This is a genomic window from Sphingopyxis sp. JAI128, assembly GCF_014207235.1.
Classification (GTDB): domain Bacteria; phylum Pseudomonadota; class Alphaproteobacteria; order Sphingomonadales; family Sphingomonadaceae; genus Sphingopyxis.
In genome coordinates, this window is sequence record NZ_JACHDA010000001.1 from 453,972 (window position 1) to 509,670 (window position 55,699).

Genomic DNA, 55,699 nt, shown 5'->3' on the forward strand with positions numbered 1-55,699 from the left:
AGCTGAACCGACGGGGTCATGCACATATGTTTGCGCAATACCGGCTGCGGCACGATCCTGGCCGGGCGGCACCATTGCGGATAGCCGGGACTGTCGGTTTCGGGCCACAGCCCGTGCAGCACCCAGCCGAACCGCCCGCTCTCGCCCGAACATTGGAACCGGTCGCGCGCATCGCGCGGGTTCCGCACGCCGGCGCAATGCTGCGGCGACCAGCTCATCGCCAGCAGATAGCCCGTCGCCTTCGGATTGCGCACCGGTTCGCCGCGCTTCGGCTGTTCGATCCGCGGCACCGATATGCGATCAGGAACCGAACAGGCCAGCGCCTGCGCCCCGGCCGCGACCGGCATCAGCGCCAGCGGCAGCGCCGCTGCGCTAAGCCAGCGCAAAGTCGAGCCCGATGTCCGCCGCCGGCGCCGACTGGGTCAGCCGCCCGACCGACACATAGGTCACGCCCGTCGCGCCGATCTCGCGGATCGTGTCGAGCCGTACCCCGCCCGACGCCTCGGTCGGCACCTTGCCGTCCACCAGCGCGACGCACTGGCGCAGCTCGCCCAGGTCCATATTGTCGAGCAGCAGGTGCGTCGCCCCGGCGGCAAGCGCGGGTTCGACCTGCGCGACGCGGTCGACCTCGACGATGATGTCGGCGATTCCCGCTGCGACCGCCCGCTGCACCGCTTCCTCGACCGATCCCGCGACCGCGACATGATTGTCCTTGATCATCGCCGCGTCCCACAGGCCCATGCGGTGATTCTTCGCGCCGCCCATGCGCGTTGCATATTTCTCCAGCACGCGCAGGCCCGGGATCGTCTTGCGCGTGTCGAGCAAAGTCGCGCCGGTTCCCGCGAGCGCATCGACATATTGGCGCGTCATCGTCGCGATGCCCGACAAATGCTGCACCGTGTTGAGCGCCGAGCGTTCGGCGGTCAGCATCGCGCGCGCGTTGCCCGACAGGCGCATCAGGTCGCTGCCCGCGGCAACTTCGGCGCCTTCCTCGACCAATATCTCGATCGCCATGGCAGGATCGAGCGCGCGAAAGAAACGTTCGGCGATCGGCAGCCCCGCGACGATGATCGCATCGCGGCTGTCCATCACCCCGCCGAAGCGCGCATCGGCGGGGATCGTCGCCATCGACGTGATGTCGCCCCCCGCCCCCAGATCCTCTGCCAAAGTGGCGCGGACAAAGGCATCGAGATCGAATTCGGGCAGGGAAAACTGGGTCATGTGCCCTCCGATAATCGGCTGGACCGGCAAATCAACTTGACGTTTACGTAAACTAGCGCTGACATGGACGCCACCCGGCACCTTAGCCAACATCGGAGAGGCCAAATGCAATCCCCCATATGCGCAATGCTCGGTATCGAATTTCCCCTTCTCGCCTTCTCGCACTGCCGCGACGTCGTGGTCGCCGTGTCAAAGGCGGGCGGCATGGGCGTCTTCGGCGCCGCCGCGCTGCCGCCCGAACGGCTCGAAGAGGAACTGGCGTGGATTGACGAACATATCGGCGGCCGCCCCTATGGCGTCGACCTGATCGTTCCCAACAGCTTCGCCGGCAAGGGCGACGCGCCCTCGCCCGCCGCCGCGAAAGTGCCGGACACGCACCTGCAATTCGCCGCTGACCTGCTCGGCAAGTTCGACGTCGACGCGGCGGGACTCGAAGCCGCGATGGAGACGCGCCAGAGCTTTGGCGACAATATGCACGCGGATGGGGCCGCAAAGCTCCTCGAGGTCGCTTTTCGCCACCCGATCAAGCTGATCGCCAACGCGCTCGGCGTTCCGCCGCCGCTGATGCTCGAACTCGGCAAGCGCCACAATGTCCCCGTCGCCGCGCTCGTCGGCACGCGCGACCATGCGCTGGCGCAGGTTCGCGCAGGCGTCGACATCCTCGTCGTCGCGGGCGGCGAAGCAGGCGGCCATTGCGGCGAAGTCGCGACGATGGTCCTCGTCCCCGAAGTCGCGGCGGCGGTCGAAGCCGTCGGCGCCAACACCCCCATCCTCGCCGCCGGCGGCATCGTCACCGGACGCCAGATGGCAGCGGCGATGGCGATGGGCGCGCATGGCGCCTGGTGCGGATCGGTCTGGCTCACCACTGCCGAGGCCGAAACCAACCCGGTCGTGAAGGAAAAGATGCTCGCCGCATCGGCGCGCGACACGGTACGCTCGAAAAGCCGCACCGGCAAACCCTCGCGCCAGCTCCGTTCGCCCTGGACCGATGCGTGGGAAGCCGACGGCGCGCCCAAACCGCTGCCGATGCCGCTGCAGTCGCTCGTCAGCGAACCCGCGTTGCGCAAGGTCGATAAATTGTCCGAAGGCGGGCACGAAGGCGCAAAGGCGCTCGCAACCTATTGGGTGGGCCAAGGCGTCGGCCTGATGAACGAGGCGATGGGGGCTGGACAGGTGGTGCAGGCGTTCAAGGAAGACTGGATCGCCGCCTGCGAACGCCTCAACGGATTTCTGGGCGACTAGCTCGCGTTGTTGATCCTCCCTGCCGCGCAGCGATGGGGGGTGGCAGCCGCATCGCGGCTGACGGAGGGGCAGAGCGCGAAGCGCTCGCGATGCTCGCAGCCCCTCCGCCATGCTCCGGCTGGTCCCCCTCCCCATGCCTGCGGCACGGGGAGGATTGCGGTCGTCGATTACGAAACGGTCGCCTTGACGATCTTGCCGGGTTCGCGCGGCGGCTCGCCCTTGGGCAGCGCGTCGACATTTTCCATGCCTTCGGTCACTTCGCCCCAGACCGTATATTGGTTGTCGAGGAAACGCGCGTCCTCGAAGCAAATGAAGAACTGGCTGTTCGCGCTGTTCGGATTCTGCGCCCGCGCCATCGAACAAACGCCGCGGACGTGCGGCTCGCCGCTGAATTCCTGCGGCAGGTCGGGCAGCTCGCTCCCGCCCATGCCGGTGCCCGTCGGGTCGCCGCCCTGCGCCATGAAGCCCGGAATCACGCGATGGAAAACGACGCCATCGTAGAACCCTTCTTTCGCCAGCGTAGTGATGCGCTCGACATGCTGCGGCGCAAGATCGGGGCGAAGGCGGATGACGACATCGCCGGTCGACAGCGAAAGCGTGAGGGTGTCGGACATGTTGAAACTCCTGCGGTCTGTGTTGGCGGTCCCATAGCGGGGGTCGCCGCCAATGCCACGTATTAATTCGCAAAACGCCGTTCGCGGCGTTGCCTTCGGCGGGCCGCAGCACTAGGGGAAAGCTCGGACGCCGCAAAAGCCAGGGAGGACCGCGCGATGGACAAACGCGAAGATTCCCTGCCACCTGAAGACGCGGAGATCGTCGAGGATCGCCAACCCGCGCCGCGCGAAGCCGAGACCGAACTGGACGAGGACGATCGGTTGAAACCCGAATTCGTCCGCGACGTGATCGATCTTGCCGAGGCGGGCGAAGGCGAGGCGGCGCGCGAGCGCGTCGGCCGTCTCCACCCCGCCGACATCGCCGACCTGTTCGAACTCGCACGCACCGACGAACGCCCGATGCTCGCGGCGGTCCTCGGCGACATGCTTTCCGCCGACGTGCTCGCGGAAATGAACGATTATGTCCGCGAGGAACTGATCGACCTTCTCGCGCCAGAGCAAGTGGCCGAGCTGGCCTCCGAACTCGATACCGACGACGCGGTTGCGATCATCGAGGATATGGAGGAGGACGAGCAACAAGCCGTCCTTCAGGCGATGGAGCCCGAGGATCGCGCCGCGATCGAGGACGCGCTCTCCTTCCCCGAGGAATCGGCGGGCCGCCTGATGCAGCGCGACCTGGTCGCGGTGCCCGAGCATGTGACGGTCGGCGATGTGATCGATCGCCTCCGCGAAGATACCGAACTCGCCAGCGATTTCTGGGAAATCTTTGTTGTCGACCCGATGCACAAGCCGGTGGGCACCTGCCAGCTCAGCTGGATCCTGCGGACGCCGCGCGACATCGCGATCAGCGATGTCATGAAACGCGAACAGACGTTGATCCCCGTCGATATGGATCAGGAAGAGGTTGCGCTGCGCTTTCAGAAATATGCGCTGATCTCTGCCGCCGTCGTCGACAAGGACGGCCGGCTGGTCGGTATGATCACGGTCGATGATATCGTCCACATCATCCAGGAAGAGGCGGGCGAGGATATATTGCGTCTGTCGGGCGCCGGCGATGGCGACATCAACGAACCGATCCGCGAAACCTATAGCGCGCGCGTCCGCTGGCTCGTCGCCAATCTGGGCACCGCGCTGCTGGCTTCATCGATCGTCGGCTTCTTCGGCGGAGCGATCGAACATATGGTTGCGCTCGCGGCGCTGATGCCGATCGTCGCGGGGGTCGGCGGAAACGCCGGGACCCAGACGCTCGCGGTGACCGTCCGCGCGCTGGCGATGAACCAGCTTACCGATTCGAACAGCTGGCGTGCGATCTGGCGCGAAATGAAGATCGCCTTGCTGAACGGCGGGACGATTGCGCTCATCGCCGGCACCGCGACCGCGCTGTGGTTCGGCAATCCGCAGCTTGGCGGCGTCATCGCCGCGGCGATGATTGTGAACATTTTCGTCGCGGGCGTTTCCGGGGTGGCGATCCCGCTCCTGCTCGACCGGCTCGATCAGGACCCGGCGGTGGCGAGTTCGATTTTCGTCACGATGACGACCGATTCCATGGGCTTTCTCGCCTTCCTGGGGCTGGCGGTCCTCAGCGGACTGACCTCGCTCTGAGAGCAAGTCGCTGGAATCCAATCGATTCAAAGCATCGGAAAAAAATTTTATCGCGGCAATTTATTTCGGGAACTTATCCGCCGCATCGGTCGTTTTCCATTCGAGCAGCGGTCATCGCCCCCCCGCAGCGCTGCTCAGCAACATTGGCCCGGCCCGCATTCCCTCCCCCCCCTCGAAGCGTGCCGGGCCATTTTGCAACATATCCTGAGAGGTTGGTAATATGACGAGCTTCCGTGCAATTTTCCTCGCCCTGCTGGCAAGCGTTCTGGTCACTGGTTGCAACACGGTGAAGGGTGCTGGCCGCGATATCGAATCCGTCGGTCAGGCTGGTAGCGACGCCATCAACTGATCTTGAATAACTTACCCTAAGCCTCTTCGAGAGGCTCGACAGGCGCCTCTTCGGCGCCTGTTTTGCGTCGGCGCTGGGTAAACCAGATCGCAAAGATCGAAATCTCGTAGAGCAGGATCAACGGCACCGCGAGCAGGAACTGGCTCAGGATATCCGGCGGGGTGGCAACCGCCGCGATCGCAAAGGCCGCGACGATCATATAGCGCCGCGCCGAAATCAGCTGGTCGCGGCTGACGAGGCCGGCGCGCTCGATGAGCATCAGCAGGATCGGCAACAGGAACGCGATCCCGAACGCCATGATGAATTGCATGGTGAAGTCCAGGTAATTGCCGACCGAGGGCAGTGCTTCCTGCGTCACTCCGCCGACATCGCCCTGAAAACCGAGCAGGAAGCGCAGCGCGAGCGGGATGGTGATGAAATAGGCGAAGCTGGCGCCGATAGCGAACAACAGCGGGGTCGCGAACAGAAAGGGCAGCAACGCCCGCTTTTCCTGACGATAAAGCCCTGGCGCGACGAATTTCCAGAGCTGGTTTGCAATCACCGGAAAGGCGATCATCATCGACGCGAAGAAGGCGACTTTCACCTCGACGAAAAAAGCTTCGAACAGCTGGGTATAAATCAGCTTGCCCTGCCCCGCCGCGATCAGCGGCTGGACGAGGATCGCGAAAATCGGCCGCGCGAAATAAAAGCAGACGCCGAAGGCGAGCGCGACTGCAAGCAGCGACTTGAGCAGGCGCGACCGCAGCTCGATCAGGTGGTCGAGCAGCGGCATCTTGCCGCCAGCACCGTCCTCGTCGGCCGGTTTTTCGGGCATCTCCTCGCTCATGGCAGCGGCCCGTCGCGCGGCGGGATTTCATGCGTCTCGGACTTTTCAGGTACTGCAGCCGCCTGCGGCTCCGGCGTCTCGTCCGCCTTTTCGGCTTTCACGGGGGTCGAGGCCGCGACGGCATCGGGCCCGTCGATGCGGGGAAATTCGCGCATGATCGCTTCGTTTTGCTCGCGCCACTGCTTCTCGAGCTCTTCGAGTTCGGCCTCGCGCATCATCGTGTCGAGTCCTGCGCGAAAGTGACGCGCCATGCCGCGCGCCTTGCCCATCCATTTTCCGACGAAACGCATCGCCTTGGGGAGGTCCTTGGGGCCGATGACGACCAGGGCCACCGCCACGACGAGCAACAACTCGGTGGGCGCGACATCAAACATTTAAAAGCCCAATCCCCGCAGGCGGTCGGAAATCAGCGGTTTTCGGTTTCCGCGGTCGGGGTCGGCGCCGGCGCGTCGGGGACGCGCTGGCCTTCGATCTGCTTGGGCGCCGGGGTCGGCGCATCATCGTCGGCCATGCCCTTCTTGAAGCTTTTGATGCCTTTGGCGACATCGCCCATCATGTCCGAAAAGCGGCCCTTGCCGAACAGCAGCAGGACCAGAATCCCGACGATCAGCCAGTGCCAGATGCTCAAACCACCCATCTCAAATCTCCTTGAGCCGCCCATATAGGGCGAAGCCCCGCCGAATGCACGATACGATTGAAAAAAACGTCAGGCTTCTTCGCCGTCCTTGACCAGGTCCAGTTCGCCCATCGCTTCTTCGAAAGCCAGATCGACCGGATCGAGCAGGCCTGCGGCGCGCAGATCTTCGATACCCGGCAAATCCTTGCGGCTGCTAAGCCCGAAATGCTGCAAAAATGCGTCGGTGGTCTTGTAGATCAGCGGACGTCCGGGCACCTCGCGCCGCCCCGCGGGCACGATCCATTCGGCCTCCATCAAGACGTCCAGCGTGCCTTTCGACGTCTGGACCCCGCGGATCGCCTCGATCTCCGCGCGGCTCACCGGTTCATGATAGGCGACGATGGCCAAGACCTCGGCCGCCGCACGCGACAATTTGCGCGGATCGTCGCGTTCGCGGCGCAGCAGGTGCGCAAGGTCGGCCGGCGTCTGGAAATGCCAATGCCCGCCGCGTTCGACCAGTTCGATCCCGCTCCCCGCATGGCGCGCGGCGATCGCCACAATGATCCCGCGGACCTCGCCCGGCGTCATCTCGTCGCCGAGCCGGTTCGCCACCTGCCGCGCGTCGAGCGGCTCGTCACTCGCGAACAACATGGCCTCTATCGCGCGTTCGAGGTCGTCGATCATGCTTGTGCGGCTTTCAGGTAAAGGGGTTCGAATGCGCCGTCCTGCTTCAGGTCGACGCGGCCCTGCCGCGCCAGCTCGAGCGCGGCGACAAAACTCGACGCGATGGCCGAACGGCGTAGCGGGCCATCATAATCCGCCGGAAGGAAATCGGACAGTTCGGCCCAATCGAGCTTTACCCCCAGCATTCGCTGGAGGTGATGGAGCGCGGCGTCGAGCGTAACGACCGGCCGCCGCGAGACCATATGGACGACCGGTTCGTTGCGCAGCTTGACCTGGCCATAGGCCGACAGAAGATCGTACAGGCTGGCATCCCACCGCCGCACCCGGACGTCGCGCAGGCCCTCGGGCTTCGCGCGCAGGAACACGTCGCGCCCGACGCGATCGCGTGCCAGCAGGCGGGCCGCCGCCTCGCGCATCGCCGCCAGCCTCTGCAAGCGCAATTGCAGGCGCAGCGCCAGTTCGTCGGGGGATGGGTCCTCGAGCGGGTCCTTGGGAAGCAGGAGCGCCGATTTGAGGTAGGCGAGCCACGCCGCCATCACCAGATAATCGGCCGCCACCTCCAGCTTCAGCTCGCGCGCTTCGGCAATAAAGGTCAGATATTGCTCGACGAGGGCAAGGATCGATATCTGCTTGAGGTCGACCTTTTGGCTTCGCGCCAGCGCGAGCAGCAGGTCGAGCGGGCCTTCCCAGCTTTCGAGCGACAGCTGCAGGGCATCGTCGCGTTCGGGGGCCGCCACCGTCGTTTCAAAGGCGAGCGGCAGTTCGTCCATCGCGCGTCAGGCGATCGCCAGCAGCGCGTCGCGCTGATCGACCAGCGTGGCAAAGGCCCGGTGGTCGGCCGCACCCGCGATCCGGTCCATAGCCCCCTCCAGCCGCGCCTGCGACACGGCGCTGATCGGGTCGAGCGCATGGGCGATACCCACCATATCGTCCATCTTGCCCCAGCAATTGAGCGCGATATCGCATCCGGCTGCAACCGCGGCGGCGGCGCGCGAGGGCACATCGCCCGACAGCGCCTCCATATCGAGGTCGTCGCTCAGCAGCAGGCCGTGGAACCCGATGCGCTGGCGGATGACGCTGTCGATGACGATCGGAGAGAGCGTCGCCGGCCGATCGGCATCCCAGGCGGTAAAGACGACGTGACAGGTCATCGCCATCGCCGCGTCGCGCAGCGCGGCAAAGGGCGCCAGATCGGTCTGGAGATCGCGGTCTGGCGCCGTGACGACCGGCAGTTCCTTGTGCGAATCGAGCACGGCGCGCCCGTGTCCCGGGATATGCTTGACGATACCGACGACGCCGCCATCCTGCAGCCCGCCCAAGATCGCGCGGCCGAGCGCCGCAACGCGCATCGGCTCGCTGCCCAGCGCGCGATCGCCGATGACGTCGCTCGCACCCGGCTGGCGGACGTCGAGCAGCGGCAGGCAATCGACCGTAATCCCGACCTCGGACAGCATCGCCGCGAGCGCCATGGCATTGAGCCGCGCCGCCTCGATCGCGCTCGCCGGCGCACGCTCGTACAGCGCATCGAACGCCGCGCCGCTCGGGAAAGCGGGCCATTCAGGCGACTTCATGCGCGCCACACGCCCGCCCTCCTGGTCGATCAGGATCGGCAGGTTCGCGCGTCCGTCGAGGCTGCGCAATTCGTCGGTCAAGCGGCGCAGCTGTTCGCGATTTTCGATGTTGCGCCCGAACAGGATATAGCCCGCGGGGTCGCTGTCGCGAAAGAAAGCGCGCTCGTCGTCGGTGAGGGTCAGGCCCGACAGGCCGAAAATAGCCGGTATCATCGTGCGTCAATCTCCATCGATCGCCGCCCCCTCATGCGGCAATCCGGGCAAGCAACATGCCATAATGGCAGCATTGCACCAACGGAGTCTGCGGCCAAGCGGGCCGAATCAGCGGACGACGACGCAATTTTCACCGGCAACGCGCAATTTTCCGCACAAATTCGATGCGTTGGCGGCGGTTCCTGCGGATACGCGCAAACGATAGACGGTCGCGTTGCCCACCTTGGCGGGCGATACCGATTTATTGAGTTCGGCCAGATAGGCGAAACGTTTCGACAAGTTGGTCCATGCCTTGGCGGCCGCGGCATCGCTGCTGAAGGCGCCGAGTTGGATCATCGCGCCGCCCGATGCAGGTTCGGCCTTTGCCGCGCCGCCGGGCGTCTTGACCGAGGTTGCCGCCGGGGCGGCCTCGCCCTTACCCTTGCCCTTGTCGGCGGGCGCAGATTTTGCCGTCTTCGCGGCAGCAACCTTATCGGCCGCGGCTGTCTTCGCCGCCGCTTCGCGCTCCTGCGGGGTCACTGCGGGCTCTTCGGGCATGCGCGTCGGATCGACCTTGCCTGCGGGTTCGGCGCCTTCGCTGGCGGAGAAGCTGGCATCGCCCTCCCCTTCGAAGGTTTTTGCCCCGTCGGTCTTCGGCACCACCTTGTAATCGCCTTCCTGCGCGGCGATCAACTCGCCCTTCCCCCGCGCACCGCCATTCTGGATCCACCACAGGCCGCCGAGCACCGCGCCGATCAGCAGCAAGCCGCCGAGCACCATGATCAACAGTCGCGCGGGCGACACCTCACCATCGTCTTCATAGCCATCGGCGGCTTCGAGCCAGGGCAGGCGATCTTCCTCACCGAGCCCCAGCCCCGCTTCGCCCTGCCCCGCGTCCTTTCCCTCGGCCATCAATTCATCTCCTCGAGCGCCTCAACCCCCATCAGGGACAGCCCGTTGCGGATAACCTGCCCGATTCCGTCGGCCAAATAAAGCCGCGTCGCAGTCAATTCGGGATCATCGTCGAGCACGATGCGCGAGGCAGGATCGTCATTGCCCAGATTGTACCAGGCGTGGAACGCCGCCGCGACGTCCGCGAGGTAGAACGCAATGCGGTGCGGTTCGCGCGCCGATGCCGCCGCCTCGACGATCCGGGGGAATTGCGCGAGCAACTTCACCAGCCCCAATTCATGCGCGTTCAGCCGTGCGGGCGCAGGTGCCGGCAACGCAATCCCCGCATCGGCGGCCTTTTTGCGCAGCCGCGAAATGCGGGCGTTGGCATATTGCAGGTACCAGACCGGATTGTCGCGCGATGCCTCGACCACCTTCGCGAAATCGAAATCCATCTGCGCATCGGCCTTGCGCGTCAGCATGGTGAAGCGCACCGCGTCCTTGCCGACTTCGTCGACCACATCGGCGAGAGTGACGAAATTGCCCGCGCGCTTCGACATCTTGAACGGCTCGCCATTTTTGAGCAGGCGGACCATCTGCACCAGCTTGACGTCGAAACGCGTCTTGCCGCCGGTCAGCGCCGCCACCGCGGCCTTGATCCGCTTGACCGTGCCGGCATGGTCGGCGCCCCAGATGTCGATCAGTTCGTCGGCATTCTGGCTCTTCTGGAAATGATAGGCGAGGTCGGCGCCGAAATAGGTCCAGCTGCCGTCCGATTTCTTGATCGGGCGATCCTGATCGTCGCCGAATTTTGTCGATCGGAACAGCGGCAGCTCGACCGGTTCCCAATCCTCGGGTGTCTCGCCCTTGGGCGCTTCAAGCTGGCCGTCATAGACCAGGTCATGATCGCGCAGCCATTGTTCGGCGGCGGCGGGTTTGCCCGCGGCCTGCAATTCGGCCTCCGAGGAGAAGAGGTCGTGATGGATGCCGAGCTTGGCCAGGTCGGCACGGATCATGTCCATCATCGCGCTGACCGCTTCGGCGCGAAACAGGCCCAGCCATGCGCTTTCGGGCGCGCCGACGAAACGGTCGCCATATTCGGTCGCCAGCCTGCTCGCGACCGGGATCAGATAGTCGCCGGGGTAGAGGCCTTCGGGGATCGCGCCGACATCCTCGCCGAGCGCCTCGCGGTAGCGCATGTGGACCGAGCGGGCGAGCACATCGACCTGCGCGCCGGCGTCATTGACATAATATTCGCGGATCACCTCGTGCCCCGCATATTCGAGCAGCGCGGCGAGCGCATCGCCGACGACGGCGCCACGGCAATGGCCGACATGCATCGGCCCGGTCGGGTTCGCCGAAACATATTCGACATTGACGCGCCGGCCCTGTCCCATCGCCGAGCGGCCATAATCGGCGCCTTCGCTGAAAATCAGCGCCAGTTCGTCGCGCCAGCTGTCGTCGCCGAGACGCAGGTTGATGAATCCCGGGCCCGCGACGCTCGCCTCGGTCACCTCCTCCAGCATCCCCAGTTCTGCAACGAGCAGATCCGCGAGCGCGCGCGGGTTCATGCCGGCCGGCTTGGCTAGAACCATCGCGGCGTTGGTCGCGACGTCGCCATGCGCGGGATCGCGCGGCGGCTCGACACTGATCGCCGAGCGGTCGAGCCCGGCTGGCAAGGCGTTGCGGGCGGCGAGCGCATCGAGCGCGACGCCGATATGGTCGGAAAAACGGCTGAACAGGGTCACGGGACGGGCCTATCTTCGATCGGAGAAAGTCTTGCGCGCGCCCTATAACAGCTTGGCGCACGCGAAAAGCCCTGCGTCACCGGGCGGCGCGCAGGGCGTAACCGGGCGAACGGCGCCGCGGCGGCGCCGCACATCCTATCGTCGGACGTTATATTCGAGCTGCTCCTGCGTCAGCTGGAAGCCGATGAGCAGTTCGAAACTGGCGCGCTGCACTGCCGCGCGGACTTCGGGAAGGCTCAGCGGGTCGATCGCGGCGTCCTGGTCGCCCGCCTTGCGCCGGCGGGTGATGCGTTCGCGAATGTCGGCGGGCAGCGTCGCCGCGGCACGATCGACATAAGCCGACGCCTGCGCGTGGCCGGTGCCGCGGACCTGCCCCTCGGGGAAAGTCACCGTTACATTGCCAAGCCGCTTCGCGACGACCGCGGTACCGCCCTGCAGAACGGTCGCATAATAAGGAAGCGTAATCGAGCGCGCCGGACCGGCCTCGCGGCGCGTCGCAACGACGTCGAAATCGACGAGTTGATAAACCTTCTCGCCCCCGCTGTCGTTGCACTGGGGCACCACATTGGTCATCGCCGCGACGACATCGATCGCATGCGCATCGCGGCTGGCCGCCGGGTCGAACAAGGTGACGTCGCCCGTATGCAGCGGCACTGCGACGGCCGGGCAGGCGCTGCGCGTCGCTGTAATACCGACTCCGCCGTTTACGTCGATTTCATTGTCCTTCGCGCAGCCCGCCACCGTCGCCACGGCCGCCGTGCCGCACAGCACGGTCAGGAATTTACGGGACGGAAGCGAAATGGGCATCATGATAATCGGGCTTTCCAAACAGGCGCATCGACAGACGTCGGGACGGTGATCCCGCTTCATGCGCGCCGCTTCTTATCGGTGCGATGAACAAGGCGCAACACAGACGAAGCCGCTTTACCCCAATGGCGGTGCTGCGCTAGAGCGCCCGCATTATGAACCTTCCCCATTCAACGACGCACCGGCAAGACGGCGAAGCGGCAGAACTCATGGTTTTGATCGCGGCGCCGCGCGGCTTTTGCGCCGGCGTCGACCGCGCGATCCGCATCGTCGAACTGGCGCTGCAGAAATATGGCGCGCCGGTCTATGTCCGTCACGAAATCGTCCACAACCGTTATGTCGTGGACGCGCTGAAGGCAAAGGGCGCGATTTTCGTCGAATCGCTCGATCGGGTTCCCGACGGCGTGCCCGTCGTGTTCAGCGCGCACGGCGTGCCCAAGGCCGTGCCGGCCAAGGCGGAAATGCGCGGGCTCGACTATATCGACGCGACCTGCCCGCTCGTGTCGAAAGTCCATCGCCAGGCCGAGCGCGCGCACGAGGCGGGGCGTCATATCGTCTTCGTCGGCCATGCCGGCCATCCCGAAGTCATCGGCACGCTCGGCCAGCTACCCGACGGCGCGATGACGCTCGTCGAATCGGTCGACGATGTGGCGAACCTGTCGCCGCCCGATCCGGACATGCTTTCCTTCCTGACCCAGACGACGCTGTCGGTGGACGATACGCGCGACATCGTCGCCGCGCTTCAGCATCGTTTCCCGGCGATCAGCGGACCGCGCGGCGAGGATATCTGCTACGCGACCTCGAACCGGCAGGAAGCGGTCAAGGCGATCGCGGGCGAATGCGATCGCCTGATCGTGATCGGCGCGCCCAACAGCTCGAACAGCCTGCGCCTCGTCGAAGTCGCCGAACGAATGGGAACGCCGGCCCATCTCGTCCAGCGCGGCATCGACATCGATCCCGAATGGCTTGCCGATATCGGCACATTGGGCATCACGGCGGGAGCGAGCGCGCCCGAAACATTGGTACGCGAAGTGATCGATACGGTTGCGAAGCATCGGCCGATCGTCGAGCAGGTCGTCGTGACCGCCGAGGAGAATATGATCTTCAAGCTGCCGCGCGGGCTCGAACCGGCGGCGGCCTGATGGCGGTCTATACCCACGTCGAACCCGACGACCTTGCCGCGCTCGTATCGCGCTACGACATCGGCACCGTCCTGTCGTGCAAGGGCATCGCCGAAGGTGTCGAGAACAGCAACTTCCTGCTTGAGACGACCGGTGGCCGCTTCATCCTGACGCTTTACGAGAAGCGGGTCAGCGAAGGCGACTTGCCCTTCTTCGTGGATCTACTCAATCATCTTGCGGACAGCGGCTGTCCCGTCCCGGCGATGCTGCGCGACCGCGAAGGCGTCGCAATCCAGCGAATTTCGGGCCGCGCCGCCTGCGTCATCCAGTTTCTGCCCGGCATTTCGCTGACGCAGCCTACTCCCGCGCAATGCGAAGCGGCCGGCGCCGCGCTTGGCGCGATGCACCGCGCGCTCGAGGGATATGGCGGCACCCGTGAAAACAGCATGGGCCATCGCCACTGGCGCAGCGTCGCGCAGGCGACCGGCGATCTCGACCAGGTGCTTCCCGGCCTTCAGGCGATCGTCGACGCCGAACTGGCTTATCTCGACGCGCATTGGCCCTCCGGCCTGCCGGCGCATGTCATTCACGCCGACCTGTTTCCCGACAATGTGCTGATGCTCGGCGACCGTGTCACGGGACTGATCGACTTCTATTTCGCTGCGAGCGACTTTCGGGCCTACGACCTTGTGATCGCCCACGCGTCCTGGGCTTTTGCACCCGATGGCCGGGATTGCGACCCGGCGCGCGCGCGGGCTTTGATGCGCGGATACGCCAGCGAAATCACGCTGACGACGGCCGAAGCCGCTGCCCTGCCGCTCCTCGCGCGCGGCGCCTCGCTCCGCTTCCTGCTCACGCGCGCGCACGACTGGGTTCACACGCCCGCCGATGCGCTCGTCACGCGCAAGGATCCCTCGCCCTTCCTAGCCCGCCTGCTACGCTATAGCGCGGCGGACGCCGCCAGCCTGTTCGCCGCCGCATGACCGAAAATGCCGGCAGGACGGTGATCGTCGCGACCGATGGCGCGTGCAAGGGCAATCCCGGCCCCGGCGGCTGGGGCGCGGTGCTGCGCTGGGGCGACGTGGTCAAGACCCTGTCGGGCGGCGAAGCCGACACGACGAACAACCGCATGGAATTGATGGCCGCGATCGAGGCGCTCGCCGCGCTCAAGCGCAGTTGCAACGTCGAACTGTCGACCGACAGCGTCTATGTCCGCGACGGCATCACTAAATGGGTTTTCGGCTGGCAAAAGAACGGTTGGAAGACCGCGGCCAAAAAGCCGGTCGCCAACGCCGACCTGTGGCAACGCCTCGTCAAGGAAAGCGCGCGCCACAAGGTCGAATGGATATGGGTCAAGGGCCATGCGGGACACGGCGACAATGAAATGGCGGACCAGCTCGCCAGCGATGCGGCATTGAAGGTCGCGCGGACGCGCTGAACGCCCGCGCGCGCTTGTCAGGCTTCGTCGCGAACTTCGGCGCCCGGGCCGTTTTTCAGGATCGATTCAATGGCGTTTTTCGCCGAAGCCTTGCTCGAATAGCCTTCGGTCCAGAAGATCGTTTCGCTGTCATATTTGAAATAGGCGACGAACTCGCCGGCCTTGTTCTTCTTGATCTCGAAATAGTGGGCCATGAAATCCTCCACACGACATGCCCGCGCCGGGGGTGGCGCGACATCATCATGTTACCCCCTCGACCTGAGCGCGCAACCCATTAGAAGCCCTTGGCAAAACGCGCCGGGCTATAAGGTCGCGGATCGACCTTGCCGATCGCGCCGGCCGGTTGGGACCCACCGATCTGGCTGGCGAGCAGCGCCGCGATCGCCGGCGAGGTCTGGATACCGAAGCCGCCCTGCCCCGCGCACCAGATAAAGGCGGGTTCGGTCATATCGGCACCGAAAACGGGGTTGCGGTCGGGGGCGAAGCTGCGCAGCCCCGCCCATTTGCGCTCAACCGCGGCGACGCGCCAGTCGACGACCGATTGCAGCCGGTCGATTGCAACCGCGACGTCATATTCCTCGGGCGCGGCGTCGTGCGGGCCCGTCGGCGTCTCGTCGTGCGGGCTGAGCCAGATGCGTCCCTCGCTCTCGCCCTTGAAATAGAATTCGCCGCCGACATGGACGACCAGCGGCAGGTCGGCGGGGACCGGCACGCCGAGCCGTAGCTGGACCACGGTGCGGCGATAGGGTTGGATGCCGAGCGGCGCGACCCCGCAAGCGGCGGCGACGTCGTCGGCCCACGCCCCCGCCGCATTGACGATCAGCGACGCCCGGACATGTTCTTCGCCGACCGTCACATCCCAGCCGTCGCTCGTCCGCCGTGCGGAACGGAGTGGCGCGCGCGTCGCCAATGTGGCCCCGGCCCGCCGCGCGGCGCGCAGATAGGCCGTATGAAGGCGGCCAACGTCGATATCGCTGCACGCGGCCTCGAAGGCCGCTTCGGTCCATTCGGCGCGAACGCCGGGAATCTTCGCGGCGATTTCGGCGCGCCCCACGCGCGACACCGCCACCCCCTTGGCGAGGAACTCGGCCGTGAAGGCATCGACCGCCGCGGCGTCGGATCGCTGCCCCAGCGTCAGCGCGGTGCGCGGCGACAGGAAGCCGCGATCGGCAAAATCGGCTGCGGGATTGTTCAACGCCTCGAAAGACGCGGCCGACAGCGGCTGTACCCCCGTGCCGCCATAGCTTTCGTGCCAGAAAGCGGCCGAGCGTCCGGTCGCATGATAGCCCGGCGCCTCCTCCGCTTCGACCAGCAACACCCGGCGCCAGGGCGCAAGTGCTGCCGCCAGGCTCGCGCCCGCAATGCCCGCGCCGACAATCAGCACGTCGGTGGCAGAGGGCGGCTTGTCGATCATGCTCGCCGCATATCGGGTGCCCCGGCGAATGCAAGCCATGCCGGCCGGGTGGCAGACATGGTTACCCTTTGGTAAGCCATAATCCGTAGAAGCGGGCCGATGGATAGCGGCACGATCTCGCTTGGCCTGATGGCCATTCTCGGACTGATGATGATCGCCGCGGCGATCAGCGATCTGCGGTCGCGATCGATATCGAACGAACTCAACGCGGCCATCGCGTTGCTCGCCATTCCGTTCTGGATCGCCAGCGGGCTCGCCCCGTGGCCCGGGGTGGCGCTCCAGTTCGGCGCCGCCTTTGCCGTCTTTCTGGTCTTCGCCGGATTGTTCGCGATCGGCGAGATGGGCGGCGGCGACGTGAAAATGATCGGTGCGGTGATGCTGTGGATCCCGCTTTCCCTGTTTCTGCCGATGCTGATGGTGATGGCCATCGGCGGCGGCATCCTGTCGGCGGTGATGCTTATCCAGATGAAATTGCGCCCTTCGGACAAACCGGCCGAGGTCCCCTACGGGGTTGCGATCGCCGCAGCGGGGCTGTGGGCGCTTCACCAACAATATCTTAACCAGTTTCAGGCTATCGGTTCTGCCTGAGGGCAAGCACCGCCGTTTCCGGTCGGTGCAGGAGGCGAAAAATCGTCATGGATACGCGAAAGATTATGCTGATCGTCGGCGCGCTGGTCATTGCGATCGGCGCGGCCTTCGGGGTCAACCAGATGATGCGCGGGGCATCGGCTCCGCCTGCTCGTGCAGCTGCGGCACCGGAAATCACCGGTCCGATGATCCTTGTTGCGACACGGCAGCTGCCGGTCGGCACGATCATCGGTCCCGACAGCTTCCGGTTTCAGCCCTGGCCGAAGGAACTGGTCGAAAAGGCCTATTTCATGAAGGACAAGACCGACGTGAACACGTTGGTCGGCACCGTCGTCCGCTATCCGATCACCGCGGGCCAGCCGCTCACGCAGGGCGCACTCGTCCATCCCGACGATCGCGGCTTCCTCGCGGCGGCGCTTGGCCCGGGCATGCGTGCCGTGACGGTCAAGGTCAGCCAGGAACAGGGTGTCGCCGGCTTCGTCTTCCCGGGCGACCGCGTCGACGTGCTGCTTGCGCAGACCATCGAGGTCAAGGAAGGCAGCTCCTATCCGGACGAACAGCTTTTCACCGCCGAAACCATCGTGCGCAACGTTCGCGTGCTCGCCACCGACCAGCGCTACGATGCCGAGGACGAAACCGGTAAGACGCCGGTTCGCACCTTCGGATCGGTGACGCTCGAAGCGACGCCCGAACTCGCCGAACGCATCGCGGTTGCGCAGAGCATGGGCAAATTGTCGCTCGCGCTCCGCCCGCTCGCGGAAAGCACCGGCGAACTCGAAGCGGCCATCGCATCGGGCGACGTCAATGTTCCCGAAAAGGGCGGTGCTGCCGCCGAACGCCGCATGCTGGCGCAGGCCCAGGCTCGTCCGACGACCGCCAAATCGGCGACCACCGGCGGCGATGTCTCGCGCTTCTGGGTTCCGGTTGGCGGCCGCGTCGGCGGCGGTGGGCGGCAGCAGCCGCTGGTTAGCAGCGCGCCGATTTCGTCGGCGTCGGGCAATGGGTCGGCACTCGGTAGCGGACCGGTCGTTCGCGTGACCCGCGGCGACAAGGTTACCGAAGTGCCGGTTGGGGGTAAGTAAGATGAACAGCAAAGCCAATTTCAAGGCGGCCGCCCTGGCGCGCACCCTGGCCATCGGCCTCGTTGCGGCCGCGCTCGTGTCGGCGCCGTCGCAGCAGGCTGCGGCGCAGGCCTCGCAGAACGCCAGCAGCAGCATCGACCTGTCGGTCGGCCGCGGCCGCCTCATCAGCCTTCCGGCGTCGATGTCGGACGTGTTCGTCGCCGACGACAAGGTGGCCGATGTGCAGGTCCGTTCGGGTCGCCAGCTCTATATCTTTGGCAAGACGCCGGGCGAAACCAGCATCTATGCCACCGACGCCAGCGGCCGGGTCGTCTATTCGACGGTCGCCCGCGTTGGCAACAATATCGAGACGATCGACCAGATGCTCTCGCTGGCGATGCCCGAGGCGAGCATCTCGGCCAACACGATGAACGGCTTCGTGCTGCTCACCGGTACGGTCCAGTCGCCCGACGACGTCGCCGAAGCCGAACTGCTGGTCCAAGCCTTTGTCGGCGAAGGGACGAAAGTCCTTTCGCGCCTTCGCACCGCGACGCCGCTGCAGGTCAATCTGCAAGTCCGCATCGCCGAGGTGAACCGCACGCTCGTCAAGGAAATCAGCGGCAACCTGCTGACGCGCGACCGCGACGGTCCGCTCGGCAACGGCTTTCTGGGCGGGGTTTTCGGCGGCCGGTCGGCCGGCGAAATCACCTATCCCAACGCGCCGACCGCCATTTTCCCACCCAACACGGTGCCGACGCCCTATAATCCGATCACCGGGCAGCCGATCAACAGCACCACCTTCGGGACGAATTACGGGATATCCACACCCGCCGGCATCCGCAGCATCGCGGGCGCCGGGCGCCTTTTCGGCCTCGACCTGATCGCCTCGCTCGATATGGGCGAACGTTCGGGCATGGTCGTGACACTCGCCCAGCCGAACCTGACGGCGATTTCGGGCGAGACCGCCGACTTCCTCGCGGGCGGCGAATTCCCGATCCCGATCCCCGGCAATCTTGCCGGCACGACGATCGAATATCGCAAATATGGCGTCAGCCTCGCCTATACGCCGACGGTCTTGTCGAACGGCCGCATCAGCCTGCGCGTTCGTCCCGAAGTGTCGGAGCTGTCGACCGAAGGCGCGATCGAGATGGAAGGGTTCCAGATCCCCGCGCTGACGATCCGCCGCGCCGAAACGACCGTCGAACTCGGCTCGGGCGAAAGCTTCATGATTGCCGGCCTGATGAACAATCGCTCGATCGGCGCCATCGACAAGATGCCCGGCCTCGGCGACGTTCCGCTGCTTGGCACCCTGTTCAAATCGGACAATTTCCGCCGCGGCGAGACCGAACTGGTGATCGTGGTGACGCCCTATCTCGTCAACCCGGTCTCGGCGAACGACATCAAGCTGCCGACCGACGCCTATCAGAATTCGAACGATATCGCGCGCCTCCTGCTCAACCAGGAAAGCAACGGCGTAACGGGCGGCGACCGGCCGAAACCGCGCCTCGATACCGATGTTGGCGACGCCGATCGCCCGCGGGGCACCGGCGACGCATCGCCAGGCTTCAGCATCAAGTGACGCGCTGGATTTCAGGAGCAAAGTGATGAAGAAAATCGCAACTTGGACGATCCTGGCTCTGGCCACGTCGCTCGCCGGATGCACGGGCGCGGCCTACAGCAATACCAGCCTCGAATCGGTGCACCAGCCGGTCGTGCGCAACAATATCTATCAATTCGATGTCGCCGTCTCGAACGGCGAACTTGCCCCCAGCGAACAGGGGCGCCTTCAGGGCTGGCTCGACGCCATGGGCGTCCGCTACGGCGACCGCATCGCGATCGAGGATCCCTCGGTCTACGGCGCCGGTTCGGCGCAGGCCACGGTCCGGTCGATGGTCGGACGCCGCGGGCTGCTGCTGAGCGACGATGTTCCGGTCACCACCGGCGCCGTGCCGCAAGGCTATATGCGCGTCGTCGTCACGCGCGCGACGGCCTCGGTCCCCGGCTGCCCCAATTGGGACAGCAAATCGGCGATCAACATCACCAACTCGACCTCGTCCAACTATGGCTGCGCGACGAACAGCAACCTCGCCGCCATGGTTGCCGACCCGAACGACCTGATCAAGGGCGCGAGCAGCAACCGGACCGACCCGTCCGCCGCGACGCGCGCGATCAAGACCTATCGCGAAAAGCCGCAGACCGGTGCCGGCGACCTCAAATCGTCCGCGACCAGCAAGGAGGACAGCCAGTGAACGCCCCTTTCAAAATGGCCGGACTGCGTGATCCCTTCAACGCCTTTGTCTGCGACGACGATACGCTGGAGCTGATCCGGGCGGCCGCCAACGAGATGGGTTGGCCGATCGAAAAGTGCAACAAGGGCGGCCTGCGCAACGCGGTGCAGTCGCTCTCGGTGTCTGCCAGCCCGAACATCCTCTTCGTCGACATGTCTGAATCGGGCGACCCGATCAACGACATCAACGCGCTCGCCGAAGTCTGCGAACCCGGCACGGTCGTGATCGCCGCCGGGCAGGTGAACGACGTTCGCCTGTACCGCGATCTTCTGTCGAGCGGGATCCAGGATTATCTGCTCAAGCCGTTGTCGCTCGAACAGGTGCGCGAATCGCTGACCATGGCGCAAGCCATGCTGTCGGCGCCGAAACATGCCGACATGCACGACGACAAGCCGCATCACATGATGGCGGTGGTCGGCGTGCGCGGCGGCGTCGGCGCATCACTCGTGTCGACCTCGCTCGCATGGGCGATCAGCGAACAGGCGGGGCGCCAGACTGCGCTGCTCGACCTCGACGTCCACTTCGGCACGGGCGCGCTGACGCTCGACCTCGAGCCCGGACGCGGCCTGATCGACGCGATCGACAATCCCAGCCGCATCGACGGCCTGTTCATCGAGCGCGCGATGGTGCGCGCGTCGGACAAGCTCAGCCTGCTGTCGGCCGAAGCGCCGATCCACCAGCCGGTGATGACCGACGGTTCGGCCTTTTTCCAGTTGGAAGAAGAACTGCGCGGCGCGTTCGAAATGACGATCGTCGACCTTCCCCGCCAGGTGCTGATCCCCTTCCCGCACCTCGTGTCGGAGGTGGGAACGATCCTGCTCGTCAGCGACGTGACGCTCGCCGCGGCGCGCGACACCATCCGTCTCCTGTCCTGGTTCAAACAGAATGTCCCGGGCGCCCGCGTGGTGCTGGTGGCGAACAAGTTCCAGAACGCGATCGGCGAACTGTCGCGCAAGGAATTCGAATCCTCGATCGAGCGTCAGATCGACATCGTCGTTCCGTTCGATCCGAAGCTGGTGAGCCAGTCGGCCAAGCTCGGCAAATCCTATGCCGAAATCTGCAAGGGCACGAAATCGGCGCAGGTGTGGAGCAATCTGACCCGGCTGATCCTCGACGGCGCCGACATCGAGGCCGAAGAGGCCCAGGCGGCGACGGCAAAGGGCAAGTCGGGCGGGTCGCTGCTCGGCAAGCTCGGCCTGATGACAAAGAAGGGCGCGAAACAGGCGGCGTGACGACCCCTGGCGGGTCCCAACCTCCTCCAGCGATAGAAGCGGACATCAGCCGATCATGAATCTGCCAGTCATCCTTATCATCGCGGGGGCCTTCCTGGCCTTTGCCCTCCTCTTCGTCCTGCTTGGCGGCCCTTCGGCCGGCAAGGCGAAGACACGGCGGCTGGCGACAGTCCGCGATCGTCACGCGGCATCGACCGAGGCCGTCGTCGCGGCGCAGATGCGCAAGACGATCCAGTCGGCCGGCGGCAAGGGCGATATCGCGCTGACCAGCCTGCTGCCGCGCCGCGAGGAGTTGGAAAAGCGGATCCGGCGAACCGGCAAGAGCTGGACGCTGACCCAATATATGTTCGCATCGATGGCGCTTTTCGTGGTTGTCACCGGCGGCATGCTGGCGGTCCGCGCGCCGATGCTCATGGCGGGCCTCGTCGGGCTGATGCTCAGCCTCGGCCTGCCCTATCTGATCGTCGGCCGGGCGATCAAAAAACGTGTCGCCCAGTTCAATACCCGCTTTCCCGACGCGATCGACCTGCTCGTCCGCGGCCTGAAATCCGGCCTCCCGGTTACCGAGACCTTCCAGGTCGTGAGCCAGGAACTGCCGGGTCCCGTCGGCGAAGAATTCAAGGGCGTCATCGAACGCATCCGCATCGGCAACACGATGGAAGCCGCGCTTCAGGAATCGGCGGAAATGCTGGGCACTCCCGAATTCCAGTTTTTCTGCATCACCATCGCGATCCAGCGTGAGACCGGCGGCAATCTTGCCGAAACCTTGGCGAACCTGTCCGACGTGCTGCGCAAGCGCGCGCAGATGAAGCTGAAGATCCGCGCCATGTCGTCGGAAGCGAAGGCTTCGGCCTATATCGTCGGCGCGCTGCCCTTTTTCGTCTTTGGCGTCGTGTGGTCGATGAACCCCGAATATCTCTCGGGCTTTTTCCACGAACAACGTCTCATCATCGCCGGTGTCGGCGGCCTGATCTGGATGAGCATCGGCGCCGGGATCATGGCGAAGATGATCAGTTTCGAAATCTGAAGGGGCAGAATCAGTGAACAGCAGCCTCCTTCTTTCCTCGGCATTCACCGGAGTCCAGCGCGGCCCGACGCTGCTCGGCATCGATGTCGTATGGGCCGGGACCGCGCTCGCCGCGGTCGGCGTCTTCGCGGTCTTGTTTGCGATCTACAACGCGCTGACCGTCCGCAACCCGATGACCAAGCGCGTCAAGGCGCTCAACGAACGCCGCGAACAGCTCAAGGCCGGTATCACCGCCTCGACTGCCAAGCGCCGTGCCAAGCTGGTCCGCAAGAACCAGCATGCGGACAAGATGCGCAGCGTTCTCGGCAAGCTCCAGGTGCTGCAGGAAGAACAGATCAAGGACGTGCAGCAAAAGCTGGCGCAGGCGGGTATCCGGTCGAAAGACCTTGCCGTCGCGGTCATCTTTGGCCGTATGGTCCTGCCCGTCGTCTTTGGCGGCGTCGCGGCCTTCCTCATCTATTGGGTCGACATGTGGCCGACCCTGACGCCGATCAAGCGGTCAGGCTTCACCATGGCGATGCTCATCCTCGGCTACAAGGCGCCCGACCTGTTCGTCGAAAACAAGCGGTCCAAACGGACCGACGCGATACGCAAGGGCCTTCCCGATGCGCTCGATCTGCTCGTGATTTGCGCCGAAGCCGGCCTGACGGTCGACTCCGCCTTTTCCCGCGTCTCGAAGGAACTCGGCCGCGCCTATCCCGAACTGGGCGAGGAATTCGCGCTGACCTCGATCGAACTCGGCTTCCTGACCGAACGCCGTCAGGCGTTCGAAAATCTGGCCTATCGCGTGAACCTGGAATCGGTGAAAGGCGTCGTTACGACAATGATCCAGACCGAAAAATACGGGACGCCGCTCGCCTCGGCGCTGCGCGTGCTGTCGGCCGAATTCCGCAACGAACGCATGATGCGCGCCGAGGAAAAGGCGGCGCGCCTGCCCGCGATCATGACGGTGCCGCTGATCCTGTTCATCCTGCCGGTGCTGTTCATCGTCATCCTCGGTCCCGCGGCCTGTTCGCTCAAGGACGCGCTCGTCGATACGATGTAATCGGTCAAAGCGGCACCGGCCCGCGCCGGTGCCGCGTCCGACGTCGGCGGGAAATCAGCCGACCGTCTGTTCGATCGCCCCGAAAATGCTGTGGTGCCGGTCGTCGTCCATCCAGATGCGGACGGTGTCGCCCTTTTTCATGAAGGGCGTTTTCGCCTCGCCCTGCTCGATCGTCTCGATCGTGCGCACTTCGGCCAGGCAGGAATAGCCAACGCCGCCCGCGGCAACCGGCTTGCCCGGACCGCCGTCGGCGCCGCGGTTCGACACCGTCCCCGACCCGATGATCGTCCCCGCGCCCAGGTCGCGCGTCTTCGCCGCATGGGCGATCAACGCGCCGAAATCGAACGTCATATCGACGCCGGCATCGGCGCGGCCGAGCGGCTCGCCATTCAGGTCGACCGACAGGATGCCGTGGAGCTTGCCGTCCTTCCAGCGTTCGCCGAGCGATTCGGGCGTCACGAAAACGGGCGACATCGCGCTCGATGGCTTCGACTGGAAAAAGCCGAACCCCTTGGCGAGTTCGCCCGGGATCAGCCCGCGCAGCGATACGTCGTTGGTGAGCCCGACAAGGAGGATTTTGTCGCGCGCCGCGACGGGATCGATCCCCGCCGGCACGTCGCCTGTCACCACGACCACCTCCGCCTCCATGTCGCAGCCCCATGCAGGGTCGCCGAGCGGAATCGGATCGCGCGGCCCCAAAAAGGCATCGCTGCCGCCCTGGTACATCAGCGGATCGTGCCAGAAACTTTCGGGCATCTCGGCCCCGCGCGCCTGCCGCACCAGCGCGACATGGTTCACATAGGCGCTGCCGTCGGCCCATTGATAGGCGCGCGGCAACGGCGAGGCCGCGTCGCGTTCGTGAAAACGCTCTTTCGGGATCGCATCATGGTTCAGGTCTTCGGCCAGCGCGGTGAGGCGTGGCGCGGCATAAGCCCAATTGTCGAGCGCGGCCTGCAACGTCGGTACGATCTGGCCCGCATCGGCGTACCACGCCAGATCGTCCGAAACGACGACGAGACGGCCGTCGCGACCCTGTTTGAGCGAAGCTAGTTTCACGAATTTTCCTTTGCATGCCGACGCGGCCGAACCGCCATCCGCATCAAAGGAGCGAGTTCAGCGCGACGTCGTGATCGATGCGAAACAGGTAAAGCCGCTCTGCCCCGCCTGCAAGCGCCGGATATATTGAAGATAGGCCTGCGACTGGTTGTAGGTCGCGCCGGGCAGCGTCTGCCCGCGAAACGCCCGCTTCACTTCTTCGCCGGTAAAGGGGCGCGGTGCCCCCGGAAAAGCGCCCTTCGTCCCCGCGGGAACCAGCTTGCCCTGGGGATCGATGAACTTGCCCGCCGCGGTCGGCGCCGGAACCGGAATCTGGCAGTTCATCACCGACACGGCCGTCTGCGCGAAAGCGGGGCGGATCGTCAGCGCCGCCGACACCCCGACCGCGCCGAGCGCCAGCATCTTGCGCCGCGAGGGGATGGCTTCTTCCGTTTCCGCCGCCTCACCGGCGGGAATGTCGCTCTTTTCCATGGGATGCGCATAACCCAATGGACCGCCAAGGAAAAGCAAAAGACCGCGCCCCCTTTGCCGCTTCCCGCTTTGGGACATTCGCCACGCAGAGGTTAATCACCGTAAACAGCCTTGCGAATCCGGTCCGCTTCGTGCGACGCATCCCCGCGATGTTCGACCGCCTTTCCAGCCTCGTTATCGCGGTGACGCTGGTCGCCATCGCGGCGATCTTCGCGACATTGACGGGCGGCGATCCGCTGTCGATCGCGATCATGGCGCTGGCAGGTTTCATTGCCGCCGCGACGGTTTACAGCGCGCTTCCGGTTCCGCTTCCCGACGCGCCCCGGACCAGTGCGGCGGAGCCCGTGCTTCCCCCGGCCATCTCGCTGCTGCGCCATCCCGATTTCGCACATTGGGTCGACCAGGAAAAGGAGCCGCTGCTCGGCATCGCCGACAATATCGTCACCATCGCCAACGACGCGGCGATCCGTCTGCTCGGCCGGCACATCGTCGGCGCCGACGTCCGCACCGCGATCCGGCATCCCGCCGCGACCGACTGGCTATCGCGCATCGACGATGGCGCGCCGCTCGAAATGGTGAACCTGATCGACTTCCCGCGTCCCGGTGCGCGCTGGACGATGCGGATCGCGGCCTTGTCCGGCCGCGAATATATCATCTTCCTCTCCGATCGCTCGGCGATCGATGCGGCCGACCGGATGCGGTCGGATTTCGTCGCCAACGCCAGCCACGAACTGCGCACGCCGCTCGCCGCGATCCTCGGCTATGTCGAAACGCTGCAGGACATGAATGGCGAAACCGATATGGCGACGCGCAGCCGGTTCCTCTCGATCATCCACGGCGAGGCGGGACGGATGCAGCAACTGGTAATCGACCTCCTCTCGATCTCGCGTGTCGAGGCGGACCGCTTTCGCCGCCCCACCACCCCGGTCGATCTCGCGGGGATCGTCGGAACCAGCATCGCGCAGCTTTGCGACAGCGAACAGGCGCGCGCGAAAGACATCGTCGCAAAGCTGGGCGAAGAACCGCTACCGATGCTGGGCGATCAAGCGCAACTGGGCCAGCTCGCACACAACATCATCTCGAACGCGTTGAAATACGGGCATACAGGCACGCCGGTCACGGTCGAACTGACGCGCGAGGGGCGCCGGGTCCGGCTGGCGGTCAGCGACGAAGGCGACGGCATCGCCCCCGATCACCTGCCCCGGCTCACCGAACGCTTCTATCGCGTCGACGAGGCGCGCAGCCGCTCGGTCGGGGGCACCGGCCTCGGCCTTGCGATCGTCAAGCACATCAGCGAACGCCACCAGGGGCAGCTCGATATCGAGAGCGAACTTGGCAAGGGCACGCGCGTGTCGGTGACCTTCCCGCTCGCTACCTAGTCGATCGCGGCCAGCAACCCGGCTATCCGTCCGAACATTTCGTCGATCTGCGACTTTTCGACGATCAGCGGGGGCGACAATGCGATGATGTCGCCGGTCGCACGCACGAGCAGGCCGTCGTCGAAACAGGCATGGAATAATTCCATCGCCCGCGCAGTCGGAGCGCCGGGCCGCGGTTCGAGCTCGATGCCTGCGACAAGCCCGATGGTGCGGATATCGATGACATGGCGCCGCCCCTTCAGCGCGTGCGCGGCATCCTCCCAATAGGCTGCCAGCTCGCCCGCGCGATCCAACAGGCCGTCGCGCGCATACAGGTCGAGCGTCGCGAGCCCTGCGGCGCTTGCGAGCGGGTGGCCCGAATAGGTGTAGCCGTGAAACAGCTCGATCCCGCCAGCGACGCTGTCAATCACCGCATCGTGCAATTCGCGGTTCACCGCGACCGCGCCCATCGGCACCGCGGCGTTCGTCAGCCCCTTCGCCATGGTGATGATGTCTGGCGTCACGCCCCATGCTTCGGCAGCCGTCGCCGCGCCGACGCGGCCGAATGCGGTGATCACCTCGTCGAAAATCAGGATGATGCCGTGCCGGTCGCAAATCTCCCGCAGGCGCTGCAGATAGCCGACGGGCGGAATCAGCACGCCGGTCGAGCCTGCCATCGGTTCGACGATCACCGCTGCGATCGTTTCGGCGCCGTGCAGGTCGACAAGCCGCTGGAGGTCGTCGGCGAGTTCGGCGCCATGCTGCGGAAATCCGCGCGTGAAGGCGTTGCGTTCGATATCGTGCGTGTGGCGAAGATGATCGGTGCCGGGCAATCCGCCGCCGAACGCGCGGCGGTTGTTGACGAGCCCGCCGACGCTGATGCCGCCAAAGCCCGTGCCATGATAGCCGCGTTCGCGCCCGATCAGCCGCGTGCGCGTCCCCTCGCCTTTCGCCCGCTGGATATTCAGCGCGATCTTCAGCGCCGTATCGACCGATTCCGACCCGCTGTTGGTGAAGAATATCCGGTCGAGCCCTTCGGGCATCAACGCGGCGAGCCTCCGCGCCAGTTCGAACGGCAGCGGATGGCCCAGCTGAAAGGTCGGCGCGAAGTCGAGCGTCGCCGCGGCCTGCGCGATCGCTTCGGTAATTTCGGGGCGGCAATGCCCCGCATTGCTGCACCAGAGGCCCGACGTGCCGTCGAGCACCGCGCGCCCGTCGCTGCTTCGGTAGAACATCCCGCTCGCCGAAACGAGCTGGCGCGGATTCTCCTTGAACGACCGGTTTGCCGTGAACGGCATCCAGAAGGACGCCAGCTGGTCGTTGTCACCTCTCATCGCCGCTTGTCTCCCGATTTCGTCATTGCAAGACCCGGACTCCGTTCGGGGGACAAACCCGTCTCCGCCCGCCGGCTTCGGATGCAGCCGCGCGCCGAAGATTGCTTCGCTTCGCCCGCAAAAACAACGCGCTTTTGTACCGGCAAAGAAATAGGCAGCGATATTTGCCGGAAATGGCCCAATAACGTCCCCCTCTGGCGCTTCCCCAAAGCTTGCGATACGCTGGCCTTTCCATAACGGGCCGACTCCTCGGCCCAATCGGGGGCGCATGTCAGTCAATCTGGAACAATGGATCAGCGACCATAATATCGACGAAGTCGAATGTATCGTCCCCGACATCAACGGGGTCCAGCGCGGCAAGGTGCTGCCGGCCAAGAAGTTCCTGTCATCGGTGAAGGACAAGTCGCTGCGCATCCCGGGCAGCGTCTTCATCTGTACGATCGACGGCCATTATCCCGAGGACATCGACGACATCTGGGACAAGGATCCCGACAAGATTTTGATCGCCGATCCCGACACGATCTGCGTCGCACCAGGCTTCACCTCTCCCACCGCCTTCGTGATCGCCGACGCCTTCAACGGCAACGGCAGCGAGGTCGACATCGCGCCGCGCACGATCCTGAAAAAGGTGCTGCGTCTGTACGAAGACAAGGGCTGGAAACCGATCATCGCGCCCGAAGTCGAATTCTACCTCGTTTCGCAGAACACCGATCCCGATTTCCCGCTGACCCCGCCCACCGGCCAGTCGGGCCGCGCCGAAACGGCAAGCCAGCCCTATGGGTTGGAGGCGATGAACGAATATGAGGATATCATCGACCATATCTACGACGATTGTGAGCTGATGGGCCTCACGATCGACACGATGATCCACGAAATGGGCGCCGCGCAGCTCGAGGTCAATTTCAACCACGGCGACCCGCTGCGCCTCGCCGACGAAGTATTCCTGTTCAAACGGGTCGTGCGCAATGTCGCCAAGACGCACGGTGTCTACGCAACCTTCATGGCCAACCCGATGGCGGGCCAGCCGGGCAGCGCGATGCACATCCACCAGTCGGTCGTAGATGCCGAAACGGGGCGCAACCTGTTCGCGACCGCCAATGGCCGCGACAGCGCAGCCTTCCGCTCCTATGTCGCGGGGCTCATCCGCTTCATGCCGCAAATCTCGCCAATGTGGGCGCCCAATGTAAACAGCTTTCGCCGGATGCGCCCCGACAGCGCGGCGCCGATCAATGTTCAGTGGGGCGAGGATAACCGCAGCTGCGGCTTTCGCGTGCCCATCGCCGACAAGAACAACCGCCGCGTCGAAAACCGCCTGCCCGGCGCCGACAGCAATCCCTATCTCGCCATCGCCGCGTCGCTCGTCTGCGGCTATATCGGCATGGTCGACCGCATGGTCCCGCCCAAGCCGATCATTGGCAGCGCCTATAACCGCGCGCGCACCTTGCCACGCACGTTGGAGGCCGCGCTTGATCGCTTCGCCTCGTGCAAGAAGGTGCGCAATCTGCTTGGCGACGATTTCTTCGAAATCTTCTTTGCCGTGAAGGATTATGAACTCTTCAACTATCAATCGGTGGTGTCGAGCTGGGAGCGCGAACATCTGCTGATGCGCGTCTGACCCGCCGATGACCCTCAGCCCTCCTCTTTCGTTCGGAGGTCGGTGACCGAATGACCGATCCGCTGAACCCCAGTTATTACGCCGCAACCGCGCTCGAGCGGCAGTCGCGCAACGAAATCCGCGGCGAAACGCGCTGCGACGTCGCCGTGATAGGCGGCGGCTTTACGGGGCTGAGCGCAGCCCTGGCCTGCGCCGAACGCGGCTTCTCGGTCGTCTTGGTCGAAGCCGACCACATCGGTTTCGGGGCGTCGGGGCGCAACGGCGGACAGCTCATTCCCGGACTTCGCTGGACGGCTTCGGAACTGGAGGCCGAATTTGGAGCCGAACGCGCCGATGCGCTGTTCGACCTGTGTTGGCGCGATAATCGCGTCAAGGCGCGGATCGCCAAACACGGCATCGATTGCGACCTGAAAACAGGGCATCTGGAAGCGGCTTGGACGCCAGCGGATTTCGGCAACATGCGACAGGAGGCCGATTATCTCGCGCGGCGTTTCGGCTATCGAAGCGAGATCGTCGAAAAGGCGGATTTGGCGCGCCATATCGCAACCCCACTCTATCACGGCGGCGTTTATGATCGCCATGGCGGGCACTTCCATCCGCTGAACTATGCGCTCGGGCTTGCCGAAGCGGCCGAGTCCGCAGGCGTCGAGATATGGGAAAGTCAGCGCGCCCGTGGAATAGACCAAAGGGCGCACGGCCTTCGTATATCGACCGATGGGACAGGCATCGACGCACGCTACGTCATCGATGCCACCGACAGCTGGATCGGCGAGGTCGAGCCCGACCTCGGCCGCTACACCGTGCCGATCATGAACTATAATATCGCGACCGCGCCGCTCGCCATCGCCGACGATCTGCTGCCTAGCGACGCCGCGGTCGCCGACAGCCGCTTCGTGCTCAACTATTTCCGCCTGTCGGCCGACAAAAGGCTGATCTTCGGCGGCGGCGAGCGCTATTCGCAGACTCCGCCGCGCGATATCGCGGCGTTCGTGCGGCCGTTCATGGCCGATGTCTTTCCCCAGATCGCCGACGCGCCGATCGATTATGGTTGGGGCGGCGCGGTCGCGGTCACGATGAACCGGCTGCCGCATATCGGACGGCGCGGGAATATGTTTTTCGCGCACGGCTTTTCGGGCCATGGCGCGCTGATCACGACGCTTGCCGGCGAGCTGATTGCCGAGGCGATGGCGGAAACCGCCGAACGTTTCGACGTGCTCGCCAGCCTGCCGTCGAGGCCATTTCCGGGCGGCAAATGGCTGCGCCGACCGCTCGCCACGCTCGGGCTGCTCTGGTATGCGCTGCGCGACCGGCTGGGGTAAGGAGCAAACGGAATGTCGAAATCGTCTGGCGTGATCGCCGACCGATCGGAAGCCGAGGCCTTTTTCAAGGCGAACCCCGACGTCGATTCGATCGAAATGATCTACACCGATTTTGGCGGAGTCCCGCGCGGCAAGCGGCTGCGCCAGCATGAGGTGCTCGCGGTCTACGAAAGCGGGCGCATGTTCCCCGGCTCGATCACTGTCGTCGATATCACCGGGCAGGACACCGTCGAAACCGGCCTCGTCTGGGAGGATGGCGACGCTGACCGCTCGATGAAGCCCATCCCCGGCACCCTCGTCCGCACCCCCTGGGGCGGCGACCATGCCGCGCAGTTCCTCGTCGATTTCTACGAACTCGACGGCACGCCGCACGACCTTGACCCGCGCCACGTCCTCGGTCGCGTCATCGACCGCTACGCCGCCGACGGCCTCACACCCGTGCTTGCGGTCGAGCTCGAATTCTATCTTGTCGATCCGCGCCGCGCGCGCGACGGCAAGGTCCGCCCCGCGCGCCCCGCCTACAGCCGCGATACGCCGCGCAATGTGGAGGTCTACGGCCTGCGCGAACTCGACGATTTTCGCCCCTTTTTCGACGCGCTCTACGCCGCGACCGACGTACAGGGCCTGCCGCTCGAAAGCGCGATCTCCGAATTCGCGCCCGGCCAGTTCGAGCTGACGCTTCGCCACAAGCCCGACGGCTTGCGCGCCTGCGACGATGCGATCATGTACAAGCGTCTCGTCAAGGCGATCGCGCAGCAACAGGGTCTCGAAGCGACCTTCATGGCCAAGCCCTTTGCCGATCAGGCGGGCAGCGGCATGCACATCCACGTCTCGGTCGACGACGACAAGGGCGCCAATATCTTCGCCAGCGACAATCCCGAGGGCACACCTGCGCTCCGCCACGCGATCGGCGGAATGATCGGTAGCGTCGGCGACGCGTTCGCGCTCTTCGCCCCGCACGCGAACAGCTACCGCCGCTTCAAGGCGAACAGCTATGCCCCCGTCGCGCCGACGTGGGGCGTCAACAATCGCACCGTCTCCTTCCGCATCCCCGCCGGCCCGCCGCCGAGCCGCCATGTCGAGCATCGCGCCTGCGGCGCCGATGCCAACCCCTATCTCGCCGTCGCCGCCGTCCTCGCCGGCATGCATCACGGCATGACGACCAAGGCCGATCCGGGGGTCGCGGTCGTCGGCAACGGCTATGACCGCGACAATTCGGGCGACGACAAGCCACCGTCCAACTGGTTCGCCGCGGTCGACCGCTTCCACGCCTCCGGCCTGATGCGCGACTATCTCGGCGACCGCTTCGTCGACATGTTCAGCACCGTGAAACGAGTCGAACAGGATAATTATTTCGGCGTCGTCCCGACGCTTGATTACGACTGGTACCTGCGCAACGCATGATAGTTTCAAGGATTCCTCGTGGGGCGTAAAAAAGCGCTTTTCAAGCTGACCTTATTGAGTCAGCTTGACGTCACAAACAGGGAGGCTGCACATGGATCCGATTGAACTGATCAAGCAAACCCGGGGCCGCCGTTCGCTGCTCCAGGCGGTGGGGGTGGCCGCCATCGGCATCAGTTTCGGCGGGCTCGCCGCGTGCAGCAAGGGCGAGGGCAAAAAGCTCGCGAACGGCGAGGAGGCCAAGCTCAACTTCTACAATTGGGACACCTATATCGGCGAGAATACGCTCGACAATTTCAAGGAAGCGACCGGCGTCGACGTCACGATGGACCTGTTCGACAGCAACGACGTGCTGTTCGCCAAATTCAAGGCGGGAAACCCCGGTTACGACGTGATCGTCCCCTCGAACGATTTTGTCGAACGCATGAGCAAAGCCGATATGCTCATGCCGCTCGACCATGCGCAGATCCCGAACAAGAAGAATATCGATCCGGCCTACATCAACGTCGAATATGACCTGCAGCGCAAATTTTCGATGCCCTATACATGGCTCGCGCTCGGTATCGGCTATCGCAAGTCGAAAGTCTCGGCGACGCCCGACAGCTGGAAGGTCCTGTTCGACAGCCCCGAATATGCCGGCCGCATCGCCTGGCTTTCGGAAGCGGGCGACATGTTCCGCCTCTATGGCAAATATCTCGGCAAGTCGGTCAACGCGCTGACCCCGGCGGACATCGCGACGATCGAAAAGATGATGATCAAGCAAAAGCCCAATGTGAAGAAATTCCACGAGGACGACGGGCAGGATTTGCTGCTCAAGGGCGATTGCGACGTCGTGCTCGAATATAATGGCGACATCGCGCAGGCGATGGTCGAGGACAAGGACATCGATTTCGTCATCCCCAAGGAGGGGAGCCAGCTCAACTCCGACAACCTCTGCATTCCGAAAGGCGCGCCGCACCCGAAAAACGCGCACGCCTTCGTCAACTATATTCTCGACGCCCAGGTCGACAAGGAAATCACCGAGACGATCCTCTACCCGACGCCCAATGCGGCCGCGAAGGCGTTGATGCCCGACAGTTACAAGAACAACCCCGTCATCTTCCCGCCTGCCGAAGCGCTGGCGAAATGCGAATATGCGCGCTTCAACCCCGAATTGCAGCCGCTCTACGAAGAAGCCTTCACGCGGGTCCGGGCCGCCTGACGGTCTGAAGGAGGCATCGGGGGGTGGCCGAACAGGACTGGAAAACGAACAAGGGGGTCTTCGCGGCGGTATCGTTGCCGACGCTCGTCTGGATTTTCCTGTTCTTCCTCGTGCCGATGGCGATCGTCTGGCTGTACAGCTTCGGTCAGAACAAGGGCCTCACCGATATCGAAATTTCGGGCACGCTCGAAAATTACAAGCGCGCGACCGAATGGCTCTACCTCACCATTTTCGGCAAGAGTTTCGCCGTGGCCGCGCTCGTGACGTTGATTTGCCTGATCATCGGCTTTCCCGTCGCCATGGCGATCACCTTCGCCAGCGAGAAATGGCGGCCATGGCTCCTGCTCGGCATCATGCTCCCCTTCTGGACCAACCTCCTCATCCGCACCTACGCGCTGATGATGCTGCTCGGCACGCAGGGTTTCGCGAACAAGGGGCTCGGCGCGCTGTGGGAAGGGACGAGCTGGCTCAAGACGCTCGTCGGGCTGCAACCGTTGCCGACGTGGGAACCCGTGCAGCTTCTCTTCAACAATTTCGCGGTCGTTTTCGGGCTCGTCTACGTCCACCTGCCTTTCATGGTGCTGCCGCTCTACGCCGCGCTCGACCGGCTCGACCGCAGCCTGATCGAGGCAAGCCTCGACCTCGGCGCCGGGCATTTCCGCACGATCATGCGCATTGTCGTCCCGCTTGCCGCACCGGGCATCGTCGCGGGCGTGATGATTACGCTGATCCCCGCGCTCGGCGCCTATCTCACCCCCGATTTGATGGGGGGGACCGACAGCCAGATGATCGCCAACGTCATCGAGCGCCAGTTCAAGAAAGCGAACGACTGGCCCTTCGGCGCCGCCCTCTCCTTCTTGCTCATATACGCAATGTTTGCACTGATCGCGATCCAGTCGATGCGCAAGAAGGTGGCGGAGGCAAGCTGATGGCGCGCTTCGCCCGCACGCCGATCGCTCCGCTCGAATATAGCCGCACGCTGTGGATGCGCCTCTGGGTCGGCGCGGTGATGCTCTTCCTCTACGCACCGCTGATCGTGCTCGTGATCTTCAGCTTCAACGACAGCAAGCGTAACGTCGTGTGGCGCGGCTTCACCACCAAATATTACGAGAAAGCGCTGGGCAACGACCAGCTGGTCGAGGCGCTGCTCAATTCGCTGAGCATCGCGGCGCTCGCGACGATCGCCAGCCTCGCGCTCGGCACCGTCGCGGCGGTGATGCTATGGCGCTTCCGCTTTCCGCTGAAGGGCGCGATCGACGGCACCATCTCGCTGCCGATCATCGTTCCCGAAATCTGTCTCGGTGTCGCCTTCCTGATGTTCTTCGCCGCGGTCGGCTGGCCGACCGACCTCATCTGGCCGTTCAACCTCGGTGCAATCACCATCGCGCATATCACCTTTTGCTTCCCCTTCGTGACGATGGTCGTGCGCTCGCGGCTCGCCACCTTCAACCGCGAACAGGAAGAAGCCGCGAAGGATCTCGGCGCGAGCGAATGGCAGGTATTCCGCGACGTGCTGATCCCGCACATCAAGCCGGCGCTCGTCGCAGGCGCGCTGCTGTCCTTTACATTGAGCCTCGACGATTTCGTCATCACCTATTTCACCAGCGGTCCCGACACGATCACCTTCCCGGTGAAGGTCTATTCGATGGTGCGCTTTTCGGTGACGCCGGAGGTCAACGCCGCCTCGACTTTGCTCATCGCCCTGACCGTCGCCCTCACCTTCGTCGCCCTCAAGGCGCAGGGCGTGAAAGCCATTGCGGAGACGCATTGATGGCTACCCCTTCTTCCGTTCGCGCCCCTTCCCCGTTCGCACCGAGCGAAGTCGAGATGCCCATCGGTGACGCACGCCCTCACGGTGTCTCGGCTTCGCTCGACACGAACGGAATCAGGATATCGTCATGACCGAACCCACCCGCCCGATCATCCAGATCCAGAATGTCTCCAAACGCTTTGGCAAGGTGACCGCGGTCGACAATGTCAGCCTCGACATCAACGCGGGCGAATTCTTCGTCCTCCTCGGCCCATCGGGCTGCGGCAAGACGACGCTGCTGCGCATGATCGCCGGGTTCGAACTGCCCACCGAGGGCCGCATCCTCATCGACGGACAGGATATGGCGGGCATCCCGCCGAACAAGCGCCCGGTGAACATGGTGTTTCAGAGCTACGCCGTATTCCCGCACATGAGCGTCGCCGACAATGTCGCCTATGGCCTCAAGATTGCGGGCGTCAAAGGCGGCGAAGTCAAGGATCGCGTCGCCGAGGCGCTCGATCTGGTCAAGCTTGGCGGGTTCGAGAGCCGCATGCCCGACCAGATGTCGGGCGGGCAGCGCCAGCGCGTCGCGCTCGCGCGCAGCCTCGTCATGCGGCCCAAGGTGCTGTTGCTCGACGAACCACTGTCGGCGCTCGATGCAAAGCTGCGCGCACAGATGCAGTTCGAACTTTCGGAATTGCAGGAAAAGGTCGGCATCACCTTCGTCACCGTCACCCACGACCAGGACGAGGCGCTGTCGATGGCGTGCCGCATCGCGGTGATCAACAAGGGCGATGTAGCGCAGCTCGCGGCGCCGTCGGACCTCTACGAATATCCCGCCAATCGCTTTGTCGCCGATTTCGTCGGGTCGGTGAACATCTTCGAAGGCAAGCTGACGCTCGACGAACCCGACAAGGCAGCGGTCGACTGCCCGGGTCTCGGCAAGGTCTATCTCAACCACGGCGTCACCGGCCCGCATGGCGCCGACGTCTGGGTCGCCCTCAGGCCCGAGAAAATCTATCTCCACGTCCCCGGCGCGGGCAAGGCAGTCACCGCTGCGGCGCAGGACGCACCCGACGGCCACAATTTCGCGCGCGGCAGGATCAAGGGCATGTCCTATCTCGGCGACATCACCCTGTTCGAAATCGAGCTCGAAACCGGCGCGCGTATCCGCGTCTCGCGCCCGAACCTCTCGCGCCACGACCAGGAGGATTTTACCTGGGACGACAAGGTGAGCATGCACTGGCGCGCCGACAGCCCGGTGGTGTTGCTCGGCTGACCGCCGCGCCGGAAAAAACGCTTTCCTACATTATGTCGGTGTGAGAGCCTTGGGCCCGGCTCTTTCTCCCCGTCTGTTCGGCCCGCGTCGCCCCTCGGCTTAAAGCCACAAAGGACACAGTTTCGTCGCGCGCATGCGGGGCTTTTGTGGCTTTAAGGCCCTTCTTCGCGCCCCGGACGCGATCCGGGGTCCGTGACTTCGCCGCCGCAATGGATCCCGGATCAAGTCCTGGAGGGCGAGATTAATGCGCCGCCTTCTTCCCCGGCAGCATGTGCAGCATGCCGACGATCGCGCTGCCAATCAGCAGCCCGAACACGCCCGCGCCGCCCGCGTTGATCAGCCATTCCCACACGCCGGAACCCGGCAGCCCGCCCGCGAGCGAATGCGCGAAATCGTGCAACCCATGGCCGATATTGCCGATGCGATATTCATCGAGACCGTGCAGGAAAATCTGCCCCCCGACCCACAGCATCGCCGCGGTGCCGATCAGCGCCAGCGCCGAAAGCAGCTTGGGCATGAACGTCACAAGCCCGCGCCCGATCGCGCGGCGCACGCTGCTCCCTTCCTTCGCCATGTGCAGGCCGATATCGTCCATCTTCACGATCAGCCCGACGACGCCGTAAACGGCGATGGTGATCGCGACCGCGACAACCGCGAGCGTCGCGGCGCGCATCGCGAAATGCTCGTCGAGCACTTCGTTCAATGCGATTACCATGATCTCGGCCGAAAGGATGAAGTCGGTCCGTACCGCGCCCTTCACCATTGCCTCTTCATGATCCTGGTCGGCGACGACCGCCGCATCTTCGGCCAGACTCGCGTCGTGTTTCTGCAGCGAATGCAGCACCTTCTCGGCGCCCTCGAAACAGAGATAGGCGCCGCCAAGCATCAGCAGCGGCGTGATCGCCCACTGCGCGACCGCCGAGAGCAGCAACAATGCCGGCACAATGAAGAGCAGCTTGTTGCGCAGCGAGCCCTTGGTGATCCGCCAGATGATCGGCAGCTCGCGGTCGGGGGTGAAGCCGGTGACATAACGCGGCGTCACCGCCGTATCGTCGACGACGACCCCCGCCGCCTTGACCCCGGCCTTCGACGCCGCGGCGCCGATATCGTCGATGCTCGCGGCGGCGACCTTGGCGATGGTCGCAATATCGTCGAGCAGGGCAAAAAGGCCTGAGGGCATAGGGGCGTGGTCTTCCTTCCTAGAGCGCGCGGAGCTTGGGCATCACCTCATCCAAGGATTTGCGGATGATGGCAACCATCTCGTCGATCTGTTCGGTGGTGATGATCAGCGGCGGGCACATGACCAGGCTGTCGCGGATACCGCGCACCATCAGCCCGTTCGCGATGCATGCGTCGCGCGCCATCGGTCCCGCGGTCCCCTCGGCGCCGCCAAAGCGTGCACGCGTTTCCTTGTCGGCAACGATCTCGACCGCGCCGAGCAGCCCGACCGAGCGCGTCTCACCGACGAGCGGGTGATCGTTCAGCGTCGCCAGCGCCTTCGCCAGATGCGGGCCGGTGACGCTGCCCGTCCGCTCGACCAGCCCCTCGCGCTCGATAATCTCGATATTCTTGAGCGCGACCGCCGCGGCAACCGGGTGCCCCGAATAAGTGAAGCCATGGACGAAATCGCCGCCGGTCTTGAGCACATCGACGACATGGCGCGCCACCGCGGTCGCCGAGATCGGCAGATATCCCGAGGACAGGCCCTTCGCCATCGGCATCAGGTCCGGCGTGAAGCCCATCGTCTCATGCCCCCACATCTTGCCGGTGCGCCCGAAACCGCAGATCACCTCGTCGGCGACGAGCAGCAGGCCGTATTTGCGCACCACTGCCTCGACCTTGGGCCAATAGCCCTTGGGCGGAATGATCACCCCGCCGGCGCCCTGCACCGGCTCGCCGATGAAGGCGGCGCAATTTTCGGGTCCGACCTCGAGTATCCTGTCCTCGATCGCCCGCACGCAGGCGTCGCAAAATTCCTCCTCGGTCATCCCCTGCCCTTCGCCATAGGCATAGGGCTGTCGGACATGCTCGACGCCGGGGATCGGCAGGTCGCCCTGCGCGTGCATCGCCTTCATGCCCCCAAGCGAAACGCCTGCGACGGTCGAACCGTGATAGGCGTTCCAGCGGCTGATAAAGACCGTGCGCTTGGGTTCTCCCTTCAGCTTCCAATAATGGCGCACCATGCGGAATACCGTATCATTGGCTTCGCTGCCCGAGGCGTTGAAGAAGATATGCGGCAGGCGATTGCCGGTGAGCGAGGCGATCTTCGCCGCCAGCGTCACCGTCGGTGGCGTCGCGGTCTTGAAGAAGGTGTTGTAAAAAGGCAGCTCGCGCATCTGCGCCGCCGCTGCCTCGGCCAGTTCCTCACGTCCATAACCGACGTTGACGCACCACAGGCCTGCCATACCGTCGAGGATGCGGTGGCCGTCGCCATCGGTGATGCAAACGCCCTCCGCATGGGTGATGATCCGGCTGCCACCGAGCTTTTCGATTTCGGCCCAGTCGGCCTGTGCGGGAAGATGATGCGCAACGTCCAGGCGGCGCAGTTCGGCGATGTCGTGATTGCGAGGCATGAATTGACTCCTGATTGTCTGGAAACCGAAAGAAACCGGGTCCGAAAATCAGGGCGAGAAACTGATCCGCGCGAGATAGCGGTCATAACGGGTGACGCGGCGGTTCATAGCTCGCCTCTTAACGCGCGTCCGAGGAGGTGGAAATAGGTCTGGCTGTCGCCATTGTCGTCGGTCGCCCATTCGGGATGCCACTGTACCGCGAGCAAAGGGGCGCCATTCGGCCGCGCGCTATAGGCCTCTACCAGCCCGTCGGGCGCGCGTGCCTCGACCTGCAATCCCTCGGCCAGCATCCCCACCCCCTGGTAATGGACCGAGTTCACCTCAATCGAGGGCGCGCCATAAGCCGAAGCGAGCAAGCCACCGTCGACCAGATCGACCTTGTGATGGTGATCGAACATGTCGTCGAAGCTGACGCCGTCGGGCGCATGATGATTGAGCAGGTCGCCGCTTGCCGAAGTATCGCGGCGCAATGTGCCGCCAAGCGCGACATTGATCTCCTGAAAGCCGCGGCAGATGCCAAACAGCGGTCGCTGCGCCGCAATCACCGCCTCGACCAGCTCGGTCATCATGCGATCGCGAGCGGGATCGAAAGGTCCATCACCCTCCGCCGCGTCGCCATAAAGTGCGGGCGCAACATTGGAGGGCGTCCCGGTCAGCAGCACGCCATCGAGCCTTTCGACGATTTCGGCGGCGTGCATATATTCTGGCAAGGATGGAATGATCAGCGCCGCGCAATCGGCATGCCGCATCGCCGCGGTCGCATAGCGGTTCATCACCGCCTGCGCGAGCTCGGTGCCAACCATGCGGTTGCAAGCGATGATGCCGAGGACGGGACGCGAGGACATGCCCCCTGCTGCCGGTTTTAGCGTCTCGGCGCCAGCGGAATCTCAGGCATGTTGGCGCGCAAAAGCCGCCGCGGCGCCGAACAGCCCCGGCTGTGGATGGGTGATAAGCTTGACGGGCAGCGCGGACATAAAGCCCTCGAACCGTCCCTTTTCGATGAAGCGTTCGGGAAAGCCAGATCGGACAAGACTGTCGCGGATGCGGAGGCCCAGACCGCCCGCAACCACGACGCCACTCGCGCCCTGCGCCAGCGCCAGATCGCCCGCGACGCTGCCCAACGACAGGCAAAAGCGATCGACCGCCGCCGCGGCCAGGCTGTCTCCCCCGCTCAGCGCACTCGTCCAGATCGCCTTGTCGTCGAGGCGCGGGATCGCCCGCCCTTCGAGCGCCGCCAGCGTTTCGTAAATGTCGACGATGCCCGGCCCGGACACGATCCGTTCGATCGACACGCGCCGGTGGCGTTTGCGCAGCCGCGCAAGGATCGCATCCTCGATGCTGTCGAGCGGCGCGAAATCGATATGCCCGCCCTCGGTCGCCTGAACGCGGTATTCGCCGCCGTCGCGCCAGACATGCGCCACGCCGAGCCCGGTGCCGGGACCGATGATTGTGATCGTGCCAGTGGTCGGCAGCGGAGCGTCAGGACCGGTCAGCCGCTCGAAATAGCTTTCGTCCGCCTGCGCCACCGCGTGGCCCACCGCCTCGAAATCATTGACCAGCACATAACGGTCGACGCCGAGCTTCTCGCCGATCAACGCGGGACGGATGATCCACGGATTGTTCGTAAAACGAATGATGTCGCCGCGCGTCGGCCCGGCGATGGCAATCGCGACGGCGCGCGGGAGCGCCCCCCCCTGTTGACGTTCGAAATCCTGCCATGCGGTCTGGAAGCTTGCATGATCCTTGGTGTGCAGCGTCGTCGCCTCGCCGAGCGAGCGGACGCGGCCGCCTTCGATCTCGGCCATCGCAAAACGCGCATGCGTGCCTCCGATATCGACCGTGACGATTTTTTCGCTCATGACTCTCCCTTCCCGGTCCTGCCTAGGCGGAACCTTTCGGGAATGTCGCACAGCCGGGAGCGATGCAACAGGGCATAGCTATGCGCGAGCCTTGCACTTCATCCGCAATCGGCGTAATTGCGAACTATTCTCAATAGAGGAGCAAGTCCTTGTCCGATATCCCGACCGCTCCGACCCACGATTGGAATGGCGACAGCGGGAGCCGGTGGGCCGCCAATCTCGACCGGCTCGATCTGATGCTCGAAGATTTTGGCCGCGCCGCAATCGATGCGGCGGATGCCAAGCCCGGCGAGCATGTTCTCGACATCGGTTGCGGGGCGGGCGTCTCATCCTTCCTTATCGCCAGCAAGGTGGCGCCCGCCGGCCATGTGCTGGGCGTGGATATATCGGAGCAACTTGTCGAAATCGCCCGCGCGGCTGCACCTCCCGGTGCGCCGCTCGAATTTCGATGTGCCGATGCCGCTACCCACCCCCTGCCGGCGGCGCATTTCGATCTCATCTTCTCACGATTCGGCGTGATGTTTTTCGACGATCCTGTTGCTGCCTTCGATCATATGCGTGGAGCCCTGAAACCAGGGGGACGGCTGGCGTTCATTTGCTGGCGCGGCGCGCACGAGAATGATTGGGTCCGCCTTCCAATGGCGGCAATTCGCGATATCGTCCAGCCTGCTCCCGCCGATCCGGATGCGCCGGGCCCCTTCGCCTTTGGCGACCGCGACCGGCTGAACGCCATCCTCGAGCGAGCTGGCTTTTCCGAAATAGGGATCGATCCGTTCGACGCCACCATTTCCTATGGGCGCGGTGCGACGCGCGAGGCCGCGATCGACGATGCGCTGGATCTCGCCTTTCAGGTCGGTCCGCTATCGCGCGCGCTGGGCGATCAGCCCGACGATATCCGTGCACGTGCCGCCACGGCGGTTCGCGCTGCCTTCGCGGAACGCCCCGGCGTTAATTCGGTGCTGATTGACGGCGCCGCATGGATCGTAACCGCGCGCAATCGCACAGGATAAACAGACGCTATTCGAGCGATGGGGGAAATGGCGCACCCGGAACGATTCGAACGTCCGACCCTCAGATTCGTAGTCTGATGCTCTATCCAGCTGAGCTACGGGTGCGTGGAGAGGCGCCTTTAGGACTCGCCGCGCGGAGGCGCAACCCCCTATTTCGGATTTGTGACCGTCCGGCACGACGATTGACGGCGCACTGCGTCGAGGGCGCCGATTTCCGCGGGTTCCTTGAGCAGGAGCCGAATCAGCGCAATACCCTGATCCTGATCCGTGCGGACGATTTCGACACCCGCAGGTACAGCCTGCCCTTCGCGCGCTACAATGATTCGATAGGGCTTTCCGCGCGCTTCGAGATCGTTGCGTACGAAAATCACGTCGGTCGCGGCATCGAAAAGGCTTAGTGAGCTGTAGCGGCCCGGAACCGGCGTCACATTGATTGCCAGCGGGCCTTTTGAAAGGTCGTAGGGGCAACTCGAATAGGCCAGATCGGGGCTCGGTCGCACGACGGGCTGACGTGCCGGCGTCGCGAGATTGCCATGGGACATGCTGTTGGTGCCGCCCTGCCCCAGTCGTTCCATCGCAACCCCCATCAAGCCATAGGGAATGTAGAGGATGGCGACCCAGGCGGCGGCCGCGGCGACAATCAGGCCGAAAAGGACCGGACCGAACCAGTTGCGCATATCAGCACGCCTCCTTCACGAGACGGGGGAGCGCAGCCTTCGCCGGCGCGGCGCGAAACGCGTCGCCCGGGTTGTACATACGCAGCGTCAATTGAAAGGGTTGGCCCTTGATCCCGGGCAGCCACGCCGCGTCCTTCGGTTTGTCTGGCGAAATGGTAACGCGCCATTCGCCCTGGGTGTCGAGCGCGACATTGGCGCCATTGACCGACCATATGCCTGCGGGATTGTCGATCAGATAGCCCTCGTCGTCGTAAACGGTAACGCTCCACCAGCGCGCATCGAGCGGCTTGCCGGACAAGCTATATCGGCAATCTCCATCGAGCGGCGCGCCCGACGCGTCGGTCTTCGCCATCCAATAGACGGTTTCCGTCGCGGGCAGCGCGAGCAGCCCCGACCGTGCGACTATCGCGCGCGTCAACGGGCCGGTCGCCTTGGTGCCGTAACCGAGCGAGGTCGTCCACGGGCCGTTGCGGATCGCACCGTCGGCAAGCCCGCCGCTGGTGAACGCCCAAGCGCCGCCGAGCCCCACCACCAATCCGCTCACCATGGCGATCACATAGCGGTGCCAACTTTTCATGACACATCCCCCTGCCCAATTGTCACCCCGGCGTTATTTCGCCTTGAGCGCCGCCTGTGCTGCCGCCAAGCGTGCGATCGGCACACGATAGGGCGAGGCGCTGACATAGTCGAGCCCGGTTTTTTCGCAGAAATGAATGCTCGGCGCGTCGCCGCCATGCTCACCGCAGATCCCGAGCTTGACCGCGGGGCGAGCCTTGCGGCCGCGGTCCGCCGCGATCTCGATCAGCTGGCCGACGCCCTCGACATCAAGGCTCACGAACGGGTCGGTCAGGAAGATGCCCTTGTCGACATATTGCGTCAGGAAGCGGCCGGCGTCGTCGCGACTGATGCCGATCGTAGTCTGCGTCAAATCATTGGTGCCGAAGCTGAAAAACTCCGCGCTTTCGGCGATCTCACCCGCCATCAGCGCGGCGCGCGGCAGCTCGATCATCGTGCCGACCAGATAGGCGATCTCGCGCCCCTTCTCGGCGAACACCGCCTTGGCCTGGGCATCGACAACCGCCTTCATCAGGTCGAATTCGCGGCGCGTCGCGACGAGCGGGATCATCACCTCGGGAATCGGCGCCGCGCCGGTTTCGGCGGCGACATCGCACGCTGCCTCGAAGATCGCGCGCGCCTGCATCTCGTAGATCTCGGGATAGGTGACGCCGAGGCGGCAGCCGCGGTGGCCGAGCATCGGATTGAATTCATGGAGTTCGTTCGCGCGCGCCTTCAGCGCCTCGATGCCCACGCCCGCGGCGGCGGCGACGTCGGCGAAATCCTCCTCGCGCGTCGGGAGGAATTCGTGCAGCGGCGGGTCGAGCAGGCGGATCGTCACCGGCAGCCCCGCCATCACCTGGAAGATCGCGGCAAAGTCGCCGCGCTGTTCGGGGAGCAGCTTGGCCAGCGCGGCCCGGCGGCCCTCTTCGCTTTCGGCGAGGATCATCTCGCGCACCGCGGTGATCCGCGCGGCGTCGAAGAACATATGCTCGGTGCGGCAAAGCCCGATGCCCTCGGCACCGAAATCGCGCGCGACCTGCGCATCTTGCGGGGTTTCGGCGTTGGTGCGCACCTTCATGCGGCGCACCTTGTCGGCCCAGCCCATCAGCGTGCCGAAATCGCCGACCAGTTCGGGCAGCAGGGTCGGAACCTCGCCTGCCATCACTTCGCCGGTCGAGCCGTCGAGCGTCAATATATCGCCCTCGCGCAGCTCGCGCCCACCGACGCGCAACACCCGCGCGGCGCCGTCGATGCTAAGACCCCCTGCCCCCGAAACGCAGGGACGTCCCATGCCGCGCGCAACGACCGCCGCGTGACTGGTCATCCCGCCGCGCGCGGTCAGGATGCCCTTCGCTGCGTGCATGCCATGGATATCCTCGGGGCTGGTTTCGACACGGACGAGAATCACCGCCTCTCCCATCGCCGCTGCCTTTTCGGCGCTGTCGGCGTCGAACATGATCTTGCCCGACGCGGCGCCGGGGCTGGCGGGCAGCCCCTTGGTAAGCACGTCGCGCGGCGCCTTAGGATCGAGCGTCGGGTGGAGCAACTGGTCGAGCGCGCCGGGGTCGACACGGCCGACGGCTTCCTCCTCGGAAATCAGCCCCTCTGCGGCCATGTCGACCGCGATCTTCAGGGCCGCCTTCGCGGTGCGCTTTCCCGAACGGGTTTGCAGCATCCAGAGCGTCCCACGTTCGACCGTGAACTCGATATCCTGCATGTCGCGGTAATGCGTCTCGAGCGTGTCGAAGACGCGGCCCAACTCCGCGAAGGTTTCAAGCATCGCCTCTTCCATCGACAGCGGTTTGGCGCCCGCCTTCTCACGCGCGATTTTGGTGAGGTACTGGGGGGTGCGGATGCCCGCGACGACATCCTCGCCCTGCGCATTGATCAGCCATTCGCCGTACCAGGCGCGCTCGCCGGTCGCGGGGTCGCGCGTGAACGCCACGCCCGTCGCCGAGGTGTCGCCCATGTTTCCGAATACCATCGCCTGCACATTGACCGCGGTGCCCCATTCACCGGGGATCGAATTGAGGCGGCGATAAACTTTGGCACGGTCGCTTTCCCAGCTCGCGAACACCGCACCGACCGCGCCCCACAGCTGGTCGTTGGGTTCCTGCGGGAACGGCGCGCCGGTCTCGCGCTCGACGATCGCCTGATATTCCTTGACCAGCGCCTGCCAATCCTCGGCCGACATCTCGGTGTCGAGGTAGAAGCCCTTGTCTTCTTTTGCGATTTCCAGCGCTTCTTCGAACTCGGCATGGTCGAGCCCCATGACGACATCGGCATACATCTGGACGAAGCGGCGATAGCTGTCCCACGCGAAACGCGGATCGCCCGATGCTTCGGACAAGCCCACAACGGTCTTGTCGTTGAGCCCGAGGTTGAGGACGGTGTCCATCATCCCCGGCATCGACACGCGGGCGCCCGACCGGACCGAGACGAGCAGCGGATCGGCGGCGTCACCGAAGCGCTTTCCAGTGATGCCTTCGATATGCGCGATGCCCGCGGCAACATCGTCGACCAGCCCGGCCGGATATTGTTCGCCATTGGCGTAATAAGCAGTGCAGACGTCGGTGGTGATCGTAAAGCCCGGGGGCACCGGCAGGCCGATCGAGGCCATTTCGGCGAGGTTCGACCCCTTGCCGCCCAGCAATTCCTTCGAACGCTCGGCCGTGGTGGCCGCGCCGCCGAACAAATGCACCATCTTCGTCATCATAAACTCCTGCTGCCCCGGGGAGGAGGTTGCGGCTGGATAGGGTGGAGAAGGCTTATCGTCGATTCAGTTTTACTTCGTTCGGTATAAAGAGAGGCGCATAGCCGTGGCGTCAGCCCTCGATCTTCGAGAAATCGGCGACGCCATGCACCGCGCCGGTAAATCGCGACAGCAGGCCAAGGCGATAGGCGCGGACTGCTTGGTCGGGATCATTGACCATCACGCCGTCGAAAAAGGCATCGATCGGCGCACGGAGGCTGGCGAGCGCGGCCATCGCGTCGGTGAAACGCTCTTCGGCGACCGCGGCGGAGGCCGCGGGTTCGGCGGCGTCGAGTGCGGCGAGAAGCGCGGCGTCGGCTTCGGTCGGCGGCGTCGCGGCGGCGGTGCCGCTTACCTCGCCTGCCTGCTTCCGGATATTCGCAGCGCGCTTGTAGCCTGAGAGCAGATTGGTGCCGTCGTCGGTCGTCATAAACGCCTGCAACGCCTTCACGCGCGCGAGCAAGCGCACGAGATCATCCTCGCCGCCGAGCGCGAACACCGCGTCGATCAGGTCGTGCCGGACCCCGGCTTCGCGTTGCTGGACTTTGAGGCGGTCGGCGAAGAAGTCGAGCAAGTCATACGCGAAGGTCAAATGCGATTCATTCAGCGGCGCGAGTTGGCTGCCCTTTGGCTGCATGCTGTCATAATCACGGATGCCATCTAGCCAAAGACTACGGTAGAAGTTGCCACAAATCTCGTTTGCTTTGTCGGCAATGGCCAGCAAGCTCAATCGCAGACCGTTCGAAAGGATCAACGAGACGTTTGCCAATGTGGCCCGACGAAGCGCGAAGGGATCTTTTGAACCCGTCGGCCGTTCCCTTGCGGCAAAAAAAGCAAGCAGAATATCCAGCTTATCCGCCAGTGCCACGGCCACAGTCACCGGCGCGGTCGGCACATCATCGCCTTGCCCGACCGGCTTGTAATGATCGCGGATTGCGTCAGCGACCGCATCGGGCAAACCTTCGGCGCGGGCGTAGTAGCCGCCCATCAGGCCCTGCAACTCGGGGAATTCGCCGACCATTTCGGTTACGAGGTCGGCCTTTGCCAATTCGGCCGCCTGCCGCGCGAGTGCGGGATCGCAGTTCGGGACGATGCCTTCGCTCGCCAGCCATTCGGCGAGCTTCGCGACGCGCTCGACCTTGTCGGCAACGGTACCGAGTTTTTCGTGGAAGGTGATGTTTGCCAGCTTTTCCGCATGCTGCGCGAGCGTCTTCTTCTGGTCCTGTTCCCAGAAGAAGCGCGCATCGGACAATCGCGCTGCGAGCACCTTACGGTTGCCCGCGACGATCTCCGCGCCGCCGTCCTTCGCGTCGATATTCGCGGTGCAGACGAAACCGTTCGCAAGCTTGCCGTCCGCCCCGTTCACGACGAAATATTTCTGGTTTACCCGCGCGGTCAGCTGGATGACCTCGGGCGGCACTTCGAGGAAGGCCTCGTCGAAGCGGCCGAGCAGCGGCACCGGCCATTCGGTGAGCCCGGCATTCTCGATTACCAGCCCCTCGTCCTCGACGAGGGTCAGCCCCGCGTCGGCCGCAGCCTTGGCGGCACCGTCGCGGATGATCGCCTGGCGCTCCTCGTGATCGACGATGACGTGGCAAGCCCGCAGTTTCTCGGCATAATCCGATGCGGAGCCGATGGTGATCTCTCCAGGACAGTGGAAGCGATGGCCGCGCGTCGCGAAACCCGCAGAAATCCCGCTAACTTCACACTGAATCAGCTCTTCGCCGAAGATAGCGACGATGCCCGACAGGGGGCGGACCCAGCGCAGGCTTTCGCTGCTGGAGCTTGCCGTTCCCCACCGCATTGACTTGGGCCATGCGAACGCGCGGACGATTACGGGGATCGCCTCCGCAAGCACCTCGGCCGTGGTGCGCCCCGGCTTGTCGATCACGGCGAAATACACGCCGTCGCGATCTTCAAGTTGATCCTGCGTCAAGCCGGTCTTGCGCAGAAAGCCTTCGAGTGCCTGTGGCGGGGCGCTGCTGCGCGGGCCTTTTAGTTCCTCGCTGACCGCGGCGGTGGCGTCGGGCAGATTGCGAGCAATGAGCGCGAGGCGGCGCGGGGTCGACCAGATGGTGAGGTCGCCCGTCTCAATGCCCGCAGCCGTCATCTGCGCGCGGAACAGCTTTTCGAGTTCGGCGCGCGCGGCGGCCTGCATCCGCGCCGGGATTTCTTCGCTGCGCAGTTCGAGAAGGAAGTCGGTCACAGCGTCCACCCCGGATATTTTTGGGTCCAGCGCTCGGACTGGCTGTCGATCCAAGCCTTGCAGCTGCCCTTCGCGAGGTCGCGGACTCGCGCCATGTAGTTCGCGCGTTCCTGCACGCTGATCACGCCGCGCGCTTGCAGCAGGTTGAACAGGTGGCTCGCCTCGATCGCCTGGTCATAGGCCGCGAGCGGCACATTCGCCGCGATCGCACGCTGGCATTCGGCCTCGGCAGCTTTGAACCCTGCAAACAAGGTATCGGTATCGGCGACCTCGAAATTCCATTTCGAAAATTGGCGTTCATTCTCGAGAAAGACGTCGCCATAGCTGACCGCCGGAACATCGCCGACCGCGTCGGAAAAGCGCAGATCGTACACATTGTCGACGTTCTGAATATACATGGCGAGCCGCTCGAGCCCGTAGGTCAGCTCGCCCGCGACGGGCTTGCAGTCGAAACCGCCCATCTGCTGAAAGTAAGTGAACTGGGTGACTTCCATCCCGTCGCACCAGACTTCCCAGCCCAGCCCCCACGCGCCGAGCGTCGGCGATTCCCAATCATCCTCGACAAAGCGGATGTCGTGGAGCAGCGGATCGATGCCGATCGCGGCGAGCGAGCCCAGATATTGTTCCTGCAGGTCGGCGGGCGACGGCTTCAGGATCACCTGATACTGGTAATAATGCTGGAGGCGGTTGGGGTTCTCGCCATAGCGGCCATCCGTGGGCCGCCGGCTCGGCTGGACATAGGCGACGTTCCAGGGCTCAGGACCGAGGCTGCGCAGCGTCGTCGCGGGGTGGAATGTCCCTGCCCCGACGCGCATGTCATAGGGCTGCAAAATCGCGCAGCCGCGTGCGCTCCAGTAATTGTGCAGCGTCAGGATCATGCCCTGAAAGCTGAGTGGTGTCTTGTCCGCCCCGTCGGCCACGGCCGCAATTCCTTCGCAGGTGCAAAAATCGTCGCCGCATTGGCGCAGGGCGGCGTCAGGGTCAAGGCTCCGCACCGTTCGCCATCGCGCGAAAACAGGCGCCCTAGTCAGGTCTCCAAAACTTTTTGTCAGGTCTTGTTGACATAGTCAGTGAATCGCGACATATAGTCATGTATACCTGACATGAAGACAGGCAAGCACGACAACACCTCGATCCAAGGAGACATAGACATGATTACCCGCACGCTCATCCTCACGCTGTCGCTCGCTGCTGCTGGCGCGCCCGCCGCCGCCGCCGAAACCGAGACGGTTGTCACCAATGTGCGCACCGACGACCTCAACCTGACACGTCCCGCAGGCCGCGAGCGCCTCGACCTGCGCATCAGGAATGGCGTGCGCCGCGCGTGCCAGACGGCGCGTCGCGGTGTCGCCGACCGCGCGGACGAGGCGGCGTGTGTCGCCACGGCGCTAGCCGATGCCGATCATAAGGCGGCCCGCGCGATCGCCCGCGCCCAGCACGGGACGCAGCTCGCGCTGTTAATGGTCGAGACCAGCCACTGAACCGCCCGTGGCCAGCGCCGGCTTTCATTTCGGGCGGGCCTCCCCGGTGACGGCCGACGATCTGGACTGGAGCGCGCGGCAGCGGCGCCCCAGTCCATGCCCGGCGATCGGCCATTTCATTTGCCATCCGGACAAAAAACTCCCCTCCCAAGACATTTCGATGTTTATGGAAGACGATGACCATCCGGGTGACATTCTGCCGAGGCGCCGATGAACAATAAATTGAAAGTGCTGCGCGCGATGCGAAACTGGAGCCAAGCCGAACTGGCGGACCGGCTCGACGTATCGCGGCAGGCGGTCAACGCGATCGAAACGGGGAAATACGACCCATCGCTGCCGCTTGCCTTCAAGCTCGCGCGCCTGTTCGAAATGCCGATCGAGGAGATTTTCGATGACGGCCATGAAGGATAAGATAATGACGAACGATCCGCAGCGCCGCCGCATCCCCGGGATGGGCTGGCCGATTGCCATCTTCGTGGGCACGGCGATGCTCGCGGGTGCCTTTGCCGGCTATAGTGAAACGCGCGCCGAACTCGGCCGTCCGGCGCTTGCGCCCTGGGCCGGGGCGATGATCGCCATCGCACTGGGCGCGATTGCCTTTGCTTTCTATGTCCGCCGCCATGCCGACTGGTTCCGGCAATGGTCGCCGCGCAAACGGCTATATTGGGCGGCCCTGGTTCTTGCCGGAACGCTCGGGCTGGTATCGGCGATCATGCTACGGGCCAATGGAAACACCGAGTTGATGAGCGACAGCGCGATGACGCCGGCGCTGGCGATCGGGCTGTCCGCCCTGTGGCTGATCGGGCTGGTCGCCGCGCTGGTCATCTATCACCGCTCGATCGACGATCATGAACGGATGGCCTATCAGATCGGCGGCCTCGCGGGCTTTTATGCCTTCATCATCCCTTGCCCGGTGTGGTGGGTGCTCGCGCGCGCCAGCCTCGCGCCGCCCGTCGAAGCTATGCCGCTCTTCGCCCTCTCGCTCACCGTCAATGCGTTGGTCTATTGCTGGTTCAAGTTTCGCTAAGCCCTTGGTTTCATGACTTCCCCCTCCCATCCGGCGCCAAGCGCCCTCGCATCGAAAGGTAATTTCCCCATGAAGAGCTGGTTCAAGACGCTCGCCGCAACCTGCGCCGTCATCCCGTTCGCCCAATGTGCCCTCGTCCCGGGGGGCAATATCGCCTATGCTGCCGAGCCGGCTCCCGCTGCGGCGCAGCCGGCGACAACCGACGCCGACCCCGCGCTGTGGGTGATGAAGGACGAGGATACGACGATCTATCTCTTCGGCACCGTTCATGTGCTGAAGCCGGGGCTCAGCTGGTTCGACGAAGCGGTGAAGACGGCGTTCGACCAGTCCGACCAGCTGATGCTGGAAATCGTGATGCCCGAAGACCAGATGGAGGTGGCGAACATCATGATGCCGCTGGCGATCGACCGGAGCGGCAAGACGCTGTCGTCGCGGCTCGATGCCCAGCAGCTCGCGGCTTATCAGGCCGCGATGGCGAGCGTCGGTCTGCCCGCCGCGCAATTCGATACGTTCGAGCCGTGGTTCCCTGCCATCACGCTGTCGGTGCTGCCGCTCACCAAGCTCGGCTATGATCCCGAACAAGGCGCCGAAAAGCGGCTCACCACCTTTGCAAAGGCGGCAGAAAAGCCGGTAGCCGGCCTCGAGACGCTCCCCGAACAGCTCGGATTCTTCGACGATTTGCCCGAAACACAGCAGGTCGCCTTCCTCAACGCGGTGGTGAAAAACCTCGACAAGTTGGGACCGCAGCTCGACAAGATGGTGGCGCTGTGGGCCAAAGGCGACCCCGATGGCCTCGCCGTCGCGATGAACGAGAGCTTGGCGGCCACCCCCGAGCTCGCCAAAACGCTGCTGTGGGACCGCAATGCGCGCTGGGCCGACCAGCTCAAGGCGCGCATGGACAAGCCGGGAACCGTGTTCGTCGCGGTCGGCGCCGGGCACCTCGCAGGCGACCACAGCGTCCAGGATTATCTGAAAGAACGCGGTCTGACGGTGACGCGGGTCGACTATTGAAGCGGCCCGCGCCCCTGATCCCGCCAAGAGGGGCCGGACGATGGGGTCGCCGCATCGCGGCGACCCTTTTGCCCCTGCTGCTGGCGGCGTGCGGCCCCGCCGCGCCGGAACCTCAGGCGCGCCCTGCGATGTGGCTGGTCGCCGATGCGGATACGAAAATCTATATATTCGGCACGATGCACGCCCTGCCGCGCGGAACCGACTGGGCCGGGGGTGGGGTCGCGAAGGCGATCGACGCTGCCGACGAACTGATGCTGGAGCTGCCCCCGGCCGAGCTCGCGGGCGCGGGCGAGATGTTCCGAAAGCTCGCTCCGCGCACCGCCCCGCTCGCGATCGAAGCACGCCTGTCGGGCAAGGCGCTTACCGGCTTTCGCACACTCGAAGCAAGCGGACGCAGCTTTGGCGAGGACGGGCTGGACGATTGGGCGGTGATGGTCCTTATGGGCCAGCGCGTCGCGCAAAATGCCGGCCTGTCGCCGGCCAACGGCGTTGAAACCGGGCTGACGAAAAGGTTCAAAGCTGCGGGCAAGTCGATCGGTGGCTTCGAGACTGCGCGAGGTCAGCTCATGCTGTTCGAAACGCTGGACCCGCACACGCAGCGCGTCCTGCTCACGCGCGCGGCCGAGGAAGCGGACGATGCGGTGAGCGAGGTGCGCGCGCTAACAGCCGCTTGGGGCCGCGGCGACGTCCGGGCGCTCGAAAAGATTATCAACGAGGATATCGACAGCGTGCCCGTCGCGCGCAAGGCGATAATCACCGACCGGAATCGGCGCTGGAGTGCATGGATCCAGCGGCGGATGGCGCAGCCGGGAACCGTGCTGGTCGCGGTGGGCGCAGGACATCTGGTCGGCGCCGACGGAGTGCCGGCGATGATCGAGGCCGGCGGGATGAAGATAACGCGGGTGCAGTGATCGAGTGTCGGCTTGGGTGGTAAACCGGCACGGCCGCGAATGGGCCGATATTGTACAACGCATCTTTGGCAGATGAACCCCTGTGCCGCACTCCGTATAATCCCACTGTGCCGTCTGCAATCCCCTCCTTCGAACCAAATGGATAGGGTCGTGATCGAACGAGCGCGCCTGAAGCTCAGCCAGCTTCGATAACGCCCCGCGCCCGATGCGCGCCCAAGGCTTGCAATTCTGGCGCTTCCCCGCTAAGCGCCGCCGCTTCCGTCATGGTCATCCCTGGAGGCGTGGCGGAACTGTGTAATCGTTTCTCGGAGAATGAACATGAGCGATCAGCTGACGCTGACGGCCGAGACGCGCGAACGCGGAGGCAAGGGAGCCTCGCGTGAGCTGCGTCGTGAAGGTCGTGTCCCCGCCGTTGTCTATGGCGGCAAGGAAGAACCCCTGATGATCCACGTCGAAGAAAAACTGCTGATGAAGCAGCTGATGACGGGTCATTTCATGAACTCGGTCGTGATGATCGAAGTCGGCGGCAAGACCATCCGCACCCTGCCGAAGGACGTCGCGTTCCACCCGGTCAAGGATCGTCCGATCCACGCCGATTTCCTCCGCATTGCCAAGGACGCCAAGGTCACCGTCGCGGTGCCCGTGTCGTTTGCGAACGAAGAAGCCTCGCCGGGCCTGAAGCGCGGCGGCGTGCTAAACATCGTCCGTCACGAGTTGGAACTCGTCTGCGACGCGGACAAGATCCCCGACGAGATCGCGATCGACGTCACCGGCTTCGATGTCGGCGATTCGATCCATATCAGCAACGTCACCCTGCCCAAGGGCGTCGAAAGCGCGATCACCGACCGCGACTTCACCATCGCCACTATCGTCGCCCCGTCTGCGCTCAAGTCGAGCGACGGCGACACGACGAAGGATGACGGCGAAGAAACCGTCGAAGGCGAAGAAGCCTAAACATTTTGGAGCGCCCCTTCCGGCCGCGGGGGGGGGCGTTTCCAGCAGACCCGGGAAAGGCACTGTCATGCAGCTCTGGGTCGGCCTGGGCAATCCCGGGCCCAAATATGCGATGCACCGTCACAATGTTGGCTTCATGGCCGCCGACGTCATCGCCGACTTTTACGACTTTCCCGCGCCAGCAAAGAAATTCCAGGGCTGGATCCAGGAAGGCCGCATCGGGTCGCAGCGCGTCCTTCTGCTCAAGCCCGGCACCTTCATGAACGAAAGCGGCCGCAGCGTGCGCGCGGCGCTCGATTTCTACAAATTGACGGCGCAGGACGTCACCGTCTTTTACGACGAGCTCGATCTCGCCCCGATGCAGATCAAGGTAAAACGCGGCGGCGGAGCGGCGGGCCACAATGGCATTCGATCGATGATCCAGCATATCGGCGAAGGTTTCCGCCGCGTGCGCATCGGCATCGGCCATCCGGGGCACAAGGACCGCGTAACCGGCCATGTTCTCGGCAATTATCACAAGAGCGAGATGGAACCGCTGATCGATCTGCTCGGCGCCATCGCCGCAGAGGCCAAATGGCTGGCGGACGGCGACGATGTGCGCTTCCGGAGCGACCTTGCGCTGCGGTTGCAGGGCTGACAAGGCTAAGCCACGCCAAAAACCCTCGGCCCGGTTATCGACGAAGTCGCCAATCCCTATGCCTGAACGGGCAATTCGATGATCGCGTCGAGGCCGCCATCCGGACAGTTGTGCAGCATCAGCGCGCCGCCCTCGCCCTCGGCGATATCGCGCGCTATCGACAGGCCGAGCCCGGCGCCGCCGGTTGCGCGATTGCGCGACTGCTCTCCGCGCGCAAAGGGTTCGACCAGGGTGCGGATATGCTCCTCGGTCAGTCCGGGGCCGTCGTCAGACACGATAATCCGTGCGCGCCCCGCCGCAGCCGTCACCGAGAGCCGCCCGCGCTGGCCATAGGCGAGCGCATTGTCGGTAAGGTTGCGCAAGGCCCGCTTGAGCAGCAGCGGCCGCGCCAAGACCGCGACGTCGGCGACGTCCGCGACGGTAACATCCTTGCCGCGCTCCCGATAATCGGCCGCCAGTTCGCCGATCAGGTCGCGCAGCGGCAGGCGCTTCAGCGCCTCGGTTCCCGCGCCCGACCGCGCGAGCGCCAATATGTCGCTGAGCATAGCGGTCATTTCCTCGATACTCGCTACCATCTTGTCGCGCAGCAGGTCGTCGTCGACCTGTTCGACGCGCACGCGCAGGCTGGCAAGTGGGGTGCGGAGGTCGTGGCCGACCGCACCGAGCATCCGGTCCTTGTCCGACAGCATCGTTGCTATGCGGGTGCGATAGGCGTTGAAGGCGGCGATCAGGCCGCGGACATCGGACGGCCCCTCTTCTTCGAGCGGTTCGGCGTCGCGCAGCGCCGGGTTGGCGCGGGCGGCGCGCGTCAGGTCGCGCAGCGGCCGCGCGGCCCGCCACGCGATCAGCATGATCGGGACGAGCAGGAGCAGGTAGAGCGACAGCGTCTGCCAGACGAGAAAGCCCTGCAACCGATTGCCGCCCGCTGCGATCCGCGTCCGCACGGCGAAATAGCGTTCATCGACCTTGGCGACGACGACGACGGGGCGGTCGGGAAAGGCCGGCCGCCGCAGCCGTTGACGGTCGCGCGGCGGGAGCGCCCACGCATCGACCGATTCGACATGAACGTTCGTCTCGTCGAGGAGGCCGCTGACATATTGGGCGAGGTCGGGCAGCCGCACTGCCCCCACCGGAAGCGGCGGCATGTCGTCCGAAATCACGAGCTTTTGCACGCGCTCGCGCGCGTCGGCGTCGCTTCGCGGGCGCCGGAACTCGCCGCGCCGGTCGCGCTCGATCGCATCGATCACGCGCGCGACCGCCATGCCACCGCCGTGCGCCAGCGCCTGCTGCCGCATCCCGCGCGACAGCAGGACGAAGTTGATCGCCTGCGCGACGAAAAGCATCACCGCCACCGCGAAGACAAGCTGGCCCACAAGGCTTTTGGGCCAGAGACGCAACTTCATGCCGCAGGCCCCATGCGCCGGACCTCGCACGCGAGCGTATAGCCCCCTCCCCACACCGTTTTAACGATCTGCGGATGCGCGGCATCGACCTCGATCTTCTTGCGCAGGCGGCTGACCAGATTGTCGATCGCCCGGTCGAAAATATCGGCTTCGCGGCCGCGCACCATGTCGAGTAGGCGGTCGCGGCTCATCACCTGCCGCGGATGGCGAACGAGCGCGTGGAGCAGATGATATTCGCCCGACGACAGCGCGACCTCATTGCCGTCGGCATCGACGAGC

General features: G+C 64.6%; 57 protein-coding genes and 1 tRNA gene (2 of these 58 only partly in view). 29 read left to right on the forward strand and 29 right to left on the reverse strand.

From position 1 onward, the window contains the following. A protein-coding gene (locus HDC35_RS02180) for a ribonuclease T2 family protein (RefSeq protein WP_260397440.1) crosses the window boundary here: on the reverse strand, positions 1 to 386 show its 5' portion. It extends 337 nt beyond the left edge of the window; 386 of the gene's 723 nt are visible here — the first part of the coding sequence; the start codon lies at positions 384 to 386; its stop codon lies beyond the left edge, outside the window. After that, on the reverse strand, positions 373 to 1,221 hold the full coding sequence (gene nadC / locus HDC35_RS02185) for a carboxylating nicotinate-nucleotide diphosphorylase (protein WP_184643221.1): 849 nt from the start codon (positions 1,219 to 1,221) through the stop codon (positions 373 to 375). The genes HDC35_RS02180 and nadC overlap by 14 nt, the downstream gene beginning before the upstream one ends. 105 nt (positions 1,222 to 1,326) lie before the next feature. Between nadC and HDC35_RS02190 the strand changes: the two genes are divergently transcribed. Then, the gene (locus HDC35_RS02190; protein ID WP_184643223.1) at positions 1,327 to 2,463 is read left to right on the forward strand and encodes a nitronate monooxygenase family protein; all 1,137 of its coding nucleotides are present in this window, start codon (positions 1,327 to 1,329) and stop codon (positions 2,461 to 2,463) included. Positions 2,464 to 2,630: 167 nt separating this feature from the next. Here the strand turns inward: HDC35_RS02190 and HDC35_RS02195 are convergent, their stop codons facing one another. Then, positions 2,631 to 3,077 carry a peptidylprolyl isomerase gene (locus HDC35_RS02195; protein WP_184643226.1) on the reverse strand — a complete coding sequence of 149 codons (447 nt, stop codon included), beginning with the start codon at positions 3,075 to 3,077 and terminating at the stop codon, positions 2,631 to 2,633. Between the two features lie 156 nt (positions 3,078 to 3,233). Here HDC35_RS02195 and mgtE point away from each other — a divergent pair, with 156 nt between their 5' ends. Together mgtE and HDC35_RS02205 are read left to right on the forward strand one after the other, a co-directional pair. Beyond that, on the forward strand, positions 3,234 to 4,679 hold the full coding sequence (gene mgtE, locus HDC35_RS02200; protein WP_184643228.1) for a magnesium transporter: 1,446 nt from the start codon (positions 3,234 to 3,236) through the stop codon (positions 4,677 to 4,679). Between the two features lie 220 nt (positions 4,680 to 4,899). Further along, positions 4,900 to 5,028, forward strand: a complete 129-nt coding sequence (locus HDC35_RS02205) for an entericidin A/B family lipoprotein (protein WP_058803006.1) — start codon at positions 4,900 to 4,902, stop codon at positions 5,026 to 5,028. Between the two features lie 16 nt (positions 5,029 to 5,044). Here the strand turns inward: HDC35_RS02205 and tatC are convergent, their stop codons facing one another. From tatC to HDC35_RS02250, 9 genes are all read right to left on the reverse strand, one after another. Beyond that, entirely contained in the window at positions 5,045 to 5,842 is a 798-nt protein-coding gene (gene tatC / locus HDC35_RS02210) for a twin-arginine translocase subunit TatC (protein WP_260397443.1), read from the reverse strand. Between the two features lie 8 nt (positions 5,843 to 5,850). Then, positions 5,851 to 6,228, reverse strand: a complete 378-nt coding sequence (gene tatB / locus HDC35_RS19535; RefSeq protein ID WP_260397444.1) for a Sec-independent protein translocase protein TatB — start codon at positions 6,226 to 6,228, stop codon at positions 5,851 to 5,853. Positions 6,229 to 6,260: 32 nt separating this feature from the next. Then, positions 6,261 to 6,491: a twin-arginine translocase TatA/TatE family subunit gene (locus HDC35_RS02220; RefSeq protein WP_058803009.1), complete on the reverse strand. Its 231-nt coding sequence runs from the start codon at positions 6,489 to 6,491 to the stop codon at positions 6,261 to 6,263. A gap of 69 nt (positions 6,492 to 6,560) precedes the next feature. Further along, positions 6,561 to 7,154, reverse strand: coding sequence for an SMC-Scp complex subunit ScpB (scpB, locus tag HDC35_RS02225; RefSeq protein WP_184643233.1), 594 nt, complete (start codon positions 7,152 to 7,154; stop codon positions 6,561 to 6,563). Next, positions 7,151 to 7,924, reverse strand: a complete 774-nt coding sequence (locus tag HDC35_RS02230) for a ScpA family protein (protein ID WP_184643235.1) — start codon at positions 7,922 to 7,924, stop codon at positions 7,151 to 7,153. Before HDC35_RS02230 ends, scpB begins: the two co-directional genes overlap by 4 nt. A gap of 6 nt (positions 7,925 to 7,930) precedes the next feature. Beyond that, a complete protein-coding gene (nagZ, locus tag HDC35_RS02235) occupies positions 7,931 to 8,938 on the reverse strand; it encodes a beta-N-acetylhexosaminidase (protein WP_184643237.1) in 1,008 nt (335 codons plus the stop codon). A 108-nt stretch (positions 8,939 to 9,046) separates the two neighbouring features. Then, the gene (locus HDC35_RS02240; RefSeq protein ID WP_184643239.1) at positions 9,047 to 9,829 is read right to left on the reverse strand and encodes an SPOR domain-containing protein; all 783 of its coding nucleotides are present in this window, start codon (positions 9,827 to 9,829) and stop codon (positions 9,047 to 9,049) included. Beyond that, a complete protein-coding gene (gene argS, locus HDC35_RS02245) occupies positions 9,829 to 11,556 on the reverse strand; it encodes an arginine--tRNA ligase (RefSeq protein WP_184643241.1) in 1,728 nt (575 codons plus the stop codon). Before argS ends, HDC35_RS02240 begins: the two co-directional genes overlap by 1 nt. Before the next feature lie 135 nt (positions 11,557 to 11,691). Next, positions 11,692 to 12,366, reverse strand: a complete 675-nt coding sequence (locus tag HDC35_RS02250; RefSeq protein ID WP_184643242.1) for a hypothetical protein — start codon at positions 12,364 to 12,366, stop codon at positions 11,692 to 11,694. A 206-nt stretch (positions 12,367 to 12,572) separates the two neighbouring features. Between HDC35_RS02250 and ispH the strand changes: the two genes are divergently transcribed. Genes ispH through rnhA form a run of 3 tightly spaced genes read left to right on the forward strand, consistent with a single transcriptional unit; the run spans position 12,573 to position 14,922 of the window. Next, entirely contained in the window at positions 12,573 to 13,505 is a 933-nt protein-coding gene (gene ispH, locus HDC35_RS02255) for a 4-hydroxy-3-methylbut-2-enyl diphosphate reductase (protein ID WP_184643245.1), read from the forward strand. After that, positions 13,505 to 14,467: a homoserine kinase gene (gene thrB / locus HDC35_RS02260; RefSeq protein WP_184643246.1), complete on the forward strand. Its 963-nt coding sequence runs from the start codon at positions 13,505 to 13,507 to the stop codon at positions 14,465 to 14,467. The genes ispH and thrB overlap by 1 nt, the downstream gene beginning before the upstream one ends. Further along, a complete protein-coding gene (gene rnhA / locus HDC35_RS02265) occupies positions 14,464 to 14,922 on the forward strand; it encodes a ribonuclease HI (protein ID WP_184643247.1) in 459 nt (152 codons plus the stop codon). Before thrB ends, rnhA begins: the two co-directional genes overlap by 4 nt. Positions 14,923 to 14,939: 17 nt before the next feature. Here rnhA and HDC35_RS02270 read toward each other — a convergent pair whose 3' ends face one another. Both HDC35_RS02270 and HDC35_RS02275 read right to left on the reverse strand, forming a co-directional pair. Further along, positions 14,940 to 15,116: a DUF1508 domain-containing protein gene (locus tag HDC35_RS02270; RefSeq protein WP_184643248.1), complete on the reverse strand. Its 177-nt coding sequence runs from the start codon at positions 15,114 to 15,116 to the stop codon at positions 14,940 to 14,942. 80 nt (positions 15,117 to 15,196) lie between these two features. Then, positions 15,197 to 16,336, reverse strand: coding sequence for an FAD-binding oxidoreductase (locus HDC35_RS02275; protein ID WP_184643249.1), 1,140 nt, complete (start codon positions 16,334 to 16,336; stop codon positions 15,197 to 15,199). 99 nt (positions 16,337 to 16,435) lie between these two features. Between HDC35_RS02275 and HDC35_RS02280 the strand changes: the two genes are divergently transcribed. Genes HDC35_RS02280 through HDC35_RS02310 form a run of 7 tightly spaced genes read left to right on the forward strand, consistent with a single transcriptional unit; the run spans position 16,436 to position 23,577 of the window. Further along, the gene (locus HDC35_RS02280) at positions 16,436 to 16,924 is read left to right on the forward strand and encodes a prepilin peptidase (protein WP_184643250.1); all 489 of its coding nucleotides are present in this window, start codon (positions 16,436 to 16,438) and stop codon (positions 16,922 to 16,924) included. A gap of 47 nt (positions 16,925 to 16,971) precedes the next feature. Continuing rightward, a complete protein-coding gene (cpaB, locus tag HDC35_RS02285; RefSeq protein WP_184643251.1) occupies positions 16,972 to 18,006 on the forward strand; it encodes a Flp pilus assembly protein CpaB in 1,035 nt (344 codons plus the stop codon). A 1-nt stretch (position 18,007) separates the two neighbouring features. Next, positions 18,008 to 19,564 carry a type II and III secretion system protein family protein gene (locus HDC35_RS02290; protein ID WP_184643253.1) on the forward strand — a complete coding sequence of 519 codons (1,557 nt, stop codon included), beginning with the start codon at positions 18,008 to 18,010 and terminating at the stop codon, positions 19,562 to 19,564. A 25-nt stretch (positions 19,565 to 19,589) separates the two neighbouring features. Then, a complete protein-coding gene (locus tag HDC35_RS02295) occupies positions 19,590 to 20,234 on the forward strand; it encodes a CpaD family pilus assembly protein (protein ID WP_184643254.1) in 645 nt (214 codons plus the stop codon). After that, positions 20,231 to 21,505, forward strand: a complete 1,275-nt coding sequence (locus HDC35_RS02300) for a pilus assembly protein CpaE (RefSeq protein WP_184643256.1) — start codon at positions 20,231 to 20,233, stop codon at positions 21,503 to 21,505. Before HDC35_RS02295 ends, HDC35_RS02300 begins: the two co-directional genes overlap by 4 nt. 55 nt (positions 21,506 to 21,560) lie before the next feature. Next, positions 21,561 to 22,532: a type II secretion system F family protein gene (locus HDC35_RS02305; protein ID WP_184643258.1), complete on the forward strand. Its 972-nt coding sequence runs from the start codon at positions 21,561 to 21,563 to the stop codon at positions 22,530 to 22,532. Positions 22,533 to 22,545: 13 nt separating this feature from the next. Next, positions 22,546 to 23,577, forward strand: a complete 1,032-nt coding sequence (locus HDC35_RS02310; protein WP_184643260.1) for a type II secretion system F family protein — start codon at positions 22,546 to 22,548, stop codon at positions 23,575 to 23,577. 54 nt (positions 23,578 to 23,631) lie between these two features. On the opposite strand, the gene HDC35_RS02315 is transcribed toward HDC35_RS02310, so the two are convergent. Together HDC35_RS02315 and HDC35_RS02320 are read right to left on the reverse strand one after the other, a co-directional pair. Further along, positions 23,632 to 24,633 (reverse strand): fumarylacetoacetate hydrolase family protein, encoded by a 1,002-nt coding sequence (locus tag HDC35_RS02315; RefSeq protein WP_184643262.1) that lies wholly within the window; start codon positions 24,631 to 24,633, stop codon positions 23,632 to 23,634. Between the two features lie 57 nt (positions 24,634 to 24,690). Next, positions 24,691 to 25,104 carry a hypothetical protein gene (locus HDC35_RS02320; protein WP_184643264.1) on the reverse strand — a complete coding sequence of 138 codons (414 nt, stop codon included), beginning with the start codon at positions 25,102 to 25,104 and terminating at the stop codon, positions 24,691 to 24,693. Between the two features lie 149 nt (positions 25,105 to 25,253). On the opposite strand from HDC35_RS02320, the gene HDC35_RS02325 reads away from it, so the two are divergent. Beyond that, positions 25,254 to 26,483 (forward strand): ATP-binding protein, encoded by a 1,230-nt coding sequence (locus HDC35_RS02325; RefSeq protein WP_184643265.1) that lies wholly within the window; start codon positions 25,254 to 25,256, stop codon positions 26,481 to 26,483. Here HDC35_RS02325 and HDC35_RS02330 read toward each other — a convergent pair. Then, positions 26,480 to 27,796, reverse strand: coding sequence for an aspartate aminotransferase family protein (locus HDC35_RS02330; RefSeq protein WP_184643268.1), 1,317 nt, complete (start codon positions 27,794 to 27,796; stop codon positions 26,480 to 26,482). The genes HDC35_RS02325 and HDC35_RS02330 overlap by 4 nt on opposite strands. Before the next feature lie 268 nt (positions 27,797 to 28,064). Between HDC35_RS02330 and HDC35_RS02335 the strand changes: the two genes are divergently transcribed. From HDC35_RS02335 to HDC35_RS02365, 7 genes are all read left to right on the forward strand, one after another. After that, positions 28,065 to 29,411: a glutamine synthetase family protein gene (locus HDC35_RS02335; RefSeq protein ID WP_184643270.1), complete on the forward strand. Its 1,347-nt coding sequence runs from the start codon at positions 28,065 to 28,067 to the stop codon at positions 29,409 to 29,411. Between the two features lie 50 nt (positions 29,412 to 29,461). Next, on the forward strand, positions 29,462 to 30,730 hold the full coding sequence (locus HDC35_RS02340) for an FAD-binding oxidoreductase (RefSeq protein ID WP_184643272.1): 1,269 nt from the start codon (positions 29,462 to 29,464) through the stop codon (positions 30,728 to 30,730). 12 nt (positions 30,731 to 30,742) lie between these two features. Beyond that, positions 30,743 to 32,134, forward strand: a complete 1,392-nt coding sequence (locus HDC35_RS02345) for a glutamine synthetase family protein (protein WP_184643274.1) — start codon at positions 30,743 to 30,745, stop codon at positions 32,132 to 32,134. Between the two features lie 91 nt (positions 32,135 to 32,225). Beyond that, the gene (locus HDC35_RS02350; protein WP_184643276.1) at positions 32,226 to 33,332 is read left to right on the forward strand and encodes a PotD/PotF family extracellular solute-binding protein; all 1,107 of its coding nucleotides are present in this window, start codon (positions 32,226 to 32,228) and stop codon (positions 33,330 to 33,332) included. Between the two features lie 23 nt (positions 33,333 to 33,355). After that, a complete protein-coding gene (locus HDC35_RS02355) occupies positions 33,356 to 34,261 on the forward strand; it encodes an ABC transporter permease (protein ID WP_184643278.1) in 906 nt (301 codons plus the stop codon). After that, on the forward strand, positions 34,261 to 35,103 hold the full coding sequence (locus tag HDC35_RS02360; protein ID WP_184643279.1) for an ABC transporter permease: 843 nt from the start codon (positions 34,261 to 34,263) through the stop codon (positions 35,101 to 35,103). Before HDC35_RS02355 ends, HDC35_RS02360 begins: the two co-directional genes overlap by 1 nt. A gap of 127 nt (positions 35,104 to 35,230) precedes the next feature. Next, complete coding sequence (locus tag HDC35_RS02365; RefSeq protein ID WP_184643281.1) at positions 35,231 to 36,361, forward strand: ABC transporter ATP-binding protein; 1,131 nt, start codon at positions 35,231 to 35,233, stop codon at positions 36,359 to 36,361. 241 nt (positions 36,362 to 36,602) lie between these two features. Here HDC35_RS02365 and HDC35_RS02370 read toward each other — a convergent pair whose 3' ends face one another. The 4 genes from HDC35_RS02370 to glk form a co-directional block, all read right to left on the reverse strand. Further along, a complete protein-coding gene (locus HDC35_RS02370) occupies positions 36,603 to 37,541 on the reverse strand; it encodes a DUF808 domain-containing protein (RefSeq protein WP_184643283.1) in 939 nt (312 codons plus the stop codon). Between the two features lie 19 nt (positions 37,542 to 37,560). Beyond that, positions 37,561 to 38,934: an aspartate aminotransferase family protein gene (locus tag HDC35_RS02375; protein ID WP_184643285.1), complete on the reverse strand. Its 1,374-nt coding sequence runs from the start codon at positions 38,932 to 38,934 to the stop codon at positions 37,561 to 37,563. Positions 38,935 to 39,038: 104 nt separating this feature from the next. Continuing rightward, on the reverse strand, positions 39,039 to 39,779 hold the full coding sequence (locus HDC35_RS02380) for a gamma-glutamyl-gamma-aminobutyrate hydrolase family protein (RefSeq protein WP_184643287.1): 741 nt from the start codon (positions 39,777 to 39,779) through the stop codon (positions 39,039 to 39,041). A 42-nt stretch (positions 39,780 to 39,821) separates the two neighbouring features. Continuing rightward, positions 39,822 to 40,793: a glucokinase gene (gene glk, locus HDC35_RS02385; protein WP_184643289.1), complete on the reverse strand. Its 972-nt coding sequence runs from the start codon at positions 40,791 to 40,793 to the stop codon at positions 39,822 to 39,824. Between the two features lie 149 nt (positions 40,794 to 40,942). Between glk and HDC35_RS02390 the strand changes: the two genes are divergently transcribed. After that, entirely contained in the window at positions 40,943 to 41,803 is an 861-nt protein-coding gene (locus HDC35_RS02390; RefSeq protein ID WP_260397448.1) for a class I SAM-dependent methyltransferase, read from the forward strand. A 28-nt stretch (positions 41,804 to 41,831) separates the two neighbouring features. On the opposite strand, the gene HDC35_RS02395 is transcribed toward HDC35_RS02390, so the two are convergent. From HDC35_RS02395 to HDC35_RS02420, 6 genes are all read right to left on the reverse strand, one after another. After that, positions 41,832 to 41,908, reverse strand: a tRNA-Arg gene (locus HDC35_RS02395). A 44-nt stretch (positions 41,909 to 41,952) separates the two neighbouring features. After that, positions 41,953 to 42,480, reverse strand: coding sequence for a DUF1254 domain-containing protein (locus tag HDC35_RS02400; RefSeq protein WP_184643291.1), 528 nt, complete (start codon positions 42,478 to 42,480; stop codon positions 41,953 to 41,955). Position 42,481: 1 nt separating this feature from the next. Continuing rightward, the gene (locus HDC35_RS02405; RefSeq protein WP_184643293.1) at positions 42,482 to 43,057 is read right to left on the reverse strand and encodes a DUF1214 domain-containing protein; all 576 of its coding nucleotides are present in this window, start codon (positions 43,055 to 43,057) and stop codon (positions 42,482 to 42,484) included. A 33-nt stretch (positions 43,058 to 43,090) separates the two neighbouring features. Continuing rightward, positions 43,091 to 45,751 (reverse strand): pyruvate, phosphate dikinase, encoded by a 2,661-nt coding sequence (gene ppdK, locus HDC35_RS02410; RefSeq protein ID WP_184643948.1) that lies wholly within the window; start codon positions 45,749 to 45,751, stop codon positions 43,091 to 43,093. 112 nt (positions 45,752 to 45,863) lie between these two features. Next, the gene (gene glyS, locus HDC35_RS02415; protein WP_184643295.1) at positions 45,864 to 47,996 is read right to left on the reverse strand and encodes a glycine--tRNA ligase subunit beta; all 2,133 of its coding nucleotides are present in this window, start codon (positions 47,994 to 47,996) and stop codon (positions 45,864 to 45,866) included. Further along, complete coding sequence (locus HDC35_RS02420; protein ID WP_184643950.1) at positions 47,993 to 48,874, reverse strand: glycine--tRNA ligase subunit alpha; 882 nt, start codon at positions 48,872 to 48,874, stop codon at positions 47,993 to 47,995. Before HDC35_RS02420 ends, glyS begins: the two co-directional genes overlap by 4 nt. A gap of 273 nt (positions 48,875 to 49,147) precedes the next feature. On the opposite strand from HDC35_RS02420, the gene HDC35_RS02425 reads away from it, so the two are divergent. From HDC35_RS02425 to pth, 7 genes are all read left to right on the forward strand, one after another. Then, complete coding sequence (locus tag HDC35_RS02425) at positions 49,148 to 49,477, forward strand: UrcA family protein (RefSeq protein WP_184643297.1); 330 nt, start codon at positions 49,148 to 49,150, stop codon at positions 49,475 to 49,477. A gap of 210 nt (positions 49,478 to 49,687) precedes the next feature. After that, a complete protein-coding gene (locus tag HDC35_RS02430) occupies positions 49,688 to 49,888 on the forward strand; it encodes a helix-turn-helix transcriptional regulator (RefSeq protein ID WP_058803043.1) in 201 nt (66 codons plus the stop codon). A 4-nt stretch (positions 49,889 to 49,892) separates the two neighbouring features. Then, positions 49,893 to 50,504 carry a hypothetical protein gene (locus tag HDC35_RS02435; protein WP_260397449.1) on the forward strand — a complete coding sequence of 204 codons (612 nt, stop codon included), beginning with the start codon at positions 49,893 to 49,895 and terminating at the stop codon, positions 50,502 to 50,504. A 69-nt stretch (positions 50,505 to 50,573) separates the two neighbouring features. Next, complete coding sequence (locus HDC35_RS02440; protein WP_184643299.1) at positions 50,574 to 51,515, forward strand: TraB/GumN family protein; 942 nt, start codon at positions 50,574 to 50,576, stop codon at positions 51,513 to 51,515. A gap of 68 nt (positions 51,516 to 51,583) precedes the next feature. Beyond that, positions 51,584 to 52,426: a TraB/GumN family protein gene (locus HDC35_RS02445; protein WP_260397450.1), complete on the forward strand. Its 843-nt coding sequence runs from the start codon at positions 51,584 to 51,586 to the stop codon at positions 52,424 to 52,426. Between the two features lie 318 nt (positions 52,427 to 52,744). After that, complete coding sequence (locus HDC35_RS02450; RefSeq protein WP_184643300.1) at positions 52,745 to 53,380, forward strand: 50S ribosomal protein L25/general stress protein Ctc; 636 nt, start codon at positions 52,745 to 52,747, stop codon at positions 53,378 to 53,380. 67 nt (positions 53,381 to 53,447) lie between these two features. Next, the gene (gene pth / locus HDC35_RS02455; protein WP_184643302.1) at positions 53,448 to 54,017 is read left to right on the forward strand and encodes an aminoacyl-tRNA hydrolase; all 570 of its coding nucleotides are present in this window, start codon (positions 53,448 to 53,450) and stop codon (positions 54,015 to 54,017) included. Between the two features lie 56 nt (positions 54,018 to 54,073). Here pth and HDC35_RS02460 read toward each other — a convergent pair whose 3' ends face one another. Then, positions 54,074 to 55,420: a cell wall metabolism sensor histidine kinase WalK gene (locus HDC35_RS02460; RefSeq protein WP_184643304.1), complete on the reverse strand. Its 1,347-nt coding sequence runs from the start codon at positions 55,418 to 55,420 to the stop codon at positions 54,074 to 54,076. Further along, on the reverse strand, positions 55,417 to 55,699 hold the final stretch of the coding sequence (locus HDC35_RS02465) for a response regulator (RefSeq protein ID WP_184643306.1). Its footprint extends 452 nt past the window's final position; 283 of the gene's 735 nt are visible here — the last part of the coding sequence; the start codon falls outside the window, past its right edge — the gene reads right to left on this strand; its stop codon occupies positions 55,417 to 55,419. Before HDC35_RS02465 ends, HDC35_RS02460 begins: the two co-directional genes overlap by 4 nt.

Excerpts from the sequence above, each read along its gene's own strand:
- HDC35_RS02430 (WP_058803043.1), top strand. The coding sequence starts at position 49,688 with ATGAACAATAAATTGAAAGTGCTGCGCGCGATGCGAAACTGGAGCCAA.
- HDC35_RS02375 (WP_184643285.1), bottom strand. The coding sequence starts at position 38,934 with ATGCCTCGCAATCACGACATCGCCGAACTGCGCCGCCTGGACGTTGCG.
- HDC35_RS02240 (WP_184643239.1), bottom strand. The coding sequence starts at position 9,829 with ATGGCCGAGGGAAAGGACGCGGGGCAGGGCGAAGCGGGGCTGGGGCTC.
- rnhA (WP_184643247.1), top strand. The coding sequence starts at position 14,464 with ATGACCGAAAATGCCGGCAGGACGGTGATCGTCGCGACCGATGGCGCG.
- HDC35_RS02290 (WP_184643253.1), top strand. The coding sequence starts at position 18,008 with ATGAACAGCAAAGCCAATTTCAAGGCGGCCGCCCTGGCGCGCACCCTG.
- HDC35_RS02250 (WP_184643242.1), bottom strand. The coding sequence starts at position 12,366 with ATGATGCCCATTTCGCTTCCGTCCCGTAAATTCCTGACCGTGCTGTGC.
- pth (WP_184643302.1), top strand. The coding sequence starts at position 53,448 with ATGCAGCTCTGGGTCGGCCTGGGCAATCCCGGGCCCAAATATGCGATG.
- HDC35_RS02320 (WP_184643264.1), bottom strand. The coding sequence starts at position 25,104 with ATGGAAAAGAGCGACATTCCCGCCGGTGAGGCGGCGGAAACGGAAGAA.
- HDC35_RS02405 (WP_184643293.1), bottom strand. The coding sequence starts at position 43,057 with ATGAAAAGTTGGCACCGCTATGTGATCGCCATGGTGAGCGGATTGGTG.
- ispH (WP_184643245.1), top strand. The coding sequence starts at position 12,573 with ATGGTTTTGATCGCGGCGCCGCGCGGCTTTTGCGCCGGCGTCGACCGC.
- HDC35_RS02425 (WP_184643297.1), top strand. The coding sequence starts at position 49,148 with ATGATTACCCGCACGCTCATCCTCACGCTGTCGCTCGCTGCTGCTGGC.
- tatB (WP_260397444.1), bottom strand. The coding sequence starts at position 6,228 with ATGTTTGATGTCGCGCCCACCGAGTTGTTGCTCGTCGTGGCGGTGGCC.
- HDC35_RS02340 (WP_184643272.1), top strand. The coding sequence starts at position 29,462 with ATGACCGATCCGCTGAACCCCAGTTATTACGCCGCAACCGCGCTCGAG.
- thrB (WP_184643246.1), top strand. The coding sequence starts at position 13,505 with ATGGCGGTCTATACCCACGTCGAACCCGACGACCTTGCCGCGCTCGTA.
- tatC (WP_260397443.1), bottom strand. The coding sequence starts at position 5,842 with ATGCCCGAAAAACCGGCCGACGAGGACGGTGCTGGCGGCAAGATGCCG.
- HDC35_RS02335 (WP_184643270.1), top strand. The coding sequence starts at position 28,065 with ATGTCAGTCAATCTGGAACAATGGATCAGCGACCATAATATCGACGAA.
- mgtE (WP_184643228.1), top strand. The coding sequence starts at position 3,234 with ATGGACAAACGCGAAGATTCCCTGCCACCTGAAGACGCGGAGATCGTC.
- HDC35_RS02365 (WP_184643281.1), top strand. The coding sequence starts at position 35,231 with ATGACCGAACCCACCCGCCCGATCATCCAGATCCAGAATGTCTCCAAA.
- HDC35_RS02305 (WP_184643258.1), top strand. The coding sequence starts at position 21,561 with ATGAATCTGCCAGTCATCCTTATCATCGCGGGGGCCTTCCTGGCCTTT.
- HDC35_RS02440 (WP_184643299.1), top strand. The coding sequence starts at position 50,574 with ATGAAGAGCTGGTTCAAGACGCTCGCCGCAACCTGCGCCGTCATCCCG.
- HDC35_RS02450 (WP_184643300.1), top strand. The coding sequence starts at position 52,745 with ATGAGCGATCAGCTGACGCTGACGGCCGAGACGCGCGAACGCGGAGGC.
- HDC35_RS02360 (WP_184643279.1), top strand. The coding sequence starts at position 34,261 with ATGGCGCGCTTCGCCCGCACGCCGATCGCTCCGCTCGAATATAGCCGC.
- cpaB (WP_184643251.1), top strand. The coding sequence starts at position 16,972 with ATGGATACGCGAAAGATTATGCTGATCGTCGGCGCGCTGGTCATTGCG.
- HDC35_RS02420 (WP_184643950.1), bottom strand. The coding sequence starts at position 48,874 with ATGATCCTGACGCTGCACAATTACTGGAGCGCACGCGGCTGCGCGATT.
- HDC35_RS02325 (WP_184643265.1), top strand. The coding sequence starts at position 25,254 with ATGTTCGACCGCCTTTCCAGCCTCGTTATCGCGGTGACGCTGGTCGCC.
- nagZ (WP_184643237.1), bottom strand. The coding sequence starts at position 8,938 with ATGATACCGGCTATTTTCGGCCTGTCGGGCCTGACCCTCACCGACGAC.
- HDC35_RS02370 (WP_184643283.1), bottom strand. The coding sequence starts at position 37,541 with ATGCCCTCAGGCCTTTTTGCCCTGCTCGACGATATTGCGACCATCGCC.
- HDC35_RS02195 (WP_184643226.1), bottom strand. The coding sequence starts at position 3,077 with ATGTCCGACACCCTCACGCTTTCGCTGTCGACCGGCGATGTCGTCATC.
- HDC35_RS02190 (WP_184643223.1), top strand. The coding sequence starts at position 1,327 with ATGCAATCCCCCATATGCGCAATGCTCGGTATCGAATTTCCCCTTCTC.
- HDC35_RS02220 (WP_058803009.1), bottom strand. The coding sequence starts at position 6,491 with ATGGGTGGTTTGAGCATCTGGCACTGGCTGATCGTCGGGATTCTGGTC.
- HDC35_RS02460 (WP_184643304.1), bottom strand. The coding sequence starts at position 55,420 with ATGAAGTTGCGTCTCTGGCCCAAAAGCCTTGTGGGCCAGCTTGTCTTC.
- HDC35_RS02270 (WP_184643248.1), bottom strand. The coding sequence starts at position 15,116 with ATGGCCCACTATTTCGAGATCAAGAAGAACAAGGCCGGCGAGTTCGTC.
- HDC35_RS02435 (WP_260397449.1), top strand. The coding sequence starts at position 49,893 with ATGACGAACGATCCGCAGCGCCGCCGCATCCCCGGGATGGGCTGGCCG.
- HDC35_RS02280 (WP_184643250.1), top strand. The coding sequence starts at position 16,436 with ATGGATAGCGGCACGATCTCGCTTGGCCTGATGGCCATTCTCGGACTG.
- HDC35_RS02345 (WP_184643274.1), top strand. The coding sequence starts at position 30,743 with ATGTCGAAATCGTCTGGCGTGATCGCCGACCGATCGGAAGCCGAGGCC.
- HDC35_RS02295 (WP_184643254.1), top strand. The coding sequence starts at position 19,590 with ATGAAGAAAATCGCAACTTGGACGATCCTGGCTCTGGCCACGTCGCTC.
- scpB (WP_184643233.1), bottom strand. The coding sequence starts at position 7,154 with ATGATCGACGACCTCGAACGCGCGATAGAGGCCATGTTGTTCGCGAGT.
- nadC (WP_184643221.1), bottom strand. The coding sequence starts at position 1,221 with ATGACCCAGTTTTCCCTGCCCGAATTCGATCTCGATGCCTTTGTCCGC.
- ppdK (WP_184643948.1), bottom strand. The coding sequence starts at position 45,751 with ATGACGAAGATGGTGCATTTGTTCGGCGGCGCGGCCACCACGGCCGAG.
- HDC35_RS02380 (WP_184643287.1), bottom strand. The coding sequence starts at position 39,779 with ATGTCCTCGCGTCCCGTCCTCGGCATCATCGCTTGCAACCGCATGGTT.
- HDC35_RS02230 (WP_184643235.1), bottom strand. The coding sequence starts at position 7,924 with ATGGACGAACTGCCGCTCGCCTTTGAAACGACGGTGGCGGCCCCCGAA.
- HDC35_RS02400 (WP_184643291.1), bottom strand. The coding sequence starts at position 42,480 with ATGCGCAACTGGTTCGGTCCGGTCCTTTTCGGCCTGATTGTCGCCGCG.
- HDC35_RS02350 (WP_184643276.1), top strand. The coding sequence starts at position 32,226 with ATGGATCCGATTGAACTGATCAAGCAAACCCGGGGCCGCCGTTCGCTG.
- HDC35_RS02330 (WP_184643268.1), bottom strand. The coding sequence starts at position 27,796 with ATGAGAGGTGACAACGACCAGCTGGCGTCCTTCTGGATGCCGTTCACG.
- glk (WP_184643289.1), bottom strand. The coding sequence starts at position 40,793 with ATGAGCGAAAAAATCGTCACGGTCGATATCGGAGGCACGCATGCGCGT.
- HDC35_RS02275 (WP_184643249.1), bottom strand. The coding sequence starts at position 16,336 with ATGATCGACAAGCCGCCCTCTGCCACCGACGTGCTGATTGTCGGCGCG.
- HDC35_RS02205 (WP_058803006.1), top strand. The coding sequence starts at position 4,900 with ATGACGAGCTTCCGTGCAATTTTCCTCGCCCTGCTGGCAAGCGTTCTG.